52 protein-coding genes, 1 tRNA gene and 1 other RNA gene (2 of these 54 cut by a window edge) are annotated in these 56784 nt (G+C 70.6%); 28 read left to right on the top strand and 26 right to left on the bottom strand.

Annotated elements, in window-relative coordinates; all coding sequences use genetic code 11:
* Both SALPAC2_RS0110005 and SALPAC2_RS0110000 read right to left on the bottom strand, forming a co-directional pair.
* On the bottom strand, window positions 1–33 hold the start of the coding sequence (locus SALPAC2_RS0110005) for an acyltransferase domain-containing protein (RefSeq protein WP_018216525.1). 1137 nt of this gene lie to the left of the window's left edge; only the first 33 of its 1170 coding nucleotides appear in the window; the start codon lies at window positions 31–33; its stop codon lies beyond the left edge, outside the window.
* Between the two features lie 105 nt (window positions 34–138).
* Window positions 139–1440 carry a PucR family transcriptional regulator gene (locus SALPAC2_RS0110000; RefSeq protein WP_317889010.1) on the bottom strand — a complete coding sequence of 434 codons (1302 nt, stop codon included), beginning with the start codon at window positions 1438–1440 and terminating at the stop codon, window positions 139–141.
* A gap of 112 nt (window positions 1441–1552) precedes the next feature.
* Between SALPAC2_RS0110000 and SALPAC2_RS28315 the strand changes: the two genes are divergently transcribed.
* The gene (locus tag SALPAC2_RS28315; protein WP_026184598.1) at window positions 1553–1876 is read left to right on the top strand and encodes a hypothetical protein; all 324 of its coding nucleotides are present in this window, start codon (window positions 1553–1555) and stop codon (window positions 1874–1876) included.
* Window positions 1877–1894: 18 nt separating this feature from the next.
* Here the strand turns inward: SALPAC2_RS28315 and SALPAC2_RS0109990 are convergent, their stop codons facing one another.
* Together SALPAC2_RS0109990 and gltX are read right to left on the bottom strand one after the other, a co-directional pair.
* Complete coding sequence (locus SALPAC2_RS0109990) at window positions 1895–2542, bottom strand: hypothetical protein (RefSeq protein WP_018216523.1); 648 nt, start codon at window positions 2540–2542, stop codon at window positions 1895–1897.
* 251 nt (window positions 2543–2793) lie between these two features.
* On the bottom strand, window positions 2794–4191 hold the full coding sequence (gene gltX, locus SALPAC2_RS0109985) for a glutamate--tRNA ligase (RefSeq protein ID WP_188115910.1): 1398 nt from the start codon (window positions 4189–4191) through the stop codon (window positions 2794–2796).
* A gap of 200 nt (window positions 4192–4391) precedes the next feature.
* Between gltX and SALPAC2_RS0109980 the strand changes: the two genes are divergently transcribed.
* Window positions 4392–4838 (top strand): SRPBCC family protein, encoded by a 447-nt coding sequence (locus tag SALPAC2_RS0109980; protein WP_018216521.1) that lies wholly within the window; start codon window positions 4392–4394, stop codon window positions 4836–4838.
* Between the two features lie 232 nt (window positions 4839–5070).
* Here the strand turns inward: SALPAC2_RS0109980 and aceE are convergent, their stop codons facing one another.
* Window positions 5071–7809 (bottom strand): pyruvate dehydrogenase (acetyl-transferring), homodimeric type, encoded by a 2739-nt coding sequence (aceE, locus tag SALPAC2_RS0109975; RefSeq protein WP_018216520.1) that lies wholly within the window; start codon window positions 7807–7809, stop codon window positions 5071–5073.
* A 190-nt stretch (window positions 7810–7999) separates the two neighbouring features.
* Between aceE and SALPAC2_RS0109970 the strand changes: the two genes are divergently transcribed.
* From SALPAC2_RS0109970 to SALPAC2_RS0109950, 5 genes are all read left to right on the top strand, one after another.
* Entirely contained in the window at window positions 8000–8404 is a 405-nt protein-coding gene (locus tag SALPAC2_RS0109970; protein ID WP_018216519.1) for a YjbQ family protein, read from the top strand.
* Window positions 8405–8455: 51 nt separating this feature from the next.
* On the top strand, window positions 8456–8938 hold the full coding sequence (locus SALPAC2_RS0109965; protein WP_018216518.1) for a MarR family winged helix-turn-helix transcriptional regulator: 483 nt from the start codon (window positions 8456–8458) through the stop codon (window positions 8936–8938).
* A 286-nt stretch (window positions 8939–9224) separates the two neighbouring features.
* The gene (locus SALPAC2_RS0109960; RefSeq protein WP_018216517.1) at window positions 9225–9662 is read left to right on the top strand and encodes a DUF3052 domain-containing protein; all 438 of its coding nucleotides are present in this window, start codon (window positions 9225–9227) and stop codon (window positions 9660–9662) included.
* A gap of 74 nt (window positions 9663–9736) precedes the next feature.
* Window positions 9737–10204: a peroxiredoxin gene (locus SALPAC2_RS0109955; RefSeq protein WP_018216516.1), complete on the top strand. Its 468-nt coding sequence runs from the start codon at window positions 9737–9739 to the stop codon at window positions 10202–10204.
* Between the two features lie 78 nt (window positions 10205–10282).
* Window positions 10283–10354: transfer RNA gene (locus SALPAC2_RS0109950), tRNA-Val, on the top strand.
* A gap of 102 nt (window positions 10355–10456) precedes the next feature.
* Here SALPAC2_RS0109950 and SALPAC2_RS0109945 read toward each other — a convergent pair.
* Together SALPAC2_RS0109945 and SALPAC2_RS0109940 are read right to left on the bottom strand one after the other, a co-directional pair.
* Entirely contained in the window at window positions 10457–11095 is a 639-nt protein-coding gene (locus SALPAC2_RS0109945) for a TMEM175 family protein (protein ID WP_018216515.1), read from the bottom strand.
* A gap of 246 nt (window positions 11096–11341) precedes the next feature.
* Window positions 11342–12262 carry a polysaccharide deacetylase family protein gene (locus tag SALPAC2_RS0109940; protein WP_026184596.1) on the bottom strand — a complete coding sequence of 307 codons (921 nt, stop codon included), beginning with the start codon at window positions 12260–12262 and terminating at the stop codon, window positions 11342–11344.
* 859 nt (window positions 12263–13121) lie between these two features.
* On the opposite strand from SALPAC2_RS0109940, the gene SALPAC2_RS0109935 reads away from it, so the two are divergent.
* On the top strand, window positions 13122–14270 hold the full coding sequence (locus SALPAC2_RS0109935; protein WP_026184595.1) for a polysaccharide pyruvyl transferase family protein: 1149 nt from the start codon (window positions 13122–13124) through the stop codon (window positions 14268–14270).
* Window positions 14271–14275: 5 nt separating this feature from the next.
* On the opposite strand, the gene SALPAC2_RS0109930 is transcribed toward SALPAC2_RS0109935, so the two are convergent.
* On the bottom strand, window positions 14276–14482 hold the full coding sequence (locus SALPAC2_RS0109930) for a hypothetical protein (protein WP_018216512.1): 207 nt from the start codon (window positions 14480–14482) through the stop codon (window positions 14276–14278).
* Between the two features lie 151 nt (window positions 14483–14633).
* Between SALPAC2_RS0109930 and SALPAC2_RS0109925 the strand changes: the two genes are divergently transcribed.
* Entirely contained in the window at window positions 14634–17915 is a 3282-nt protein-coding gene (locus SALPAC2_RS0109925) for a DEAD/DEAH box helicase (RefSeq protein WP_018216511.1), read from the top strand.
* On the top strand, window positions 17912–18877 hold the full coding sequence (locus SALPAC2_RS0109920) for an SWIM zinc finger family protein (protein ID WP_018216510.1): 966 nt from the start codon (window positions 17912–17914) through the stop codon (window positions 18875–18877). Before SALPAC2_RS0109925 ends, SALPAC2_RS0109920 begins: the two co-directional genes overlap by 4 nt.
* A gap of 20 nt (window positions 18878–18897) precedes the next feature.
* Here SALPAC2_RS0109920 and SALPAC2_RS0109915 read toward each other — a convergent pair whose 3' ends face one another.
* Together SALPAC2_RS0109915 and SALPAC2_RS0109910 are read right to left on the bottom strand one after the other, a co-directional pair.
* Window positions 18898–19155 (bottom strand): DUF3040 domain-containing protein, encoded by a 258-nt coding sequence (locus tag SALPAC2_RS0109915; RefSeq protein WP_018216509.1) that lies wholly within the window; start codon window positions 19153–19155, stop codon window positions 18898–18900.
* A gap of 250 nt (window positions 19156–19405) precedes the next feature.
* Window positions 19406–20089 (bottom strand): bifunctional DNA primase/polymerase, encoded by a 684-nt coding sequence (locus SALPAC2_RS0109910; RefSeq protein WP_026184594.1) that lies wholly within the window; start codon window positions 20087–20089, stop codon window positions 19406–19408.
* Window positions 20090–20318: 229 nt separating this feature from the next.
* Between SALPAC2_RS0109910 and SALPAC2_RS0109905 the strand changes: the two genes are divergently transcribed.
* From SALPAC2_RS0109905 to SALPAC2_RS0109885, 5 genes are read left to right on the top strand one after another with little or no spacing between them, the layout of a single operon-like run.
* Window positions 20319–21542, top strand: a complete 1224-nt coding sequence (locus SALPAC2_RS0109905; RefSeq protein WP_018216507.1) for a helix-turn-helix domain-containing protein — start codon at window positions 20319–20321, stop codon at window positions 21540–21542.
* Window positions 21539–22135: a flavoprotein gene (locus tag SALPAC2_RS0109900; RefSeq protein ID WP_018216506.1), complete on the top strand. Its 597-nt coding sequence runs from the start codon at window positions 21539–21541 to the stop codon at window positions 22133–22135. Before SALPAC2_RS0109905 ends, SALPAC2_RS0109900 begins: the two co-directional genes overlap by 4 nt.
* Window positions 22136–22194: 59 nt before the next feature.
* A complete protein-coding gene (locus tag SALPAC2_RS0109895) occupies window positions 22195–23067 on the top strand; it encodes a Nif3-like dinuclear metal center hexameric protein (RefSeq protein ID WP_018216505.1) in 873 nt (290 codons plus the stop codon).
* Window positions 23057–23794, top strand: coding sequence for a zinc ribbon domain-containing protein (locus tag SALPAC2_RS0109890; RefSeq protein ID WP_018216504.1), 738 nt, complete (start codon window positions 23057–23059; stop codon window positions 23792–23794). The genes SALPAC2_RS0109895 and SALPAC2_RS0109890 overlap by 11 nt, the downstream gene beginning before the upstream one ends.
* 2 nt (window positions 23795–23796) lie before the next feature.
* Window positions 23797–25005 carry a bifunctional RNase H/acid phosphatase gene (locus tag SALPAC2_RS0109885; protein WP_026184592.1) on the top strand — a complete coding sequence of 403 codons (1209 nt, stop codon included), beginning with the start codon at window positions 23797–23799 and terminating at the stop codon, window positions 25003–25005.
* A 15-nt stretch (window positions 25006–25020) separates the two neighbouring features.
* Here SALPAC2_RS0109885 and SALPAC2_RS0109880 read toward each other — a convergent pair whose 3' ends face one another.
* Complete coding sequence (locus SALPAC2_RS0109880) at window positions 25021–25782, bottom strand: sulfite exporter TauE/SafE family protein (protein WP_018216502.1); 762 nt, start codon at window positions 25780–25782, stop codon at window positions 25021–25023.
* A 135-nt stretch (window positions 25783–25917) separates the two neighbouring features.
* Here SALPAC2_RS0109880 and rnpB point away from each other — a divergent pair.
* From rnpB to SALPAC2_RS0109860, 5 genes are all read left to right on the top strand, one after another.
* Window positions 25918–26333, top strand: an RNA gene (gene rnpB, locus SALPAC2_RS25515) — RNase P RNA component class A.
* A 266-nt stretch (window positions 26334–26599) separates the two neighbouring features.
* On the top strand, window positions 26600–27169 hold the full coding sequence (locus SALPAC2_RS0109875; protein WP_223874144.1) for a helix-turn-helix domain-containing protein: 570 nt from the start codon (window positions 26600–26602) through the stop codon (window positions 27167–27169).
* Between the two features lie 20 nt (window positions 27170–27189).
* Entirely contained in the window at window positions 27190–27720 is a 531-nt protein-coding gene (locus SALPAC2_RS0109870) for a DUF6036 family nucleotidyltransferase (RefSeq protein ID WP_223874147.1), read from the top strand.
* 635 nt (window positions 27721–28355) lie between these two features.
* Window positions 28356–28934: a hypothetical protein gene (locus tag SALPAC2_RS0109865; RefSeq protein ID WP_018216499.1), complete on the top strand. Its 579-nt coding sequence runs from the start codon at window positions 28356–28358 to the stop codon at window positions 28932–28934.
* 217 nt (window positions 28935–29151) lie between these two features.
* Window positions 29152–29757, top strand: coding sequence for a class I SAM-dependent methyltransferase (locus tag SALPAC2_RS0109860; protein WP_018216498.1), 606 nt, complete (start codon window positions 29152–29154; stop codon window positions 29755–29757).
* 41 nt (window positions 29758–29798) lie between these two features.
* On the opposite strand, the gene SALPAC2_RS0109855 is transcribed toward SALPAC2_RS0109860, so the two are convergent.
* Window positions 29799–30587, bottom strand: a complete 789-nt coding sequence (locus tag SALPAC2_RS0109855) for a TetR/AcrR family transcriptional regulator (protein ID WP_026184590.1) — start codon at window positions 30585–30587, stop codon at window positions 29799–29801.
* A gap of 87 nt (window positions 30588–30674) precedes the next feature.
* Between SALPAC2_RS0109855 and SALPAC2_RS0109850 the strand changes: the two genes are divergently transcribed.
* The 3 genes from SALPAC2_RS0109850 (at window position 30675) to npdG (ending at window position 32817) form a co-directional block, all read left to right on the top strand.
* Entirely contained in the window at window positions 30675–31091 is a 417-nt protein-coding gene (locus tag SALPAC2_RS0109850) for a VOC family protein (protein WP_018216496.1), read from the top strand.
* A gap of 101 nt (window positions 31092–31192) precedes the next feature.
* Complete coding sequence (locus SALPAC2_RS0109845; RefSeq protein WP_018216495.1) at window positions 31193–32053, top strand: AraC family transcriptional regulator; 861 nt, start codon at window positions 31193–31195, stop codon at window positions 32051–32053.
* 65 nt (window positions 32054–32118) lie between these two features.
* A complete protein-coding gene (gene npdG / locus SALPAC2_RS0109840) occupies window positions 32119–32817 on the top strand; it encodes an NADPH-dependent F420 reductase (RefSeq protein ID WP_018216494.1) in 699 nt (232 codons plus the stop codon).
* A 158-nt stretch (window positions 32818–32975) separates the two neighbouring features.
* Here the strand turns inward: npdG and SALPAC2_RS0109835 are convergent, their stop codons facing one another.
* From SALPAC2_RS0109835 to SALPAC2_RS0109820, 4 genes are all read right to left on the bottom strand, one after another.
* On the bottom strand, window positions 32976–33461 hold the full coding sequence (locus tag SALPAC2_RS0109835) for a hypothetical protein (protein WP_026184589.1): 486 nt from the start codon (window positions 33459–33461) through the stop codon (window positions 32976–32978).
* A 232-nt stretch (window positions 33462–33693) separates the two neighbouring features.
* Window positions 33694–34179 (bottom strand): hypothetical protein, encoded by a 486-nt coding sequence (locus SALPAC2_RS0109830; RefSeq protein WP_018216492.1) that lies wholly within the window; start codon window positions 34177–34179, stop codon window positions 33694–33696.
* Window positions 34180–34256: 77 nt separating this feature from the next.
* The gene (panB, locus tag SALPAC2_RS0109825) at window positions 34257–35102 is read right to left on the bottom strand and encodes a 3-methyl-2-oxobutanoate hydroxymethyltransferase (RefSeq protein ID WP_018216491.1); all 846 of its coding nucleotides are present in this window, start codon (window positions 35100–35102) and stop codon (window positions 34257–34259) included.
* 112 nt (window positions 35103–35214) lie between these two features.
* Window positions 35215–37011, bottom strand: coding sequence for an NAD+ synthase (locus SALPAC2_RS0109820; RefSeq protein ID WP_018216490.1), 1797 nt, complete (start codon window positions 37009–37011; stop codon window positions 35215–35217).
* Window positions 37012–37205: 194 nt separating this feature from the next.
* Here SALPAC2_RS0109820 and glnA (SALPAC2_RS0109815) point away from each other — a divergent pair, with 194 nt between their 5' ends.
* Window positions 37206–38555 carry a type I glutamate--ammonia ligase gene (gene glnA, locus SALPAC2_RS0109815; RefSeq protein ID WP_018726880.1) on the top strand — a complete coding sequence of 450 codons (1350 nt, stop codon included), beginning with the start codon at window positions 37206–37208 and terminating at the stop codon, window positions 38553–38555.
* Window positions 38556–38738: 183 nt separating this feature from the next.
* Here glnA (SALPAC2_RS0109815) and SALPAC2_RS0109810 read toward each other — a convergent pair whose 3' ends face one another.
* Complete coding sequence (locus SALPAC2_RS0109810) at window positions 38739–39212, bottom strand: hypothetical protein (protein ID WP_018216488.1); 474 nt, start codon at window positions 39210–39212, stop codon at window positions 38739–38741.
* 180 nt (window positions 39213–39392) lie between these two features.
* Window positions 39393–40325, bottom strand: a complete 933-nt coding sequence (locus tag SALPAC2_RS0109805; protein WP_018216487.1) for a S66 peptidase family protein — start codon at window positions 40323–40325, stop codon at window positions 39393–39395.
* Window positions 40326–40354: 29 nt separating this feature from the next.
* Between SALPAC2_RS0109805 and SALPAC2_RS0109800 the strand changes: the two genes are divergently transcribed.
* Both SALPAC2_RS0109800 and SALPAC2_RS0109795 read left to right on the top strand, forming a co-directional pair.
* Window positions 40355–41146 (top strand): type 1 glutamine amidotransferase, encoded by a 792-nt coding sequence (locus SALPAC2_RS0109800; RefSeq protein WP_018216486.1) that lies wholly within the window; start codon window positions 40355–40357, stop codon window positions 41144–41146.
* Complete coding sequence (locus tag SALPAC2_RS0109795; protein ID WP_018216485.1) at window positions 41143–44190, top strand: bifunctional [glutamine synthetase] adenylyltransferase/[glutamine synthetase]-adenylyl-L-tyrosine phosphorylase; 3048 nt, start codon at window positions 41143–41145, stop codon at window positions 44188–44190. Before SALPAC2_RS0109800 ends, SALPAC2_RS0109795 begins: the two co-directional genes overlap by 4 nt.
* A gap of 83 nt (window positions 44191–44273) precedes the next feature.
* Here SALPAC2_RS0109795 and SALPAC2_RS0109790 read toward each other — a convergent pair whose 3' ends face one another.
* Window positions 44274–45890 (bottom strand): hypothetical protein, encoded by a 1617-nt coding sequence (locus tag SALPAC2_RS0109790; protein ID WP_018216484.1) that lies wholly within the window; start codon window positions 45888–45890, stop codon window positions 44274–44276.
* 108 nt (window positions 45891–45998) lie between these two features.
* On the opposite strand from SALPAC2_RS0109790, the gene mptB reads away from it, so the two are divergent.
* The gene (mptB, locus tag SALPAC2_RS0109785) at window positions 45999–47498 is read left to right on the top strand and encodes a polyprenol phosphomannose-dependent alpha 1,6 mannosyltransferase MptB (protein WP_018216483.1); all 1500 of its coding nucleotides are present in this window, start codon (window positions 45999–46001) and stop codon (window positions 47496–47498) included.
* Window positions 47499–47562: 64 nt separating this feature from the next.
* Here the strand turns inward: mptB and glnA (SALPAC2_RS0109780) are convergent, their stop codons facing one another.
* Window positions 47563–48987, bottom strand: coding sequence for a type I glutamate--ammonia ligase (glnA, locus tag SALPAC2_RS0109780; protein ID WP_018216482.1), 1425 nt, complete (start codon window positions 48985–48987; stop codon window positions 47563–47565).
* Between the two features lie 261 nt (window positions 48988–49248).
* On the opposite strand from glnA (SALPAC2_RS0109780), the gene SALPAC2_RS0109775 reads away from it, so the two are divergent.
* Window positions 49249–49644, top strand: a complete 396-nt coding sequence (locus tag SALPAC2_RS0109775) for an RDD family protein (protein ID WP_026184588.1) — start codon at window positions 49249–49251, stop codon at window positions 49642–49644.
* Between the two features lie 73 nt (window positions 49645–49717).
* Here the strand turns inward: SALPAC2_RS0109775 and SALPAC2_RS0109770 are convergent, their stop codons facing one another.
* The 6 genes from SALPAC2_RS0109770 to SALPAC2_RS0109745 all read right to left on the bottom strand — a co-directional run.
* On the bottom strand, window positions 49718–50407 hold the full coding sequence (locus SALPAC2_RS0109770) for a DUF4191 domain-containing protein (RefSeq protein ID WP_018216480.1): 690 nt from the start codon (window positions 50405–50407) through the stop codon (window positions 49718–49720).
* 489 nt (window positions 50408–50896) lie between these two features.
* A complete protein-coding gene (gene lipA / locus SALPAC2_RS0109765; RefSeq protein ID WP_080636899.1) occupies window positions 50897–51946 on the bottom strand; it encodes a lipoyl synthase in 1050 nt (349 codons plus the stop codon).
* A 180-nt stretch (window positions 51947–52126) separates the two neighbouring features.
* Window positions 52127–52768, bottom strand: a complete 642-nt coding sequence (lipB, locus tag SALPAC2_RS0109760; RefSeq protein WP_018216478.1) for a lipoyl(octanoyl) transferase LipB — start codon at window positions 52766–52768, stop codon at window positions 52127–52129.
* A 120-nt stretch (window positions 52769–52888) separates the two neighbouring features.
* Window positions 52889–54709, bottom strand: a complete 1821-nt coding sequence (locus SALPAC2_RS0109755; RefSeq protein ID WP_018216477.1) for a class-II aminoacyl-tRNA synthetase family protein — start codon at window positions 54707–54709, stop codon at window positions 52889–52891.
* A gap of 115 nt (window positions 54710–54824) precedes the next feature.
* Complete coding sequence (locus SALPAC2_RS0109750) at window positions 54825–55736, bottom strand: TIGR01777 family oxidoreductase (protein ID WP_018216476.1); 912 nt, start codon at window positions 55734–55736, stop codon at window positions 54825–54827.
* 71 nt (window positions 55737–55807) lie between these two features.
* Window positions 55808–56784, bottom strand: partial view of an FUSC family protein gene (locus SALPAC2_RS0109745; RefSeq protein WP_018216475.1) — the 3' portion only. The gene runs 1204 nt beyond the window's last position; the window shows 977 of its 2181 coding nt (coding positions 1205–2181); the start codon falls outside the window, past its right edge; the stop codon is at window positions 55808–55810.

Raw genomic sequence — 56784 nt, 5'->3', positions numbered from 1 at the left:
TGAACCCTGGCCGGGGGAGAGTACGGCGAGCACGGGTACGACTCTCCCGGATCTGCGCGGGTAGCGCTGTGCCGTCTTGCACCAAACCGCACTAGAACCTTTGGAGGAATCCTACAAAGATCTATTAGTGCGGTCAGTTTATTGCCCTGTTCTGCGGGTAACTGGGTTAGTTGTCCGACTTGGGGTTCGGGCGAATACCGGGTCGAGTCGGCCGACGGTGAGCGCCACTTGGAGCGCGTACGCATCCCGCGCCGCGAGGGGAGACAGCCCGGTCACCTCCGCCACCCGCCGTAGCCGGTACCGCACCGTGTTCGGGTGGACGAACAGCGCCCGGGCCGCGCTCTCCAGGGTGCCGCTGGCGGTGAAGAAGGCGTCCAGCGTCTCCAGCAGCTCCCCACCGGAGCGGGCCAGCGGGGCGTACACGTCGTGCCGCAGCCGGCGACGGGCCTCGGCATCTCCGGCGAGCGCCCGCTCCGGTAGCAGGTCGGCGGCGGGTACCGGTCGGGGCGCGGCCGGCCAGGCCGGGGCGGCCCGGAATCCGGCGAGGGCGGCCCGCGCCGAGTCGGTGGCCTCGTCCAGGCTCGGCACGGCCGGGCCCACCACGACCGGGCCGGTACCGAAGGCGTCGAGCAGCTTGCCGGTGGCGGCCACCGGATCGGCCACCCCGCCGAGCACGATGACCAGGCGGTCGCCGTGCACGCCGCCGATCACCTCGGCACCGATGCGCCGGGCCAGCCGGTAGACGGTGTGCAGCACGGCGGAGACCTCCCCGCCCGGGGAACGGCCCACCGCCACCGCCACCGGGGGCGCGTCCGCCCAGCCCAGCGCCGCCGCCCGGCTTGCCAACACATCTGGTGAGTCGCCACGAAGGAGCGCGTCAACCAGGAGGGCCTGGAGTCTGGCGTCCCAGGAACCACGGGACTCGGCGGCCCGCGCGTACACCCGGGCGGCGGCGAACGCGATCTCCCGGGAGTAGCGCAGCACCACATCGCGCAACTGCTGCTCCTCCCCGGGAGCGGCGAGGGTCGGGACCCGTTCTTCCACTACGTCGATGGTCACCTTGATCAGGGCTACGGTCTGCTGGAGGCTGATGGAACGGGCCAGGGCCTGCGGTGCGGTCGCGAAGACCTCGTCGGAAACCTCCTGGGTGCTGTCCGCGGTGCCGCCGCCGGCGCGCAGCCACTGCACCAGGGAGCGGGCACCGGCCTGTGCCACCAACATGACCCAGGAGCGCTGGTCGGCCGGGAGCTCACGGAACCAGGGCAGTGTCTCGTCCATCCGCGCCACGCTGGCGGTGGCGAGTGCTCCCGCCGCCCGCTCGATCCGGCGCAGCGTGGCCGCCAGTTCGGTTCCCGGCTCGTTCACCGCCCTAGCCTGACACGTCGTTACCTGCGGTGTGCTACCTGGGCGGTTCGTCCGAGGTCGGTGATTCACGTCGATTCCAGATGTGACCTGGTACGTGCGCCGCACCGCCCGTCGGTCCCGGCCAGTACGGTGACAGGGGCACGCCGGGGCAGCGCCGGTGGGCGACGGCGAGGGTGAGGAGACCTGGATGGCGCACGGGGAGGCCGAGCGCGGCTGCGCCCAGGACGGGCACTGCCGGCCGGGCCACCACGAGTTGCCGGCAACCAAGCAGCACCGGTGGCTTGGCGGCAGCGTTCCGGGCGAGACACCCAGCGGGCCCTCACCGGAGTGCGCTGAGGAGGATTCAGCGGTGCCGCGCCAACGGTCCGCCGAGCCGGTCGGGTCGCCGTCAAGCCCGGTTCGGGGCTGTCTCAGCGGCCTGCCCGGCTGGGCGGGCGCGCACCGGCACGGCCCGGTTCGACCCCGAACGCGGGCTGGGCGACCCGGCCGGCCGCCCAGCCGCTGGTGCTGACCCGGCGGCGGGGAAGCGTCAGCGGCTCCGACGCCGGATCAGCAGTGCGATCCCGGCCAGCCCGAAGGTGATCGTCAGCACGACGGCTATGTTGACCAAGAGTAGCCGGGGCAACCCGCTGAAGGCCTCGTCGATGTTTCCAGCCGGGTCGAGCGCATCTTCCGGAATCATCCGTTCGCTGCCGCCGGTCCCACCGCCAACCGGGTCCAGCTGCCGTTCCAGCGGCACACCAGATGTCCGCAGCGTCTCCGACATGGTGAATCGGCCGAAGAACCAGCCGGCGGCGGATTGCTTGGAGTCCGGCTGCTTGGCCGGTCGGTAGATTCGGGGCCCGCCAGCGGCCTTCGGGTACAGGTCGTAGGTCTGCTGGGGTTTGTCCCCAGCGAGCACGACGATGGTGTACTTAGGACCGAGGTCGGCCTTGTCCGGTTCGCTGCTCTGGCCGGCGTCGCCGAGGAAGTTAACCTGGTCGATGACGGCCGCAACCTGGGTCGGGTGGGTGTCGGCGCGCAGGTGTAGCGGCTCGGCCATCCCGGCACCGGTGATATCGACCCCCGCTGGCGGCTTCGTCGTCGCCGACGCGGGTGTGGTGAGACCGAGTGAGAGCACTCCCGCTGCGAGACCACCAGCCATGATGGCGACCAGTCGCCGTACCCTACGGACCATCGCTGTCTCCTCGCCCCCGTTCGGTGGATGGCATCGCTGCGGCTTCATGCACGCGGATCGCCGTGGACGCCGGATGCTGGGCCGGGCGCCTCCACCTCATTAGACTCCGTCACGCGACAGCTGGTTGCACCTCCTGGCGAGGAGATTTCAGCGATCTGTGATCTTCAACCCAGGAGTCGCCGATCGCGGCCGGTCGACCCGCGCATTTTACCTACCGCGCCGGATAACTGGACGGCAGGGTGCATCTCCGCTCAGGGGAGGCGGAGCCGGGCGGCCCGTAGCCGGGTCAGGGTGCGCTCGCGGCCCAGAACCTCGAGTGACTCGAAGAGGGGGAGGCCGACCCGGCGGCCGGTCACCGCGACCCGCACGGGTGCCTGGGCTTTGCCCAGCTTCAAGCCGTGCTCCGCGCCGACCGCTTCCAGTGCCGACTTGGTCGAATCCGCGTCCCACGAAGGCACCTCGGTGAAGGCGGCGATCACCGCGTCGAGCAGGTCGCCGACGCCGTCCTTCATCGCCTTGGCCCACGCTCCCTCGTCGATCAGCGGCGTGTCGAGGAAGAGGAAATCCACGTTGGGCACGATCTCGCTGAGCACCGCGATCCGGGTCTGCGCCAGCGGTGCCACCGCCTCGAACGCCTCGGCGTCAAACTCGTCCGGCTGCCACGGCGGAGGTGCGATCGTCGCGGTCCCGGTCAACCATGGCTGGCACGCCGCGATGAAATCGGCGACCGACAGTGCCCGGATGTACTCGCCGTTGAACGCACGCAGCTTCTTCTCGTCGAAGAAGGCCGAGGAGGGGTTCACCTCATCCAGTCGGAACTCCTCCTCGATGGCCGACCAGGGCACGATCTCCCGGTCGCCGGCCGGGGCCCAGCCGAGCAACATCAGGTAGTTGCGCATCGCGTCGGCCAGATAGCCCTCGTCGCGGTACGCCTCCAGGGCCACCTTGTCCCGGCGCTTGGACAGCTTCTGCCGCTTCTCGTTGACGACGACCGGGACGTGCGCCCAAACCGGCGGCTTCACGCCGAGTGCGTCCCAGAGCAGCTGCTGCTTTGGCGTGTTGGGCAGGTGCTCTTCGGCCCGGATGACATGGGTGATCCCCATCGTCATGTCGTCAACCACGTTGGCGAGCAGGAAGACCGGTGAACCGTCGCTCCGGGCGATCACGAAGTCCTCGATCAGCCGGTTGTCGAAGGTGGGCTCACCGCGGATCAGGTCGACCACCACGGTCGTACCCTCGTCCGGGGTCCGGAAGCGGAGGGCGCGGCCGGCACCCGGGCCCAGCTTCCGATCCCGACAGAAGCCGTCGTAGCCGGTGTGTGGTGAGCCGGTACGGGCCTGTACCGCCTCCCGGGTGCAGTCGCAGTAGTACGCCCGCCCGCCCTCGTGGAGCCGGCTCGCGGCGGCGCGGTGCTCGGTCGCGTACGAGGACTGGAAGTAGGGCCCTTCGTAGCTGCCGCGGGCGATGCCGATCCACTCCAGCGCCGCCAGGATGCCCTCGGTCCACTCGGGTTTGTTGCGGGCCGCGTCCGTGTCCTCGACCCGGAGTACGAACACCCCGCCCTGCTGCTTGGCGAAGATCCAGTTCTGCAGAGCCGAACGGGCACCGCCGACGTGGAACATTCCGGTCGGGGAGGGGGCGAAGCGCACACGTACCGTCACGCCCCCAGCCTACGGCTGGCCGGGTCGGTGTCGGGAAGGGCCCCTTGCCGTCGACGGAGGCCATACCCATAGTGCCCGGACGGAGGCAAGGGTTTTCGGCGTGTCTTTTACCTACCTGTCCGTTTAAGTCCGAAATAGCGCATAGAGTGCCGATATCGTGGGTTGTCCGCACTGGAGGAAGACGGAAAATGATCCTCGTGGAACGCAGCTCGCACGTAACCGCGCCGATCGAAGCGGTCTGGGGCGTCGTGCAGCGGGCTGAACAGCTACCGGCCTGGCTGGCCGGGGTCCGGGCGGCGGAAGTGCTCTCCGGGGAGGGCTTCGGCCGGCGGCAGCGGGTCCAAGCGGGGCGCGGCGCGGCCCATGAGGCCGAGGTGATCGCCTACCAGGAGCCGACCCTGATCGGCTGGCGGGAACGCGCCAAGGGCGCCGGTGCCCGAGCGGAGGCGCGCACCGAGATCTACGTCCAGCTCACCGCGGACGAGGCACCGGGCGGGACGGTCGTGCGACTGATCGTCGTACGCTGGCCGGCTGGTCCGGTCAAGGCCGCCCTGCTCCGGCTCGGGCTGCGTCGGGTCGGCGCCGACCTGGAGGACTCGCTCGCCCGGCTGACCGACCTGGCCGCCGTCGGCTGACCGGGTCCCGTCCTGGCGTCAACCCGCTCCGGCGGTGGCCTGAGGTCCTAGCCAGGGATCCGGGCCACCGCCACTGTGTAGCTCCGCACTCCCGGTGCGGCGGCCAGCATCCACCTGCGGTCAGCAGGTAGTTGCGGTCAGTATCCGCACGAGGGGATGTGGACGGAACACCCCGGGAGACGACACCGGCCCGGCGGGGAACACTCCACGCCGGGCCAGCCGTGACCATCGGTCAGCTGTCGCCGCCGGTCTCACCGACCGGGGCCGCCCCGATGTCGTCGATGGCGTACTTCTTGGCCGCCTCGGCGGGGACCCCCGCCGGGACCGCGCCGCGGAGCGCGAGCTGCCGCAACGTCGCGACCACGATCGACTCCGCGTCCACGTGGAAGTACCGACGCAGCGCATGCCGGGTGTCCGACATGCCGAACCCACAGGTGCCGAGCGAGGTGTAGTCACCGGGCACCCAGCGGGCAATCAGATCCGGCACCGCGCGCATCCAGTCGCTGACCGCGACCTTCGGTCCGTCGGCGTCGGCCAGCTTGGCCGTCACGTACGGGACCTGCTGCTGCTCGGTCGGGTTGAGCAGGTTGTGCTCCTCCGCCTGAACCGCGTCGCGGCGCAGCTCGGTCCAGGAGGTCACGGACCAGACGCTGGCGGCCACCCCCCAGTCCCGGGCGAGCAGGTCCTGCGCCTTGAGCGCCCACTGCATGCCGGTGCCGGAGGCGAGCAGCTGTGCCGACGGGCCGTCCACCTGGGGCGCCGGCGCGTACCGGTAGATGCCCTTCAGGATGCCCTCGACGTCGACCTCCGCCGGCTCCGTCGGCTGCACGATCGGCTCGTTGTAGATCGTCAGGTAGTAGAAGACGTTCTCCTGCGCCTCGCCGTACATGCGGTGCAGGCCGTTCTCCACGATGTGCGCGATCTCGAAGGCGAACGCCGGGTCGTAGGCGACCACCGCCGGGTTGGTGGCGGCGATCAACAGCGAGTGACCGTCCTCGTGCTGGAGGCCCTCGCCGTTGAGCGTGGTCCGGCCGGCGGTAGCGCCGAGCAGGAAGCCGCGGGCCATCTGGTCGGCCGCCGCCCAGAGCCCGTCCGCGGTCCGCTGGAACCCGAACATCGAGTAGAAGATGTACATCGGGATCATCGGCTCGTTGTGCGTGGCGTACGCGGAGCCGGCCGCGGTGAAGGAGGCGACCGAGCCAACCTCGTTGATGCCCTCGTGCAGGATCTGCCCGCTGGTCGCCTCCTTGTACGACAGGAACAGCTCCCGGTCAACCGAGGTGTAGCGCTGGCCGTGCGGCGAGTAGATCTTCCGCGTCGGGAAGAGCGAGTCCAGCCCGAAGGTGCGGGCCTCGTCCGGGATGATCGGTACCCAGCGTCGGCCGAAATCCTTGTCCTTCATCAGGTCCTTGAGCAGCCGGACGAAGGCCATCGTGGTGGCCACCTTCTGCTTGCCGGAACCACGCTTCACGTCGGCGAAGCTCTTCGAGTCGGGGATCGTGAGCCGCTTCGTGCCGGACCGTCGGGAGGGCAGGTAGCCGCCGAGCTGCCGGCGCCGCTCGTGCAGGTACTCGATCTCGTCGGACTTCGCCTCCGGCCGGTAGTACGGCGGCAGGTAGGGGTTCTCCTCCAGCGCCTTGTCCGGGATATCCAGGTAGAGCCGGTCGCGGAAGGTCTTCAGGTCCTCCAGCGTCAGCTTCTTCATCTGGTGGGTGGCGTTGCGCCCCTCGAAGTGCGAGCCGAGCGTCCAACCCTTGATGGTCTTGGCCAGAATCACCGTCGGCTGCCCGGTGTGCTCCACCGCGGCCTTGTACGCCGCGTAGAGCTTCCGGTAGTCGTGGCCGCCCCGCTTCAGGTTCCAGATCTCGTCGTCGCTGAGGTGCTCGACCATCTTGCGGGTCCGCGGGTCGCGGCCGAAGAAGTGCTCCCGGATGTACGACCCGGACTCCGCCTTGTAGGTCTGGTAGTCACCGTCCGGCGTGGTGTTCATCAGGTTGACCAGCGCGCCGTCGGTGTCCCGGGCGAGCAGTGGGTCCCACTCGCGGCCCCAGACGACCTTGATGACGTTCCAGCCGGCACCCCGGAAGAACGCCTCCAGCTCCTGCATCACCTTGCCGTTGCCGCGGACCGGTCCGTCCAGGCGTTGCAGGTTGCAGTTGATGACGAAGGTGAGGTTGTCCAGCTCCTCCCGGGCGGCGGTCCCGATCGCGCCCAGCGTCTCCGGCTCGTCCATCTCGCCGTCGCCGAGGAACGCCCACACGTTCTGGTCGGAGGTGTCCTTGATGCCGCGGTGGTGCAGGTAGCGGTTGAACCGGGCCTGGTAGATGGCGTTGACGCCGCCGAGGCCCATCGAGACGGTGGGGAACTCCCAGAAGTTCGGCATCAGCCGGGGGTGCGGGTACGACGGCAGCCCGCCGCCGGGATGCGACAGCTCCTGGCGGAACCCGTCGAGCTGGTGCTCGCTGAGCCGTCCCTCGAGGAACGCCCGCGCGTACATGCCGGGGGAGGCGTGTCCCTGGTAGAAGAGGTGGTCGCCGCCCCCCGGGTGGTCCTTGCCCCGGAAGAAGTGGTTGAAGCCGACCTCGTAGAGCGAGGCCGAGCTGGCGAACGTCGAGATGTGCCCACCGACGCCGATCTCCGGCCGCTGGGCCCGGTGCACCAACACCGCGGCGTTCCATCGGATGTAGGCCCGGATCCGCCGCTCGACGTGCTCGTCACCGGGGAACCAGGGCTCCTGCTCCGGTGCGATGGTGTTGATGTAGTCCGTGGTCGTCAGGGATGGCACCCCGACCTGACGCTCGCGGGCTCGTTCCAGCAGGCGCAGCATGACATAGCGGGCGCGTTTCGTCCCGCGCTCGTCGATGACACCGTCGAGCGACTCGACCCATTCGCCGGTCTCGTCGGGGTCGATATCCGGAAGCTGGCTCGGCAGACCGGCACTGATCACCGGGCGCTTGCGTTCCGTGGCCACAGGCGTTCCCTCGGTTGGATTTTGGTCAGGTTATAGCGCCATCCTGCCTTCTCGAGGCGCCCCCCGTCACTTCACCCGCAGGAGACGCGACGCTCGACACAGGTACTCGTCGGTAACTTCATTTCGGGTGGCCCGAGTAGGTCTCGGTGTCCCGGGTCGGCCAGGACCGGCCGCGGGGCAGAATCCACCCATGCGTACCGAAGTCATAACCGTGCAGACGGGCTCACACCTCACCGTCCGGAACATCACCGACGAGGCGGACCGGTTCGTCGCCGGACAGGGGGACGGCCTGCTACACGTCTTCGTGCCCCACACCACCGCCGGGCTCGCGCTCATCGAAGTCGGCGCCGGGTCCGACGATGACCTACGTCAGGTGCTCAACGACCTACTGCCCGCCGACGACCGGTGGCGACACCGGCACGGGTCTCCCGGGCACGGTCGGGACCATCTGCTGCCCGCTTTCCTGTCGCCGTACGCGACGCTGCCGGTGTGTGCCGGGCAGCTCATGCTCGGCACCTGGCAGTCGCTGTGCCTGGTTGACCCGAACGGGGACAACCCGACCCGCCAGGTCCGTTTCTCGTTCCTGCCCGGCTGACCGTTGCGGGAACCGGCCACCCCAACCGGTGTGGCGGGTAGGGTGCCAGTCATGGCGCATCCCACTGTCCAGCGGGTCGACTCCTCCGCTGGCAACCGGTCTGAGCTGGCTGGGGATGCCATCCGTCGGATCCTGCAGATCGCCTCGACCATCCGGCAGGACCAGGAAACCGACATCACCCGGCTGGGGCTCACCCCCGCCGTGGCCCGCGCCCTGTACGAACTCGACCCGGACCGGCCGTTGCCGGCCCGGGAACTCGCCGAGCAGCTGCGCTGCGACCGGTCCAACGTCACCGCCCTGGTGGACCGGTTGGAGCAGGCGGGCCTGGTCGAGCGCCGAATCGACCCGGCCGATCGGCGGCAGAAGACACTCGTGGTGACCACAACCGGACGGCTGGTACGGGTGCGGGTCCACCAGGCGATGTCCGAGTCCCGGCTCCTCGCCGGTTTCAGCGATGAGGAAATCAGCGCCCTGCGCGTCTTGGTGATCAAAATGTCCGAGTACGGCGGCCCGCAGGCCGGCGCGGCGGAGTAGACCGGGCGCTCGGTCATCGCGGAGGGGCATGGTGGCCTTGGTCGATGCCGGATACGTCGGAGTGGTGCGGCGTGTTGCGGCAGTTGACGCGTTCGTACCATAAGGCCCGCTGGCCCGTCAGGTTCTGGTCATCGACGATGCCATCACCCAGGGTGCCCGCACACTACTGGCAGGGTAAATTCCGTTCCACCCGGTGTGCCACTTGCGCGCCGAGCCGCAACTGTGTGGACTTGGCTCACGGCGTCAACCGACGCCGTGAGCTGGATGAAAGAGGAGGCACGCGACAGTGAGCGCGACCGCTGGTCAGGCCGCCGACGGGGTACGCAGCCTGGCGGACCGGTTCGGAATCGAGCCGGGGATGGTCGTCATGGAGATGGGGTACGACGACGACGTCGACCAGGATCTCCGAGACGCACTGACCGACCGCTGTGGGGAACTGGTTGACGAAGACACCGACGAGGTGGTCGACGCGGTACTGGTGTGGTACCGGGACGGCGACGGTGACCTTTTCGAGCTGCTCGTTGATGCCCTCGGCCCGCTGGCGGACAGCGGAATCGTGTGGCTACTCACGCCGAAGGCCGGACGTGAGGGGCACGTGGAGCCCAGCGAGATCGCCGAGTCCGCGCCTACCGCCGGCCTGCAGCAGACCTCCACGATCAACGCCGGCCGGGACTGGAGCGGCGCCCGGTTGGTGCTGCGCCGTGGGTCGAAGAGTAAGAAGTAACTGACTCCGCACCGCTCAGCGCCCGCCGTGTGGCAGGCTTTCGTGACGTTGACCCGACCCGCAAGGAGTTCCGTATGCCCATCGAGGTAGGCGCGCAGGCGCCGGACTTCGTGCTCAAGGACCAGAACAACCAGGAGGTTCGGCTCGCCGACTTCCGTGACAAGCGCAGTGTGCTCCTGGTCTTCTACCCACTCGCCTTCACCGGTGTCTGCCAGGGTGAACTGTGCGAGGTACGGGACAACCTGAACCAGTACGTCAACGACGACGTTCAGGTGCTCACCGTCAGCGTTGACTCGGTGTACGCCCACAAGATCTGGGCGGACCAGGAGGGCTACCAGTTCCCGCTGCTCTCCGACTTCTGGCCGCACGGCGCGGTTGCTCAGGCCTACGGGGTCTTCAACGACGTTGCTGGCATCGCCAACCGGGGCACCTTCGTCATCGACAAGGCGGGTGTGGTCCGCTTCGCGGAGATGAACACGCCGGGTGAGGCCCGTGACCAGCAAAGCTGGCGTAAGGCACTGGCTGAGGTTTCGGCCGCCTGACACCTGGTCGACCGTCGGGGCGGCGCCGGTGGCGGCAGGGTAAGCTTGCCAGCCTCCGGCCCGTCTCACCGGCGCCCGGGGCGCGTAGCTCAGTGGGAGAGCACTCGCCTTACAAGCGAGGGGTCGCAGGTTCGAAACCTGCCGCGCCCACCCCGTACCACCAGCACTCACGACGGCCCGGAGCTCAGTTCCCTCGGGCTGGGGCAGCCACGGTGACAGCAACTTCGGTCCGGAAAGCCGGCCTCCGGTCGGCTAGCCACACTCGTCTTCCGCCCGTCCGGCAGGCGGGAGGTCGCCCGGGCCGCGGATCAGGTAGATCGCCACCAACAGCAGGTAGGCCAGCAGACTGAGGATCGGATTGATGAAGACGATGGCAAAGGCGATCAGGTAGAGCAGCGGGCGAATGAGGTATCGGCGGGAGACCGACGCCGCCAGCTGGGGATCGAGATCCGGGTTGAGCAGTCCCCGCCAGCGTGCCCACCACCAGCCTAGGTTGAAAAACAGCGCTTCGCCGAGCACGGCGCCGACGTAGATCGCGGCCGACAACTGCTGGTCCACATCGCTGCCGCGAAGGTGGTCCGAGAGCTGGTTTGCCGTGAACGGGATGGCCGCCACGAACATCAGCATCAGCAGGTTCAGCACCAACAGCATCTGGTCAACCCGGACCACGTAGCGCCAACTATTGTGGTGGGCCAGCCAGATCTGGCCGACGATGGTGAAGGTGATGACGTAGGCGAGGAAGGCCCGCCACTCCTGTTGGAGCCGCGTCACGAGGTCGGTGTCGGCCCCTCCCTCCGGGTTGAACTGGAGCAGCTCCACCGCCATCAGAGTCAGTGCGACGGCGATCACGGCGTCACTGAAGGCCTCCACCCGGGCGGTGTCCCGGGACATTTCGCTGTCTCGCCGATACCGGTGTTTCGGCCCTCCGCCCTTCTGCGTCACGTCACCCCTGCCCCCCGCTGGATCCGCATACTGATCGTCACCCGGCGGGGCGGAGTGCGTGGCGAAACCGCCCTCAGTCGACCAGAGTGGTCGATTTTTGCGGAACGGGCGGTGCGGGGCGCCGGGCGATGGGTGCCACGCGCGTGCGGTGACGAGTGCCGTCCTGGCAGCGCCGACTCCGTTGCTGCGGACGGTTCACCAACGGGGAGGTCGCTCCGGGGAAGTGGTAGCAGGGATGACTTCGTCGAGTCTTCGGAAACGTAGGCCGCGTGCTTTGAGAACCGGAAGTGCGCGTTCGACGCCGGCGGCTGTCTCCGAGCCAGGACGGTTGAAGTGTGCCAGCAGGATTCCGCCGGGGCGGAGCTGTAGGAACTGCTGGTAGACCTGGTTGGCGCTTGCGGTGGCACCGGAGTCACCGTTGACGCTGAACATCACGATCCACGCGCCCATCGCCCGGGACACCTGGGTGGCCACGTTGTCGGCGTGGGCTGTTCCGGGGCGGAAGAACTTTGGCTGGAGGCCGTAGTTGGTGGCCATCCATGTGTGCATTCCGGCGATTTCGTCGTACACCTCGGCAACGTTTTTCGTGCCGGCGATTCCGTACGCGGAGCGACCGGAAGTTGATAGCGGACGGTGGTTCGTGCCGTGATTGCCGATCTCGAACAGGGGGTCAGTCACGAGGCTTTCGAATTCCTGTCGATGGGCGGTCGCCCAGCGCTGGTTGACAAACAGCGTCGCCGGTACGCGCTGCGCCCGCAGCGTGTTGATCAGCCTTTCGTCGTAACCACTGCTGTCGCTGCAAGCGTCGAACGTCAGGCAGACGGAGTCGCGGGTTAGTGCGGTATCGGTCGGAAAGGTCGACCAGGAACTGTCCGGATGTAATCCCCAGTAGTGGGGTGTCCGGGCGCCGTAGTGGCTGATGATCTCTTCTCGGGACGGTAGCGTGCCGGGGGCGGTAGCCGTTGGCGGTGGTGGCGCTGGGGTGGCGCTGGTGTCGACGGGCTCTATCCAGACAGGAGCGTCTCCGTGGGTACTGCGGTCGGTCCGCCAGGGGGCAATTTGTGCCCCGGCGATGGCGGTTAGCCCGCCTAGTGTTCCGACACCGGCCAGCGTCAGCATTCCTCTGCGGCTGAATAATTGGGTCGGTCGTTTCCGACCGTTAGTCGCCTCCGGTCTGCCTGTCATTGACGGATCATACCCAGCAACGTGAGGCATGTTCGAATTTTGTTCGGGCTCGGTCGCTCGCTCGGGGGCGCGTCTGGGCGGGCGCCGGCTGGATGGGGCTTCGGTCGGTCGGTGACCGGCGGCCGAGGCCCATGAGCACGGGAGCGGCGCGTCCGGCCCCGCCAGCGCGGGAAGGGCAATGGCTACCTCCGATGTCAATCTAGTGTTGACGCGCGCGGTGCGCCGAGCAGCCCCGGGCGCGACGACGCCCACCGGCGTTTTCGTCACCGGAGCCGCGAGGTCATCGGCAAGCAGTCGGAACGGTTCCGCGACAGACCTGGAACAGCCAGCACCGACGGCGACATCCGGGCAATAGGATCACCGGTATGCACGGTGGTGCGGGCCACCGGCTGGTATCGAGAGACCCGCGCCGAGATGGCCCAGCAGGACGCGGCGGTGGGCAAAGTCGGGGGAGCTGCTGCGGCGCGAGTACGACTGGTCGGCGGAGGTGGCCGCCCTCGTCCTGCCCACGCTGCTGGTCTTCGCCGACGCGGACTCGGTGACCACCGCGCACATGGTGGAGTTCTTCGGGCTGCTCGGCGGTGGGCACCGGGACGCCGGCTGGGACCGGTGCTGCCCTTCCTCACCCACTCCGCCGGTCCTCCCGGCTGACGCCAGCCCCGGCCCGGCGACGGTTCCCCCGCCGGCCGCTCCGGCCTCCACCGCCGTCGGGCTTCACCCGTCGCCCGGGGCAGGACTGTTCTCCGGTGTGCCGGGAATCCGCGGGGACGCACCCGGGGAGGAGCGACGGATGACAGCTGGCACCGGCCTGACCATCGGAGTGCTCGGCTCGTACGGCGGTCGTAACCTCGGTGACGAGGCGATCCTCACCGGCCTCCTGGCCGACCTGCAGGAGCAGGAGCCGAACGCTCGGATCATCGTCTTCTCCCGCAACCCCGATCACACCCGGGCGGCGCACCCGGAGGTGGAGGCGGTGCCGTGGGAGGGGGTGAGCCGCACCGACTCGTCCCCGCTGCTGGCTCAGCTCGATCTGCTCATCCTTGGGGGCGGCGGCATCCTCTACGACCAGGAGGCCCGCCGCTACCTGCGGGTTGTCCGGGTCGCCCAGGAGCGCGGCCTGCCGCTGCTCACCTACGCGGTGGGGGTTGGCCCGCTCAGCGAGATGGTGGATACCGGGATGGTCCGCGAGACGCTGGCCGGGGCGACCCAGGTCACGGTACGGGACCAGGAGTCCCGGATGCTCCTGGAGGAGGCTGGGCTGCTCAATCCGATCACGGTCACCGCGGATCCGGCGTTTCTCCTGGAGCCGGAGGACTTTCCCGTACACCTGCTTCGGGAGGAGGGAGTGCCGGCGGGTCGGCATCTGGTCGGGATGAGTGTGCGGGAACCGGGGCGGGCCGCCGAACGTCTCGATGTCGACGGCTATCACCGGCTCCTCGCCCAGATCGGTGACTTCTTGGTGCACCGAATCGATGCCAATATCCTGTTCGTCCCGATGGAGCGGGATGACATCCGGCACTCCCACGGCGTGCTGTCACACATGGTCGCCGCCGAACGGGGGCGCATCCTGCACGGCAGCTACTCACCCCAGCAGGTGCTCGGCCTGATGCGCCACTTCGACCTGGTGGTCGGCATGCGGCTGCACTTTCTGATCTTCGCCGCGATGGTGAACACCCCGTTTCTTCCCCTCCCGTACGCCGGCAAGGTCTTCGACCTGGCCCAGCGCCTCGGCGTTCCCGCCCTGCGTGGGTTGGAGCGGGAGGTCGAGGGCCCGCTGCTGGCCGAGGTTGACCGGCTGTGGGACGAGCGGGAACAGCGCGCCGAGGCCACCGCCCGCCGGGTCGCCGAGGTGTGCGAGGAGGCCCGGGGCACCTCGAAGGTGACCCGGGCGGTGTTGGAGAGTCTCCGGACCCAGTCGATGGTCTCCGTGGACGGGTGAGCCGGTCAGACCGCCGGACCCCGCCAGCAGTAGCGCCACCTCCGGGCGTCTCCCCCCACGGTCTCCAGCTCGTAGATCTCGGCGTCGGCGAGTCCGCCGTCGCCGAGGTGGTGGTGGGTCAGCGGTGGGCGACCGTTCGGGTCCAGTTCGACGGTGACGGTCTGCCCGTCGGACGAACCACCGGCCAGCGGAATCTCCACGGTTGGCGCCATGCGCCCATCCTGCCCCGACCGGCACGCCAGCGGAGCGGAAGCGTCGGCCCCGGCAAACAGGTACGGGCCCGGAGCGGGTCTGCTACAGCGGTGCCGAGCCGCGCTGCCGCCCCGCCTATCCTGGGCCCGGGTGCCGACGAGGGGAGATCGCGTGCTGGTTGTCCACGGATCGTGGCGGCTCGACAGCGGGCTCGCCGTCTGGGCCGAGGACAGCACATCGCCACCCCGGGCCCCTCGGCGGGCCGGGCGGGCGCCGCGCGAGCGACCACACCCGTTCGCCGCCGGGCACCCCGTGCTCGCCGCAGCCCTGGCCGAGGTCGCCGAGCCGACCATGCCCGGCACGGCGCTGCTCACCCTGCCCACCCGAGCTGGTTCGCCGCTGGACTCGCCGGAGCTGGTCCGCTCCGCGCCGGTCGATCCGCTCCGTGGACCGGTCACGCTGGCCGGATGGCGGGTGCCGGCCCTGGTGTACGCCCCGGACACCGCCCTGTCGTTGCTCGCGCGGGTCACCGCGGCCGGTGCGCTACCGGACGCCGTACCCGGCGCCACCCTGCGTCACCTCGCGGAGCTGGCGGCCTTCGCGGTGGACCTCGCCGCCCGCGGTCGGGTCCTGCCCGCCATCCAGCCGGCGCCCGGCGATGATGACCCGCGACCGGTTGGGCGGACCCGGCGACGTACGGGCGCCACCCGCGCCGGTCGAGCCGCCCCGGCCCGGGTGACGTCGACGTCGGGGGAGCGCGCCGACGCCATCGCGTGTGCGGTGTGGCGGCCGCTGCTCACCGGCACGGACGCCGGCTGGGCTCGTGCCCTCGCCCTCGCCCTGCCGCCTGCGGCCCGCGCCGCCGTCGAGGTCGATCTGGATCCGCTCGCCGTTACCGGCGCGCCGGAGACGCCGGCTACCGGCGGAGCCGGAGCGCGCGCCAGGGGTGGTGCGCCGCCACGGGCTCGGGGTGCGAGGCGACCGACGGCGGCCGTCGGGGAACCCGGGGAACTGGTGGCCGAGGCGCTCGACGCGCTCACCGACACGGCCGTGCGGGCCGCCCTCGCGGAGACCTCCCTCACCCGGGGAACTCGGCCGCGGGGTGCGGTCACGGCGTGGCTGGCGGCGCTCACCGGCCCGCGTCGTGACTTCGCCGCCGACGCGGTGGAGCTCGACACCCTGCGCGGTGAGCTGGACGCCTGGCAGCGCGATGCGGTGGGAGGCTCGGTCCGGGCCAGCTTCCGGCTGGTGGAGCCGCCGACGGACGGGTCCGTCGAGGCGGCGGCCGGCGGGCCGGTCGCGGCCGAGGGGCCGTGGCGGGTCGAGTTCGGCCTGCAGCCCGCTGACCAGCCCGGCCTGCACGTTGACGCCGCACGGATCTGGCACGAGCCGGTGACCCTGCCCGGTCCAGCCGCTCCACAGGAAGCCCTGCTGGCCGAGTTGGGGCGGGCCAGCCGGCTCTGGCCGGAGCTGAACCCGGCCCTGCGCACCGCCACCCCGGAGGCGCTGGAGCTGGACGCCGAGGGCGCGCACCGATTTCTCCGCGACGGCGCGCCGGTGCTGTACGCGGCCGGGTTCGCGGTGCTGCTGCCCTCGTGGTGGCGGCGTCCCTCATCCCGGCTCGGCGCTCGACTACAGGCCCAGAGTCGCACCGCTCCGGGCACCGTGGCCGGGGCGGGCGGTGGGGTGGGGCTGGATGCCCTGGTTGATTACCGCTGGGAGGTGTCCCTCGGTGACCAGCCGCTGACCGCCGCGGAGCTGGAGTCGCTGGCCGCGCTGAAATCCCCGTTGGTTCAGCTGCGTGGGCGCTGGGTGGAGCTGGACCCGAAGCGTCTCGCCGCCGGCCTGCGGCTGCTCCGTTCCACCGGCGAGCTGACCGTCGGCGATCTGCTGCGGCAGGGCCTCGCCGACCCCGGCACCGACGCGCTGCCGGTGCTCGAGGTGGCGGCCGACGGCGCGTTGGGGGAGCTGCTCGCCGGAGCCGTGGAGCGGCAGCTCACCCCGGTGGACCCGGCCCCGTCGTTCCGCGGCGTGCTCCGCCCCTACCAGCGGCGGGGGCTGGCCTGGCTGGTCTTCCTCCAGTCCCTCGGCCTGGGCGGGGTGCTCGCCGACGACATGGGTCTCGGTAAGACGGTGCAGCTACTCGCGTTGCTCGCCGGCGATCCCCCGGGCGTCGGCCCGACCCTGTTGGTCGCTCCGATGTCGCTGGTCGGTAACTGGCAGCGGGAGGCGGCGACCTTCACCCCGGGCGTACGGGTCCATGTGCACCACGGCGCCGAGCGGGCCCGGGGGACGGCGTTCACCGCGGCGGTGGCGGGCGCGGACCTGGTCCTCACCACGTACACGGTGGCGGCCCGCGACGCGGGTGAGTTGGCAGGGGTCGACTGGCATCGGGTGGTGGTGGACGAGGCGCAGGCCATCAAGAACGCCTCCACCCGGCAAGCCGAGGCGGTTCGCGCGTTGCCCGCCCGGCATCGGATCGCGGTCACCGGCACCCCGGTGGAGAACCGGCTCGCCGACCTCTGGTCGATCATGCAGTTCGCCAACCCCGGTCTGCTCGGCCCGGCGGCCGAGTTCAAGAAGCGGTACGCCGAACCGATCGAGCGGCACGGCGATGCGGAGGCGGCCGAGCGGCTGCGCCGGATCACCGGCCCGTTCGTGCTGCGTCGACTCAAGACCGACTCCTCGATCATCTCCGACCTGCCGGAGAAGCTGGAGATGGAGGTGGTGTGCAGTCTGACCGCGGAGCAGGCGGCCCTCTACCGCGCGGTGGTGGACGACATGCTGGCCCAGATCGAGTCCAGCGAGGGGATCGCCCGGCGCGGGCTGGTGCTGGCCGCCATGACCCGGCTCAAGCAGGTCTGTAACCATCCGGCGCACCTGCTGCGGGACAATTCGGCGCTGACCGGCCGTTCCGGCAAACTCGCCCGGCTGGAGGAGATCCTCGACGAGGTGCTCGCCGCGGGGGAGAAGGCCCTGCTCTTCACCCAGTACGCCGAGTTCGGCGGCATGCTGCGCGGTCACCTGTCGGCGCGGTTCGGACAGGAGACGTTGTTCCTGCACGGCGGCGTCGGTAAGGCCGACCGGGACGCGATGGTGACCCGGTTCCAGTCCCCGGACGGCCCCGCGCTCTTCGTACTCTCGCTCAAGGCCGGCGGGACCGGTCTCACCCTGACCGCGGCCAACCACGTCGTGCACGTTGACCGCTGGTGGAATCCGGCGGTGGAGGACCAGGCCACGGACCGGGCGTTCCGCATCGGGCAGCGGCGGCGCGTTCAGGTCCGCAAGTTCGTCTGCGCCGGCACGGTGGAGGAGAAGGTCGCCGCCCTCATCGCCGACAAGCGCCGGCTCGCCTCGACCGTGGTGGGCGCCGGCGAGCAGTGGGTGACCGAGCTGTCCACGGCGCAGCTGCGGGAGCTGTTCCAGCTGGAGGCCGGGGCGGTGGCCGAATGAGCCCGCGGGCCGCCGGCAGCGACAGCCCGGGCCGCCGGGCCGACCGGTTCGCCGACTACGGTCCACCGCGTCGGGTCGCCGGTGGGTTGCGAGCACGCAGCACCCGTGGCGCGATCGGGACCTCCTGGTGGTCCCGCCGGTTCCTGGAGGTGCTGGAGTCCTTCGCGCTGGGCACCCGCCTCACCCGTGGTCGGTCGTACGCCCGGGCGGGGCAGGTACTGCGGCTGGAGGTGACGCCGGGCGAGGTGACGGCCGCGGTGCAGGGCTCGCGGTCCCGGCCGTACGAGGTGCGGATCACGCTGGCGCCCTTCCCGGCGACGCTCTGGTCCCGGGTGGAGGAGGAGTTGGCCGCGCAGGCGTTCTTCAGCGCGCGTCTACTCGCCGGTGATCTCCCCGCTGAGCTGGAGGAGCTGTTTGCCGCGGCGGGTGCGCCGCTGTTCCCCGCCGGTCTGGCCGAGCTGGGCCAGTGGTGCAGCTGCCCCGACGGCGCGGTGCCGTGCAAACATCTCGCCGCGACTTTCTACCTTCTCGCCGAGGCGTTCGACGCCGACCCGTTCGCGCTGCTGCACTGGCGCGGCCGTGGTCGAGCGGAGTTGCTGGACCGGCTGCGGGTGCGCCGGGGTGGTGCCGCCGTACCCGAACGGTCTGATTCGGACGAGACGTCTGCGGTGCCGGTGACCGACGAGGCGTCTTCGGCGTCGGTGACCGGTGCGGTGTCTTCGGTGCCGGTGGCCGGTGCGGCGCGGTCGGTGGCGGGTCTGCCGGCGGCGTCGCTGGCCGACGCGGTCGATCGGTTCTGGTCCGCGCCGGTTCCGCTGCCCGACCGACCGCCGACCTTGGCGACGGGGACCGAGCTGCTGTTGCGACAGCTTGGTGCGCCCGCGCCGGCCATCGGTGGCCCCGGGCTGGTGGAGCGACTACGCCGGGCTTATCGGCGGCTCGGCGAGCAGGGCAGCGGCTGACCGTCCGTAGTCCGGGTCATTCATAGCCAGCGGCGCCGGAAGCGCCACATCACCACGGCGTTGGCTACCAGGACCACCGCGCAGACCGCACCGGCCGTCGGGCCGGCAAGCACAGTTGTCGCGGGGAGCGCCGCCCAGAGCACGATGGTCAACAGCATCAACCACCGGCCGCGGTGGCCTTTCGCGCGATGGTCCAGCCGGGCGAAGAATGCCGGGTCGCTCTCCCGGAGATTGCGGGTGATCTGCTCGAACCTGCGCTGATCCTCTTTGCTGAGCATGTGCCATCCCCTCACGTGTTCAGCGGCTCGCCGGGCATACCCGCTGCGGTAGCGGCTCACGCTCCTGCTGCTGACACTTTCCGACGTACGGGCGGCATGCCCTGGGTTGGCGGCTTGGCAAGGCGGCTCGGGGGCGACTCGGTGCCGGCGGCCAGTCATTCGGGGGTTTTGTACTGGCTTGATGTCTTTAGGCGGATCAGTGCCCTTTGTGATGGCTTAGAAAGCCTAAGGTTGGTAGAGCCCCTGCCGGTCAGTACCCCTGCCGAGGAAGCGGCAGGTGGCCGGGGACCAGCTGCTCCACCGCCAGTGGTACGCCGCTCGCCCGTAACTCCGCGATCAGGCTGTTCTGCACCAGGTACGAGTCGGGGAGCTGCCAGCGGGCCTGCTCCGGGGCGACCACCCAGCGCACCGCCCCCTCGGGTAGCCGCGTCGGCGGGGCGGGGATCCACGAACCCGGGCCGTGCCGTACCACGTGGAAGCAGTGTTCAAGTTCGGGTCGAAGTGGGTCGCCGGGTCGGACCAGGAACATCCACCGGCCGGTGGGGGTGGACAGCACCGGCCCGCGCACTCCCGGGCCGGCCGGGTGGTTCTGGACCGCGAGGAGTACGTCTCGTCCGACGTGGGCCGGCACCTCCAGGACGTCGAAGGCGCGCCCGGTGGGCAGCAGCACGCCGTGCGGCCGGGTGCGCCACCACGTCGCGATCCGGGCCGGGTCGGCGCTGGCGGAGTGTTCCCAATCCACCAATGCGGGATGGCAGCCGACGGTGGGACAGCCCGCCCGCCCGCAGACGAAGCGGCTGCGGGCCAGGCACGCGCCGGGGGTTACCTCCCAGCCGTGCAGTGCGTAGCGTACGGCGACGCGGCGTAGCCGTACCCGTTCCAGGGGTGACAGCTGAGCGACCCGCGGTCCGATATTCCCCCACATATGTGCCATCTCCCCTCGCCGGATCTGGTCGTGCCGGTGGCCTCTGTCGAGCACCGTCACTGCCTTGACCCGCGATCGTTGAGTTGACGAACGGCCGGTGCAACTTGCATGAACGCTAGGAGCGCCGGCTGATCAGCTGACGTACATGCTGTGCGATCAGGAAAAATCGAACAAAGCGCCGTGCCCGCGACGAACCTGGCTTATCGGCTGGAATGGACGCGTAGGAAAGGGATGGGACATGGACGAGCTACCCATCGGGCGTCGGGTGGCCTACTGGCGGGGGCGACGCAAGATGTCCCAGCAGGTCTTCGCCGACCGGCTGGGTAAGTCGAAGAGCTGGGTGGACAAGGTAGAGCGCGGGGTACGTCGGCTGGACAAGTTCTCCGTCATCTACGAGATCGCCGACACCCTCCGGGTGGACGTGCAGCTACTGCTCGGCAAGGACCCGGAACGGCGTTCTGACGCGCTGAACTGCATCGACCAGACTGAGGTGCAAGAGATTCGGGCAGCGCTGGAGCGGTACGACGCGATGAGCGCCTACTTCGACGCGGCGCCGTACCCGCCGCCCCTGCCCGACATGCGCAAAGCCGTCAGCCACGCCTGGCTGACCTATCAGTACGGTCGATACGGGATGCTGACCCGCTCGCTCCCCAAGCTGCTGCGGGACGCCCAGGCGGCCGATGCCGGCTCCGCCGGCGACGACAACCGCGAGGCGGCGCACCTGCTCGGGCAGGTTTACCAGATCGCCTCGTCGGTCCTGCGCAAGCTGGGGGAGTGCGACCTGGCGTGGCTCGCGGCCGATCGGGCGATGGCGGTCGCCCAGCGGGCCGACGATCCGCTGCTGGCCGGCATCGCCACAGCCCGGGTCGGTAACGCCCTAGTGGCGATGGGGCGCCCCTTCCCGGCCCTGGAGGTGAACGTCGCGATCGCGAACCGGTTGGCCCCGGGCGGTAACAACGACGCTACCCCGGACCGGCTATCGGTCTACGGCATGCTGCTGCTCCAGGGGGCGATGGCCGCCTCCCGGATCGGTGACACCGCCACAGTGGATGACCTGCTGAGCGGCGCCGACGAGGCGGCCACCCTGCTCGGCGGCGACCAGAACCACTACTGGACCTCGTTCGGGCCCACCAACGTCAAGCTGCACCGCGCCGCGGCCGCCGTGGAGCTCGGCGACGGTGGTCGAGCGGTCGAGGTCCACCAGCGGATCGGGCCGGAGTTCAACGCCCTGCTACCCGAGCGCCGCGCCCACCACCTGCTCGACATCGCCCGGGGCTACGCACAGGTTGGTGATGTGGTCAACGCGGGCGAGATGCTGCTGCAGGGCGACCGGCTCGCTCCGTCCGAGATCCGTTGTCGCCCGATCGCCCACGAGGTGATGTCCGACATCCTGCGGCGCACCCGGGGCACCCCGTCCGCCTCGATCGCGGAGTTGGCCGAAAACATGGGAGTCGGAATATGAGTCTGGACGCTTCCCTGGCCACGTCGCAGCCGGCAAGCGCCGCGCGCCGGATGCTCTACGTGCTCGCCTGCGGTTCGCCGCTCGCCCGCCACATCGGCCGGCTCGTCGAACTGGCCCAGCAGACCGGGTGGGAGGTCTGTGTCGTCACCACCCCCGACGGGACCAGGTTCATCGACCGGCCGGCGCTGGTCCGACAGACCGGCTACCCGGTCCGTAGCCACTACAAGAACCCGGGCGATCCGGATGTCCTGCCGCCGGCGGACGCAATGATCGTCTGCCCGGCCACGGTGAACACGATCACCAAATGGGCGGCGGGGATAGCCGACACCCTCCCCCTCGGCCTGCTCGTGGAGGCACAGGGCCGCGGGGTGCCGCTGGTCGCGGTCCCGTTCACCAACGCGGCGATGGCCGCCCACCCAGCGTTCCAGACGGCCCTCGGCCGGCTCTCCGAATGGGGGGTCACGGTGCTCTTCGGCGACCACGTCGTCCCCCTTTATCCGCCCGGAGCCGGCGAGCGTCACCTACCCGCCTTCCCCTGGGAGGCGGTGGTGGCCGCCCTGCCGGAACCAGCCGTGGCGACCAGGGTCGCCTGACCCCCCGCCCCGGGTGGCGACGCATTCCGTCCCCGCACCCGCCGGTAAGCTGGCCCGCCGTGAGGACACCCGAATTCCCGCCGACCGTCGCCGAGCTGGTGACCGAGTTGGAGCGGCGCTACCCACCGGCGTGGGCGCAGGAGTGGGACCGCGTCGGTCTGGTACTCGGCGACCCGGACGCGCCGGTCCGTCGGGTGCTCTGCGTGGTGGACGTGGTGCCGGAGACGGTCGCCGAGGCGATCGACGCCCGGGCCGACCTGATCGTGGCGCATCATCCCCTGCTCCTGCGGGGCGTGTCGTCGGTCGCCCCGACCACCTACAAGGGGCGGATCGTCCACCAGCTGATCAAGGCCGATGTCGCGCTGTACGTGGCGCACACCAACGCGGACGTCGCCGAACCGGGCGTTTCCGACGCACTGGCCGCCCGATTCGGGCTGACCGGGCTCCGGCCGCTGGCGCCCCCCGCCGTCGGCGCACCCGCACACGGTGCCGGCCGGGGGATCGGCCGCATCGGCGAGCTACCCGAGCCGATGACCCTCGCCGAGCTGACCCGGCACGCCGCCGCCGTACTCCCGGCCACCGCCTGGGGCGTACGCGCAGCCGGTGACCCGCACCGCGCGGTGCGTACGCTCGCCGTCAGCGGCGGATCGGGCGACAGCTTCCTCGCCGCCGCGACAAGCGCCGGGGTGGACGCGTACCTCACCGCTGACCTGCGGCACCACCCCACCAGCGAGCACCTGGCCACCGGCGGTCCGGCGCTGCTCGACGCCGCGCACTGGGCGACCGAACGCCCGTGGCTGGACGACCTAGCTGCCACCCTGCGGGAGACGACGGGCGTCGATACGCTCGTGTCCGACCTGGAGACTGACCCGTGGACCGTACACGCCGCCCCGCCCGCGGCGGACAACAAGGAGCCCCACTGTGAAGGCTGAACCGTTAGTCCAGCGCCGCCTGCTCGACCTGGCCGGGATCGACACCACCCTCGCCCAACTCGCGCACCGTCGCCGGACGCTGCCCGAGCGGGCCGAGCTGGACGCCCTCGCCCGGGAGTTGTCCGCGCTGGAGGACGAGCGCGCCCGCGCCCAGGTGGCCATCGATGACCTGGACCGGGACATCGACCGGCTGGAGCAGGACGTTGACCAGGTGCGAGCCCGTAAGCGCAAGGACGAGGACCGCCTCGCCGCCGGCGTCGGCCCGGCCCGGGAGTTGGAGGCGCTCCAGCACGAGCTGGCCTCCCTCAACCGCCGCCAGGGCGATCTCGAGGACGCCGAGCTGGAGCTGATGGAGCAGCGGGAGACCGCGCAGGGCGTCCTGACCGGGATCGAGAAGCGGATCACCGAGGCCCGGGAGAAGCGGGATGCCGTCGAGCAGCGCCGCGATGACAGCCTGAGCGAGATCACTAAGGAGGAGGAGTTCAAGCGCGGCGCCCGCCAGCCCCTCGCCGCCGACCTTCCCGGTGACCTGGTCGCGCTCTACGACCGGATCCGGGCAGAGAGCGGGCTCGGCGCGGCCCTGCTCACCGGCGGCCGGTGCGGCGGCTGCCGGCTGGAGCTCTCCGGCGCGGACCGGGCCCGAATTCGCGCGGCGGATCCGGACGAGGTGGTGCGCTGTGAGGAGTGCCGCCGGATCATGATCCGTACCAACGAGTCCGGGCTGTAGTCGTGGCGCCGCGGGTGGTCGTCGTCGAGGCCGACGGTGGATCTCGGGGTAACCCCGGTCCGGCCGGATACGGCGCGGTGCTCCGCGACCCCGGCACCGGCGAGGTGCTCGCCGAACGCTCAGCGGCGATCGGCACCGCCACCAACAACGTCGCCGAGTACCGGGGCCTGATCGCCGGCCTGGAGGCCGCCGCCGAGCTGGGGGCCGCCGAGGTGGAAGCCCGGTTGGACTCCAAGCTCGTGGTCGAGCAGATGTGCGGCCGGTGGCAGATCAAAAACCCCGGCCTGCGGCCGCTCGCCGCGCAGGCAGCCGGGCTGGTCGGCCAATTCGCCGCCGTCCGGTTCACCTGGATTCCGCGAAACCGCAACCGGCACGCCGACGCCCTGGCGAACGCCGCCATGGACGCCGCCGCCGGGGCACCAGCCCAGCCGGCGAAGCGAGCAGTCGAGGAACCCCGACCGGTGGCCGCCGCCGACTCGCCCGCCCGGGCGGCGGCCCACGAGGCCGCGGCCCGCGCCGCCACCGCCCGTACCAGCGGCACCGGCCCGGCCACGGCCCCCGCCTCCTGGGAGCCGCGGCCCAGCTTCACCGCGACCCGGCTGGTTCTCGTCCGGCACGGGGCGACCGAGTACACCGAACAGCGCCGCTACTCCGGCCGGGTGGACGTGCCCCTCTCCGACCTCGGTCGGGCCCAGGCCGAAGCCACCGCCGACCGGGTGGCCGCGCTGGCCCCGTCGGCTGCGGTCGTGGTCAGCTCCCCACTGAGCCGGTGTCGGCACACCGCCGGGGCCATCGCCGCGGCGCTCGGGGGGAAGCCGGTCCGCGACAATAACGACTTGGTCGAGTGCGACTTCGGGGCCTGGGAGGGCCGCACCTTCGCGGAGGTACGGGAGCGCTGGCCCGGCGAGATGGACGCCTGGCTCGCCGCCACGACGGTCGCCCCGCCCGGCGGAGAGTCATTCGCCGACGTCGCCACGCGCAGCCAGCGGGTGGTGGATGAGCTGCGGAAGGCGTACCCGGGGCAAACCGTCGTGGTGGTCTCGCACGTCGCGCCGATCAAACTGATCCTGCGGGATGCTCTCGGGGGCGGAGACACGCTGCTGTATCGGCTGTTGCTCGACGCGGCCGGCATCTCCGTGGTGGACCTGTGGTCCGACGGTGGAGTGGCCGTCCGCTCCGTCAACGACACCGCCCACCTCCCGGCCAGCTGACTACCCCCGGTTCGTTCAGCTTCTGGTCCGCCAGAGCAGATACAGGCCGATGACCGTCCCGAACGCCACGATCACCGTTCTGAGCACCATCGGTGGCAGCCGGGGGAGCAGCCGCGCGCCCGCGTACCCGCCGACCAGCGTCGCCGGTGCGACCACGGCAACCGCCGCCCAGTTCACCGGCCCGAACAGCGCAAAGATCACCAGCGTGGTCAGCCCGACCACCGCCGAGAGCAGGTTCTTGATGGCGCTGACCCGGGCCAGCGACGCGTCCAGCATCAGCGCGAGGCCCGCCACCAACATCACCCCCAGCGCCGCCCCGAAGTAGCCGCCGTACACCGCGGCGAGCGCGACCATCACCTGGAGCCAGACGGTACGGTGGCGCCTCGACCGGTCGCGGGGGTGCCCGACGAACCGGCGCAGCGGCCCCTGGAACGCCAGCACCGCCGTCGCCCCGAGCACCAGAAACGGTACGACCAGCTCGAACGCCCGGGACGGCGTGGCCAACAGGAGCACGGTGCCGGCGACCGTACCGAGGACGGTGGTGGGCAGCAGAGCCACCAGCTCCCGACCATGCGGCAGCTCCGCGCGACTGCCCGCGACGCTCGCCGCGTACCCCGGGAAGGCCGACACCGAGTTGCTCACGTTCGCCGACACCGGCGGCAACCCGGCGGCGATCATCGCCGGGAAGGTGATCAGCGACCCGCCACCGGCCACCGCGTTGAGCATGCCGGCGGCGAGGCCGGCGGGGACGAGCAGCGCGGCGTCGGCGATGTGCATGGTGAGGCAGGCTAGTACGTCGCGGTGCCCCGTCCACCCCGCGGCGCCCGCTGCGGCGCGTCGGCGGGCGCAGGTGTGGTGGTTGGGGCGGAAATGGGTACGGCGACCGCGTCGTTAGGATGAGTGCGCGACGGACGAGTCGACCGGGCGGTCGCGTCGGCAGGTTTCCGACCTGCCGTCGAGGAACGTCCGGACTCCACAGGGCAGGGTGGTTGCTAACGGCAACCCGGGGTGACCCGCGGGACAGTGCCACAGAAAACAGACCGCCGTCTCCGGACGGGGACGGTAAGGGTGAAACGGTGGGGTAAGAGCCCACCAGCACCCCGGGTGACCGGGGTGGCTCGGTAAACCCCACCCGGAGCAAGGCCAAGAAGGGGCGTCATCAGCTGAGACGACGACCCGCGCAGGCGATCGAGGGCGGCCCGCCCGATGTCTGCGGGTAGGCCGCTGGAGCCTGTCGGTGACGGCAGGCCGAGATGGATGACCGCCGCCGGCGCGTGCCCTCGGGTCCGCGTCGCGCACAGAATCCGGCGTACAGGTCGACTCGTCCGTCGCCCACCAGCTCAGAGACCTGATCAAGGCTCTGGGCTAGTTCTATGTCCGGGTGTCGATGGTTGTTCTTGGTCGACATTGGACGGCCTGGCGACAGCCTGATCTTGGAAGCGTCAACCGGTGACCCTGCTACTGCTCTTCCCGCCGCCTGACGGGTGCGATTAAGCGGGCGACCTTCGACGGCAAGAGTCGGCATCCAGCGGTAGATGCGGCCGGAGAACGTACCCGCAAAGTGATTTACGGTCTCTCTGCCGGCTGGTGCTGCTTGAGCAGTACTGACGCTGCCGTCGAGTTGCGTTTTTGGCGTTTCTGGCCGATGCTGGCAAGTATGGCGACCGCGGGTGGGGAATTGCTGAGCACTGGTCAGGCGGCCAAACTGCTGGGTTCTTCGCGTCAGCAGGTGGTCAACCTGTGCGAGCGTGGCGATTTGCCTTTCGTGCGGGTGGGCGCGCACCGCAAGGTCCGGCGGGAGCACGTCGAGGCGCTGTTGCGCCCACGGCAGCCCTTGACCCGTGATCAGCTCAAGTCGCTGTGGCTGCACCAAGCTGTGGCAGGCGGCCTGGTCGCCGATCCGGATGGGGTGCTGAGCAAGGCTGGGGAGAATCTCGATCGGCTGCTTCGGCAGCACCGGGGGACCATGGCCGAGGTCTGGTTGCGGCGTTGGCAAGACAAGATCAACGAAGGGGTTGGGTCCGTTCTTCGGGTGCTGACCTCGGAAGATCCAGAGTCGCTCGAGCTGCGGCAGAATTCGCCCTTCGCCGGTGTGCTCTCGCAGGCGCAGCGTGGGAAAGTTCTTGAGTCCTTCAAACGTCGGGGCTGGGAGCGGGCGGCGTGAGGCGTGCAGAGTTGGAGCACGTGCTGAGATCGACGGGTCGGATTATTGTTGATCGGAACGTTCTCATCATCGGCAGCCAGTCGGTGCTGGGGACGATTCCGGAGGATGATCTGCCGTTGGAAGCCACTTCCTCAATGGAGGTAGACGTGGCGTTCTTCGACGATCCCGACGATCAGAAGGCCGACCAGGTCGACGCGTTCATCGGCGAGTTCTCGCAATTCCACGAGACCTACGGCTACTACGCCCAGGGTGTGAGTGTGTCGACTGCGGTGCTGCCCGAGGGCTGGCGCGATCGGTTGGTGCTGGTGGAGTCGGAGAACACCCAGCCGGGCCGTGGCTATGCGCTGGACCCGCACGACTGCGTGGTGTCGAAGCTTGTGGCCGGGAGGGAGAAGGACGCCCTGTTCGCTGACGCACTGCTCCGGGCGGGCTTGGTCAGGCCGGATGTGGTCGCCGGGCGGATTGAACTCCTGGTTGACGTGCATCCTCTGGTGATGAAACGTCTGCGGGACTGGATCGCCGCCTATCTGCCGAAGTCAGATATCTGCTGAGGTGGGCCGACCGGTGGCGTCCTAACGGCCCGGTGGCGGCATGCGGGCGGGTTAGGGCTGTTTCCGTGGACCTGTAAGCCATTCCGCGAAAAGCGCCAAGACGGCGGCGGTATCAACCGTGATGGACAATTTAACAAATGTCATGAGCTGCGGCTGAGCCTCAAGGAGGAAATCCTGGACGGTCCTCCAGTAGGCGAAGCCGGCGTTGCGTCAACTATGTAGCTTCTCCGGCAGTAGGACGCTACGTTCTCCCGTGTCGCTGCGCAGCAGAAAGGACGCCATAGCCATCTGGGATCATTTGTTGCGGATGTCTGATCGGCGCCCGTCTGGGGTGTGGTCGGGGGCATGGTGACGGTGGAATCTCGGCTGGCGTCAGGGCGTTACACCCTGCGTACGGCCGTGGAGGTGTCCCGCTCGGGCGGGTGACACCGGGTGAGGTCGCCGGGAATGATGGTGGCCGGTCGGTCGTTACATCTGGATTCGGCGCCGTGTGTGCCCCCTGTGCGGCCCGCGGTCGCCGACCCCCTCTTCTTTCTTTTCTTTGAGCGCCGGACGGTGCTTGCACCCCTCTTTTGCCGCCTGAACCCCCCTTTTTCGGGCGTGTGGGGTGTCGACCCCCGAATGGAGCAACCCCCATGAACACGATTCTGCGTCGTAGTGTCCTTGGTATCGCTGGTCTGGCCCTGTCCACCGGTGTCGTCGCCGGCCCCCTGGCCACCCTGACCGACACCACCCCCGCAGCGGCCGCTGCGGTGCAGGCCGACAAGCCCGACATGGGCAAGCTGATCCCGCACGGCACCCAGGGTGAGCAGTCGCGCATCGACCTGGGCGACGAGCAGACCGGCAACGTGAAGGCCATCATCGAGGCCACCAAGAAGGCCGGCATGGACGAGCGCGCCGCCGTCGTGGCGATCGGTACCAGCTTGCAGGAGTCGAAGCTGGAGAACCTGGGACACCTGGGTGACCGGAACGACCACGACTCGCAGGGCCTGTTCCAGCAGCGCCCCTCGAGCGGTTGGGGCAGCGTGGAGCAGATCACCGACCCCGAGTACTCCACCACCGCCTTCCTCAAGGGTTTGAAGCAGGTCGAGGGCTGGCAGGAACTGCCCCTGACCGAAGCCGCCCAGAAGGTCCAGGTGTCGGCGTACCCGTTCCACTACGCCCAGTGGGAAACCCAGGCCGCCGACCTAGTCGCCGAGCACTGGACCAGCTGACCCCCACACCGCAGCACCCACACACCCCCACCCGAAGACCTGACCCACACAAGGGGGAAAGAAACTGTTGGCCGGCACCCGAAACCGGGTGCCGGCCAACAGTCATGTCCGGGCAAATAGCAGGCCCGCCGCGGATGGGAAACCCGCTGGTTGGGGCCGGGGTCAGCGGTGACCGGCGCCGGACTGGCCGAAGACCCGAGGGGATACGGTTGTCGTCATGGCAAAGCCGACCCGATGGGTGACCGACACCGGCCCAGAGCACTCCCAGTGGTACATCGACCGATTCCGTCGGTTGGCGGCGGAGGGGGCAGACCTTGCCGGCGAGGCCCGGCTGATCGACGCCCTGGTAGCGCCGGGTTCTCGGGTCCTCGACGCCGGCTGCGGCACTGGTCGGCTCGGGGCCGCGCTGGCCGTGCGGGGGCACACCGTGGTGGGTGTTGACGCCGATCCCGTCCTGGTCGAGGCGGCGGGGGCCGCCTATCCCGGTCCGCGCTGGCTCGTGGCCGACCTGGCCGAACTCGATCTGGCCGCCGCCGGTGAGGCGGAACCCTTCGACGCCGCTGTGGTCGCCGGCAACGTGATGACCTTCGTCGCCGCGGGCACCGAGGCCGACGTGCTCCGCCGGATCGCGGCCCACCTGCGTCCCGACGGCATTGTGGCGGTTGGTTTCGGCACGGACCGGGGCTACCCGCTGTCGGCCTTCGACGCGGATTCGGCTGCGGCCGGGCTACGCCGGGAGCACCGTTTCGCCACCTGGGATCTGCGCCCGTGGCGGGAGGAGAGCGACTTCGCCGTCACTCTGCTCCGTCGCCCCGCCGAGTGATCTTCGGAACCTCACCAGTCGCTGATCGTCCCGGAGCGGCGTCAGGAGTTTTCTGATGCCGCGGGTGTCGTGCGTTCGATGAGGGTGGCGAGCCCGTCCAGGAGGCGGCGGAGGCCGAATTCGTAGGCGTGCGCGGGGTCGTGGGCGCTGCCGTGCGCCGTGCCGGCGGCACTGCCCACCCGGGTGGCCAGCGGGTAGGCCGCGGGGTCGAGGACCCGGGCCAGCAACGGCCCGGCGGCCGCCCACCACTGTTCGTCGGTCACCGTCGTGAGCTGGGCAGTGGCCCGGGCCTCGGCGGCGACTCGGGCGTTGGCCTGGACGAAACTCAGCAGGAGGGTTAGGCAGTCGTCCATCTCGACGTCGTCGAGACCCAAGCCGTCCAGGGCGGTCAGCTCGTGCTCGTACTTGCCGATCGCGCCCGGACCGAGCGGGGGCCGCAGCGTGGAGACCGTCGCGGTCCACGGATGGGTCTCGAAGAGCGTCCGGTTCTCCTCGGCCACCGCGGTCAGCCGTACTCGCCAGGGTTGTCCGGTGGTGTCGGCGCGCGACATCCGGCCGTACGCGGCGTCGAGCATCACGTCGAGTAGCTCCGCCTTGCCGGGCACGTACGTGTAGAGGGTCATGGGGGAGACCCGCAGCTCCTGGGCGACTCGGCGCATGGTGAGACCGGTCAGCCCTTCGGTGTTGGTGACGGCGGTCGCCGCTTCGATCACTGCGTCCAGGTTGAGGCCACGTTGCGGGCCTCGGCGCGCCGCCGTCGATGGCTCCCGCCAGAGCAGGGCGAGCGTACGCGCGGGGTCTCCGCCGCTGGTTACGTCAGGTGCACGCACAGTCATCTCCCTAATTTCTCCGTACGATGTACAATGTACAACGTACGACGTACGAGGTATTCGGATCATCGCGAGAAGGACTCTTCCATGAAGATCACCTCCACTGCCGTATCACTCAATGTCGAGGATGTCCCCGCCGCTGCCACCTTCCTGACCACCCACTTCGGGTTTCGTCAGGAGATGGCCGCGGACGGGTTCGCCTCGCTGACCCGCGACGACACCGGCGTAAACGTTGTCTTCCTGCAGCGTGGACTCGCCACCCTCCCCGATGACCAGCGTGACGACCATGCCCGTGGTGTGATTCTGGCGTTCGTGGTCGACGACCTTGAGGGCGAGCTGGCGCGGCTACAGGCCGAGGGCGTCAAGATCACTATGCCGCTGACCACCGAGGAGTGGGGCGAGCGCGCCTTCCAGGTCCGCGACCCGAACGGGGTCATCGTCCAGCTCGTCGACTGGAACGGCGCATCGGAGCCCGGTCCCACCACGCGTGGCGCCGCCGGTTAGCCATCCTGGCCTGGGATGACCTGATCGAATCTGGCATAGCTTGTCGGGTTGGTGCTGCCCGCGTGGCCCTAGCGTCGTGGGCACAAGGGAAGGAGATCCGGGTGCTGAAGCGGCTCAACGATGTCATGGCGCACCTCGAGCAGCAACTCGACCAGCCGGTCGACGTGGCTGAACTGGCGCGGATCGCCGCGACGTCGGAGTACCACCTGCGGCGGCTGTTCTCCGCGCTGGCGGGAATCGGACTGTCCGAGTACGTCCGGCGTCGGCGACTGACCGTCGCCGCGGCGGAGGTGCTGTCGGGGGAGCAGTCGCTGCTCGACGTCGCGGTGCGGTACGGCTACGGCTCCACCGAGGCGTTCGGCCGGGCGTTTCAGGCCGTGCACGGCGTCAGCCCGGGCGAGGCCCGCCGTACGGGGGCGACTCTGCGCGCCCAGCCTCGGATCTCCTTCCGTCTCACCATCGACGGGAGTAGCAGTATGGATTACCGAATCGTTGACAAGGACGGTTTCCGCCTGGTGGGCCGGCGAGCCCGGGTGCCCCTGGTGCACGAGGGGATGAACCCGGCGATCGTTGAGTTCGTCCGGAGCATCGACCAGGAGACAGTCAACCGGATGGCGGCGCTGTCCGACCAGGAGCCAAAGGGCATCGTCAACGTCAGCACCAAGATCGCTGACGGTCGGGCGGAGGGCGGTGAGCTGGACTACTGGCACGGTGTGGTCACCGGCGCGAGCGCCCCGGAGGGGCTCGACTCGATGGCGGTGCCCGCCGGCAGGTGGGCGGTCTTCACCACCTCCGGTCCGTTCCCGCAGACCGTCCAGCACCTGTGGCGGGACGTCTTCACCCTGTGGTTCCCGGCTAACCCGTACCGCAGCCGTCCGGGTCCGGAGATCTCCCGCACCAGTGTCGCGGCGGACGGCGCGACCGCGGAGTCCGAACTGTGGATTCCGGTGGAGCGGGCCTGACCCCAGCGGGGATTGTCACAGCATCGACTGCTGCTCGTGCATCGGCGGTTTGCGAGGATGTTCGCATGGCTTACGACGCGAGCAATCTACCCGATGTCTCCGGGCTAACTGTCGGTATCGTCGGCGGCACGGGCGACCAGGGGCGTGGTCTCGCCTACCGGTTCGCCCGTGCCGGCCAGACCGTGCTGATCGGTTCCCGCTCGGCCGAGCGCGCTGCCCAGTCCGCTGCGGAGATCGCCGCCCTGCCCGGGGTGCCCGCCGGCGCGAGCGTCACCGGGGCCGCCAACGAGGAGGTCGCCCGGCGTAGCGATGTGGTGGTAATCGCGGTGCCGTGGGATGGCCACGCGAGCATCGTCGGCGCGCTCGCCGAGCCCCTCGCAGGCAAGATCGTGATCGACTGCGTCAACCCGCTTGGCTTCGACAAGCAGGGCCCGTACGCCCTCACCGTGGCGGAGGGCAGCGCCGTCCAGCAGGCCGCCGCGCTGTTGCCGCAGTCCCGGGTGTGCGCGGCGTTCAACCACGTCAGCGCCCCGTTGCTGGCCGATCCGCAGATCGATCGGATCGAGCTGGACGTGCTGATCTGCACCGAGGAGCGGGAACTGGCCGGCATCGTCGGTGCCCTCGCGGCCCGGATCCCCGGCATGCGTGGCATCTACGCCGGTCGCCTGCGGAACGCCCACCAGATCGAGGCTTTCACGGCGAACTTGATCGCCATCAACAAGCGCTACAAGGCCCACGCCGGGATCCGGGTCACCGACCTCTGAAGGTGGTGGGTCCGAACGCACCCCCTTCATCGGGGCGGCGTTCGGAGGTGGGGCGAAACGGGTGCGGCCCGCTGGGTTTCCAGCGGGCCGCACCATTGTCCTACCGGGCCACAGCTAGCCGGCAGACGTTCGTCGGCTAGCCCAAGCGGCCGTGCGGGTCAGAGGTCGAGCGAAACCCCGACCGCCTCGCATGCCGCGAAGGCCGCGTCGGTGGCCTCGAGGAAGGCGGGGTTGTCGGCGGCTTCCGGGCTCCCGGCGGCAGCTGCCTTGCCGGCCTCCTCGCTGTACGCGGCCAGCGCGGCGGCAACCTCGCTGTCGGCGTTTCCGGTGGCGGCAATGGCGCCGAACTCGGTCGCCAACCCGGTGAAGATCTCCTGGTACAGCTCCGGATCCGGCTCCTTGCCGTCGGAGACGGCGTCCAGCAGGGTTTGCCGGAGCTCCATATTGGCCTTGTTGGCGGCTTCGCAGAGTTCCTTGTCGCCCTTGCCGGCGGCAGCCGCGGGTGGCGCGGAGGAGGAGGCCGTCGTGGGGTCGGTCGTCGGTGTCCCGGATGCCGTCGGCTCCGGGTCGTCCCCGCCGCAAGCGGTGAGGGCAAGGACAGCGGCGGGGATCAGCAGAGCCTGGAAGAGAGTTGTTTTACGCACGAAAGGGAATGTTACTCGGATTGATCGCTATTGGAGACCCGTCGGGCGGTGAGCCCCGGGTGGGAGCCTGCTGCCCGGGCCGCTCCGGGGCTCAAGCGGATCACGAGGCGCTGCTGTCGCCGGGTGGTGGGCGGACCTGTGCGATGAGTGTGCGCTCCGCCGGAATCCCGGCGGAGCGCACGAGCGGCATCCTGGCCAGCCGGGGCTGTCCGGCCTGCCGATGAGATCGCGATCAGAAATTGATCTCTACGCCAACCTTCTGGCAAGCCGCGACGGCGGCTTCGCCGGCCGCCTCGAAGGCGACGTCATCCGCGCTGTCCAGGTTGGCGGCCGTCTTCTCGGCCTCCATGCTCAGTGCCTCCAGGGCGGCGGTAACCTCGCTGTCGGCGTTGCCGGTAGCGGCGATCTCGGTGACCCCCGTCGCCATTTCGGTCATGAGCTTACCGATCGCGTCTTCCATTTCTTCCTCGGTCGCCGTGAGGGACTCCGTCATAGTCGCCATGAAGGTCTCTTGGAATTGCTCCTGGTTTTCCTTGAACGCTGCGCAGACCTCCTCATCGCTCTTGGCCGCAGCTGCGGCTGGGGCCGAGGAGGAAGCCGCCGAGGGGGAGTTCGACTCGGAGGCGGCCGGCTCCGAGTCGTCTCCGCCGCCGCAGGCGGTGAGGGCGAGGACGGCGGTCGGGATCAGCAGGACCCGGAAGAGACGTGTTTTCAGCACGCGATGATCTTACGTGTTTCGTCCGGAGTGGCTGGTTGACGGTGGCCCGGTGTTGGCCGGGCCACCGCCAAACCCCGTCAGAAGGTGTGTTCGGTGGTGGGGAACCCGCCGTCGCGGACCTCGTCGGCGAACCGACGGGTCGCCTCGCCCAAGGTGTCGGCGAGGTTGGCGTAGCGCTTCACGAAGCGGGGCGTCCGACCGGTACGGAGGCCCGCCATGTCCTGCCACACCAGCACCTGGGCATCGGTGTCCGGGCCGGCGCCGATACCCACGGTCGGGATGGTCAGCTCGGCGGTTACCCGCTTCGCCACGTCGCCCGGGACCATCTCCAGTACCACCGCGAAGGCCCCCGCCTCGGCGACCGCGTGGGCGTCGGCGAGCACCTCCTCGGCGGTGTCGCCCCGGCCCTGGACCCGGTAGCCACCGAGGGTGTGTTCCCGTTGCGGGGTGAAGCCGATGTGCGCCATCACCGGAATGCCGGCTCGAACGATCGCGGCGATCTGTTCGGCGTAGTGGCGGCCACCCTCCAGTTTGACCGCGTGGCAGCCGCCTTCCTTCATGAACCGTACGGCGGTGCGCAGGGCCGCGGTCGGCCCCTCCTCGTAGGAGCCGAACGGCAGGTCGCCGACGACCAGCGTGTGCCGGGTGGCCCGGACCACGGCCCGGACCAGGGGCAGCAGCTCGTCGGGGGTCACCGGTAGCGTCGTGTCGTAGCCGTAGACGTTGTTCGCGGCCGAGTCACCGACCAGCAGCACCGGGATGCCGGCGGCGTCGAAGATCCCCGCCGTGTACTGGTCGTACGAGGTGAGCATCGCCCACCGCTCGCCACGCTCCTTGGCGGCGAGTAGGTCACGGGCGCGGACCCGTCGGGTCGCCGGTCCGCCGTAAAGGGCGGTCACCTCGGCCGGGCTGGATTCCAGCATGGTTCTCTCCTTCCTCGAGGCCGCGTACGCGGTCCCCGGGCTCTGCCGCGATCGTCGCACCGCACGGCGATTCGCGGCAGGGGGCAGTGCAGGATGTCACTCCCCGAGGCGTTCATTCGCCGCCGAGGCGCTCGGCGGCTTCGGCCGCTCCGCCGTCCTCGCGCCAGCGGTTGGTGATCGGTAGGCGGCGGTCCCGCCCGAACGCCTTCATCGATATTTTCGTGCCGGGGGCGGACTGGCGCCGCTTGTATTCGGCGGTATCCACCATCCGCAGCACCTGGTCCACGAGCGCCGGGTCGTGGCCGGCCTCGATCAACCCGGTTCGGCCTAGATCGCCGTCGATGTAGCCGATGAGGATCGGGTCGAGCAGGTCGTACTCCGGCAGGGTGTCGGAGTCCAGCTGGCCGGGGCTCAGCTCGGCCGACGGGGGCTTGTTGATCGAGCTCTCCGGGATCGGCGGGGTCTCGCCGCGGCGGACCGCCTCGGCGTTTCTCCAGCGGGCGAGCTGCCAGATCAGGGTCTTCCAGACGTCCTTGACCGGGTTGAAACCGCCGACCGAGTCGCCGTACAGGGTGGAGTAGCCGACTGCCAGCTCGCTCTTGTTGCCGGTGGTCAGCACCAGGTGGCCCTCCTGGTTCGACAGGGCCATCAGGATCACCCCGCGGACCCGGGCTTGGAGATTTTCCACCGAGAGGCCGGAGAGCGACAGGTTGGCCAGGAACGTGTCCACGATCGGCTGGATCGGCTCGATCCGGTAGTCCAGTCCGGTGCGTTGGGCCAACTCCGCCGCGTCCTCCCGGGAGTGTTCGGAGGAGTGCTGGCTCGGCAGTGACACCCCGACCACCCGGTCCGCACCGAGCGCGTCAACGGCCAGTGCCGCCACGACCGACGAGTCGATGCCGCCGGAGAGGCCGAGCACCACGGAGGGGAAGCGGTTCTTGTCGACGTAGTCACGCAGGCCCAGCACGAGCGCCTGCCACACCTCCGCCTCGTCGGCCGCCGGCTCGAGGAGCTCCCCGGCCGCCGACTTTTCGGTGGGTGCGGCCGGCAGCGTTTCAATCTGGCGGTGGAGCACCCGCATCCCGTCGGCCAGTTCGATGTCGGCGGGTGGGCCGTCGGTGGCGGCGGGGAGCTCCACGTCATGTACCAGCAGGTGCTCGACGAACTGCGGCGCCCGGGCGAGTAGTTCCCCCTCGGCCGTCACGATCATGGAGTCGCCCTCGTACACCAGCTCGTCCTGGCCGCCGACCATGTTGACGTACGCGATGGTGGCCCTGGCCTCGGCGGCCCGACGGCGAACCAGCGGTAGCCGGACGTCGTCCTTCTTCAGCTCGTACGGCGAGCCGTTGATGTTGATAACGAGGCCGACGTCGGCCTGCCGGGCGGCGGCGAACGGCCCCCCGACCTGCCACAGGTCCTCACAGATGGTCAGCGTGACATCCACCCCGCCGACTCGCACCACGGACAGCGTCTCGCCCGGCACGAAGTAGCGGTCCTCGTCGAAGACGCCGTAGTTGGGCAGGTGGTGTTTGAAGTAGGTGGCCACGGTCTTCCCACCGTGTAGCAGGGCTGCCGCGTTACGCGCCCCGTGCCCCGGCTCGGCGTCGCCGCTGACCTGTGGTGGGCCGTCCGCGTCCAGGTAGCCGACCACCACCGGCAGGTCGCCCAACCCGTCGGCGGCGAGGTCGGCGGCGAGCCGGCCCAGCGCCGTCTTCGACGCTTCCATGAAGGAACGGCGGAAGACCAGGTCCTCGACCGGGTAACCGGTCAGGGTCAGCTCCGGGAAGGCGACCAGTTGGGCGCCGGCGTCGGCGGCGCGTCGGGCCCATTCCCGGATGTTCGTGGCGTTGCCGACGAGGTCACCGACGGTCGGGTTGACCTGGCAGAGTGCGAGACGCAGGGTGGTCATGTCCCTATCTTGCCGCAGCGGTCCGAGCGGGGTATGGCGCGTGCGGGGAGAGGGGCTCCCGGCGGGGATGGGACAGGCCGGTGCGGGCGTGGGAAGCTCGCGTAACGTCGGCGTAACGAGGCCGGTGGAGACTGATCGGTCAGGCCGGGTCGTTCGTAGGCCGAAAGCGGACAATAGGGAAGTAAGGGGTGGAAGTGGACCGTCAGCAGGAGTTTGTCCTCCGTACGCTGGAAGAGCGGGACATCCGGTTCGTCCGGCTGTGGTTCACCGACGTGCTGGGCACGCTGAAGAGCGTGTCGGTGGCCCCCGCGGAGCTGGAGTCCGCCTTCGAGGAGGGCATCGGGTTCGACGGTTCGGCCATCGAGGGCTTCGCCCGGGTCGTCGAATCTGACATGGTGGCGATGCCGGACCCGACCACCTTCCAGGTCTTCCCCTTCGAGGGCGGGGTCAGCGGCGAGAGCGCCCGGATGTTCTGCGACATCCTGCTCCCCGACGGCAGCCCGTCCTGGGCCGACCCGCGTCACGTGCTGCGTCGGGCGCTGTCCCGGGCAGCGGAGAAGGGCTTCACCTACTACACCCATCCAGAGATTGAGTTCTACCTGCTGGAGGACGGGGCGCCCGACGGGTCGGTGCCGACCCCGGTCGACACCGGCGGCTACTTCGAGCACACCACCCATGCGGTCGCCCGGGACTTCCGCCGACAGGCGGTACTCGCGCTGGAACGGATCGGAATCTCCGTCGAGTTCAGCCACCACGAGGTCGCCCCCGGCCAGCAGGAGATCGACCTGCGCTACGCCGACGCCCTCAACACCGCCGACAACATCATGACCTTCCGGCACGTGGTCAAGGAGGTGGCGCTCTCCACCGGCGTGCAGGCCACCTTCATGCCGAAGCCCTTCACCGACCAGCCGGGCAGTGGCATGCACACCCACCTCTCGCTGTTCGAGGGGGAGCGCAACGCGTTCCACGACGCCGGTGACCCGATGAAGCTCTCCAAGGTCGCCCGCGCGTTCATCGCCGGTCTGCTGGTGCACGCCCGGGAGTACACGGCGGTCACCAACCAGTGGGTCAACTCGTTCAAACGGCTCTTCCCGCAGGCCCTGCCGAACCGGGTCACCGAGAGCCCCGCGTACGTCTGCTGGGGGCACCTGAACCGCTCCGCGCTGGTCCGGGTCCCGGCGTACGGCAAACCGAACTCGGCCCGGGTCGAGGTCCGATCGCCCGACTCGGCGACCAACCCGTACCTGGCCTTCGCGGTCATGCTCGGCGCCGGCCTCAAGGGCATCGAGGAGGGGTACGAGCTGCCGCCGGGCGCCGAGGACGACGTGTGGTCGCTGACCAGCGCCGAGCGCCGGGCGATGGGGTACGAGCCGCTGCCGGAGAACCTCGCCGAGGCCATCGACGTGATGGCCGGCTCGGAACTGGTCGCCGAGGTGCTGGGCGAGCACGTCTTCGACTTCTTCCTGCGCAACAAGCGGTCCGAGTGGGAGCAGTACCGCCGCGAGGTCACGCCGTACGAGCGGCAGCACTACCTCTCGCTCTGATCTTCCGGCCCCGGCCGGCCCTGCTCCTGGCGCCGGCCGGCGTGCCGGCCGGTTGACCCTGGTCCGACCGGGGCTCGACGAGGACCGCGGTGCGGGCGAGGTGCCGTAGCCCAAGCCAGCGAAAGGCGGCGCGCCAGGCTACCGGCGCGCCGCCTTTGAAATCCGCCGTCGGGGCGGGGTGAACTACTTATCCACGGAGCCGTCGTGCCCGCCCGGTCCGTCGTGCCCGCTTGGGCCCCGGAGGATGCCGGCCTCGGCCGCCGCGGTGATCGCGTCGGCCTGCTCCTGGGTGAGCGTGCCGTCCTCGACCGCCTGGGCCAGGCGCTGCGCGAGCGCCTCCTGCCGGTCCGCGGCGTCCGGGCGCTCGCCCAGCTCGGGCCGGTCGGCCGCCCGCTGTTCGTGCAGCTCCTCCAGCGCCGTGGTTGCCTCGTTCCCGTCCACGCCGAGCTTCTCCGCGAGCGCCTCGGCGAACGCGGCCTGCCGGTCGGAGCGCTGCTGCTCCCTGGCTGCGCCCATCTCGGCGTCGGCGTCGGTGCTGGCGCTCGGGGCGGGCGAGGTGTTGGCAACGGCCATGGCCGGTGCGGCCACGCCGACGCCGAGCACGCCGGCTGCGGCGAGCCCGGCCAGCAGGTGCTTCCTACGAATCGTGCGGGACATGGGGATCCTCCAACTCGTCGGTGATGCGGTACGTGACCGACAGTGACCGCGTCGGCTGGAGGAACACCGTGGCGAAGCTATGTGTCCGCTGACAATCTGAGCGACTGCCCGGGTGGCCGGTGAACCACCCACTGCTGCGGCAGGGCGAGCCGTGGACAGCCGGGGCGATGGACAGCCGGGTCAGCCGCGGACAGCCGGGGCGACGGTGAGCGTGCCGGCGTCCGCGTCCAGCACCGCCTCGGTGCCGACCGGAACGGTGAGCTGGCCCACCCCGTGCCCGATCGGCAACCCGCCGAGTACGGGGACACCGAGGTCCCCCAGCCGGTCGGTGAGCACATCGGCGACGTCCACCGGCCACCCGTCGGCGCAGTCGGTGAACTGCCCGACCGCCACCGCGGCCAGCCCGGCCAGCACCCCGGCCCGGCGAAGCTGGGTGAGCATCCGGTCGATCTTGTAGGGGGGCTCCTGTACCTCCTCGAGCAGCAGCACCGCCCCGGTCAGGTCCGGCAGGTCCACCGTGCCGATCGACGCGGAGATCAGGCAGAGGTTGCCACCGAGCAGCCGGCCGCTGGCCCGGCCCGGGACCCGGACGCCGAAGGTCTCCTCGTCCTCCCGGGCGGCCACCATCACCGGTTCGGTGGTGGTCAGCGCGGCGTGCAGTGACTGCGCGGAGCTCAACGCCGTCCGTTCGTCCCGCCAGGCCGCGCCGGGACCGTGTAGCCCGGCCAACCGGGCCCCCCGCCAGAGCGCGAACTGGAGGGCGGTGATGTCGGAGAAGCCGGCCACCACCTTCGGATCCCGGCGTACGGCTGCCATGTCGATCGCGTCCACCATGCGCTGCGCACCGTACCCGCCCCGGGTGCAGATGATCCCCCGCACGGCGGGGTCGGCGAACGCGGCGTTCAGGTCCGCCGCCCGCAACTCGTCCGCGCCGGCGAGGTAGCCCCGGCGGGCGTACGCGTTGGGGGCCGGCACCGGCCGCAGACCCCAACTGGTCAGCAACTCGATGCCACGGGCGACCCGCTCCGGCCGGGTGGGTCCGGACGGCGACACCAGGAGTACGGTGTCGCCCGGACGCAGCGCGGGCGGACGGAGTACCTCGTCGGTGATCACAACAATCGAGCCTAACCAGCCCCCCGGCGGTGGTACGGGATAGCCTCGACGGCGTGGCAACCGCGTTGGTGATCGAAAATGACCCGACCGAAGACGCGCGTCGGCTCGGGGAGTGGCTGACCGAAGCCGGGCTGCGGCTGCACCTCGCCCGGCCGTACGTCGGCGACGAACTCCCGGCCGACCTGGATGGATACGCGGCGCTGGTCGTCCTCGGCGGCGGGCAGCAGGCGTACCCACGGCCCGATGGTGAGCCGTCGGTGTCCTGGCTTCCGCAGGTGGAGGCGTTGTCGCGCAAGGCGGTCCGGCACCGGGTGCCGACCCTGGCGATCGGCCTCGGCGCGCAGCTGCTCGCGACCGCGCACGCCGGAACGGTCGAGCGCAGCCGGTCCGGGCCGGAGGTTGGTCCCGCGGTGGTGGGCCGCCGGGATGCCGCCGAGACGGACCCGCTCTTCAAGTACGTGCCGCTGATCCCGGATGTGTTCCAGTGGCACGCCGACGAGATCATCGAGCTGCCGGTCGGGGCGACCCTGCTGGCCGCCTCCACCCGCTACCCGCATCAGGCCTTCCGCCTCGGCGACCGCGCTTGGGGCCTGCAGTTCCACATCGAGTGCGACACCGCGATGATCGCCGACTGGGCGGCGGGTTCGGACCTGCTGGCCGAGCTGGACTACGACCCGGAGCTGGTCGTCGCCGCCTGCGCCGCGGTGATGGTTGATGTCGAGGAGGTTTGGCAGCCCTTCGCGGCGCGGTTCGCCGCCCTGGCCCGTGGCGAGCTGGACGAGGGGGCCCGCCGTAGCCTGCCGCTGCTCGGGCACGAATGAAACGGCCGACCCGGGCCGCGGGACGACTCGCCCGCTACGGCTTCGGCACCAGCGAAAACAGCGTCCGCGCGGGCGACCTGCTCGGCCCGGCGGGCCTGGCGCTCTGGCAGCCGGAGAGGCAGGAACCCGTGGACCAGCGGGCGGCGGAGCTACTCGCCGCGCTGTCCCGGGCCGCCGATCCGGATTTGGCGTTGCGCCAGCTGCACCGGCTGGTCGAGGCCGAACACCGGGCCGCGGGAGCCGGCGAGACGGCCAATGGCGCCGACCCGGTGGGGATCGGAGCCGCATCCAGGCTCCTCGCCGACCTGTACGACGACCCGGGGCTGCGGCGGCGCCTCGTCGCCGTCCTCGGCGCCTCCTCGGCGCTCGGCGACCACCTGGTCGCCAACCCGGGCCAGTGGGCTGACCTCCGGAGCACCGCGGACGGGTTGGCGCCCACCGCCGATGGTCGGCTCCAGCTGACCGGCGCGGACGGTTCGATCGCCCAGCTGCGGTCGGCGTACCGGCTGGCGTTGCTCCGGATCGCTGCGGCCGATCTGACCGGCAACCGGGGTATGGAGCAGACGATGGCCGCGCTCTCCGCGCTGGCCGACGCAACTCTCGCCGCCGCCTACGACCTCGCGCAGGGTGAGCTGCCGGAGGGTACGCCGCGGCCCCGGCTGGCCGTGGTGGCGATGGGCAAGTGCGGCGGCGGCGAGTTGAACTATGTCTCCGACGTTGACGTGATCTTCGTCGCGGCCGAGGACGACGACCTTCCCGCGGCGACCGCGATCGCCACCCGCCTGATTCACGTCTGTGGCCTGGTCGCCTGGCCGGTAGACGCCGCGCTGCGCCCCGAGGGGAATCGGGGCCCGCTGGTGCGTACCCTCGCCAGCCATCTCGCCTACTACCGGCGGTGGGCCCGGACCTGGGAATTCCAGGCGTTGCTCAAGGCGCGGCCGGCCGCCGGTGACCTGGCGCTGGGCCAGGAGTGGATCGCGCAGCTCGCGCCGCTGCTCTGGCGGGCCGCGGAGCGCCCGGAGGCGGTCGAGGATGTCCGGGCCATGCGGCGCAGAATCATCGATCACATCCCGCCGGCGGAGCAGGAGCGCGAGATCAAGCGCGGCCCGGGTGGGCTGCGCGACATCGAGTTCGCGGTGCAGCTGCTGCAACTGGTGCATGGCCGTGGCGACGAGGCGCTGCGGGTGCCGGGCACCATTCCCGCCCTGCGGGCGTTGGTCAGCGGCGGTTACGTCGGACGGGTGGACGGGGAGGCGCTGCTGCGCGGCTACCACTTCCTGCGCGCCGTCGAGCACCGGCTGCAGTTGCAGGGGCTGCGCCGGACCCACACCGTCCCCACCGACCAGGACGCGTTGCGCTGGTTGGCGGGGGCGCTCGGCTACTCGGCGGCACCGGGACGCAGCGCCGTCGAGGCGTTTCGAATCGAGCGGGTCACCCACGCCGCCGAGGTCCGCCGGCTGCACGCCAAGCTGTTCTACCGGCCGCTGCTGGAGTCGGTCGCCCGGGTGCCCGCCGACGGACTGCGACTCACCCCGGCGGCGGCCCGCAACCGGCTGGAGATCCTTGGCTTCGAGGATCCGGCCGGGGCGCTGCGCCACCTGCAGACCCTCACCGGCGGGGTAAGCCGCACCGCGGCCATCCAGCGCACCCTGCTGCCGGTGTTGCTCAGCGAGTTCGCCGACGCTCCTGAGCCGGACCGCGGGCTGCTCAGCTACCGGAAGGTCTCCGAGAAGCTCGGCAGCACCCCCTGGTATCTGCGGCTGCTGCGCGATGAGGGGCCGGTGGCCCGCCGGCTGGCGCGCGTCCTCTCCTCCTCCCGGTACGTGACCGACCTGCTCGCCCGCGAGCCGGAGGCGCTGCGTCTGCTCGCGCAGGAGAGTGAACTGGCCGCGCGGCCCCGGGCGGTGCTCTGCGAGGGCTTCGCGGCGGCGGCGGCGCGGCACGCCGGCGACCCGGTGGAGGCGATTCGGGCGGTCCGCGCGCTGCGCCGTCGGGAGTTACTCCGCCTCGCCTGTGCCGACGTGCTGAGCCGGGCCGGTTCGCTGGCACCGTCGCCGCCCGGTGTGGCGGGTCGGGCCGCTCCGGCCCTGACCGACGTGGGCGCGGTCGGCACCGCACTGGCGGATGTCACCGACGCCACCCTGGCCGCCGCCTTGGCCGCGGCCCGGGCGTCCCAGCCGCTGATGCCCGGTCTGCGCTTCGCCGTGATCGGCATGGGTCGGCTCGGCGGATACGAGTCCAACTATCTCTCCGATGCCGACGTGCTCTTCGTCCACGATCCGCCGGCCGGGATGGCGGAGAGCACGGCGAGCGCTGCCGCGCGAGCGGTCGCCGAGGAGCTACGTCGACTGCTCGGGATGCCCGCGCCCGACCCGGCGCTCGGCGTTGACGCCGACCTACGCCCCGAGGGGCGGCAGGGGCCGCTGGTCCGCAGCCTCGCCGCGTACCAGCAGTACTACGCCCGCTGGTCGCGGGTGTGGGAGGCGCAGGCGCTGCTGCGGGCCCGGTTCGTCTGCGGTGACGAGGAGTTGGGCGCCGAGTTCCTGGCGATGGTCGAGCCGCTACGTTATCCGGCGGCGGGCCTGACCTGGGAGCAGGTGATCGAGATCCGGCGGATCAAGGCACGGGTGGAGACCGAGCGGATGCCCCGGGGGGCCGACCCGGCTACCCACACCAAGCTGGGCCGGGGCGGGCTGGCCGATGTCGAGTGGGCGGTGCAGCTGCTTCAGCTCCGGCACGCCGGGCAGCTGCCGCAGCTGCGGGGCACGCGTACCCTCAACGCCCTCGCGGCGGCCCGGGACGCGGGCCTGGTGGACCCGGACGACGCCGCGGCGATGGCGGCCGGCTGGACCCTCACCGCGCAGGTCCGCAACGCCCTGATGCTGGTACGCGGCCGGGCTGCTGATCAGCTGCCCCGGCACGGGGCGGACCTGGCGGGGGTGGTTCGGCTCCTAGGCCGTGACGACCCGGGTGAGTTCCTCGACGACTATCTGCGTACCGGTCGCCGCTCCCGCGCCGCCATGCAACGCGTCTTCGAGCTCTGAGGACGGCCCCGGCAGCGCCGGGGCGCAGCCGACCGGGCGGCCTCGGCGCCGGGGCCGAGCGGGTCGGCGAGCAGGGGCTGTCGTCAGCTGCCGAGGGTCCAGACCCCAGCCCGCGGGACGGTGACCGCGGTCCACTCGCCGGCTGCCGTGACGGTGCCGCCGGCGGCGGTCAACCAGGGGCTGTGTCGGACCCGCACCGGGACCGTGGCGGGCCCGTCGGTCTGGAACGTCACGGTCGCGCCGTCGGCGGCCAGGATCGTGCCGGGGGCACCGACCAGGGGGGTCGGCTCGGCCACGGCCCAGACCCGCCAGTGCGGGTCGGACCACACCTCGCGCAGGTAGGGCAGGCCGTCGCGGACCAGCTCCGCCTCGGCCCGGCCGACCCAGGACAGTGGTGTGTCGGGTACGGCCACGAACTGCACCGCGTTCGTCTGCAGCCAGCCGTGGTAGGTCTGGGCGGTCAGCGGAACCCCGGTCCCGGTGGCACCCGGCACCGTGGTGAAGAAGAGCGGATTGCGGTCGATGTCCGCCTGGCGTAGCCAGCCCCGCGCCAGCGGAACCTCGCCCAGCGCCGCCGACTCCCGATAGTTACTTGTCGGAGGGATCTCCACCCGCCCGGTGAGTTGTTGGGTGGCGAGGAAGTCGCGCAGGGGAGCGAAGTAGGCGGGCCGAGCGGCTGCGTCGGTGGCGCTGCGCAGGTCCGCCGGGACGACCGGTGGCTGCCACCAGAACACGGCGGCGAGCAGGACGGCGAGGGTGAGTCCGCTGCCGACCCGCCGCCCGGTGCCGCCGGCGGGCACGAGCCGGGCCGGCCAACGGGGGTGAGGTCGCTCGCCGGTGTGCCGCGGCAACCAGCGGCCGGTGCCGACGGTCGCGGCGGCGGCCAACAGGGGGAGCGCGAACATCGCCGACAGGCGGGTCGCGTTCAGGCCGACCGGGGTGTGCAGCAGCGCCGCCGCGAGTACCCCGGCCGCGGCGAGCAGTGCGCCGATCCGCACCGGCCGGTACGCCACCAGCGCCGCCACCAGCAGGCTGCTCCCCACCGCCCGTACGGTGTCGGTGCGGCTGATGTTCATCCAGCCGCCGTCGCCGAAGAGCAGGGCGATGAACCCGAGCGGCAGCGCCGCCGCCAGCCCCAGGGTGAGGCCGTCAACGTAGCGGCGACCGAGCAGCAGCGCGGCACCGGCCAGCCCGACGAAGAGCCCGGCCACCGGGCTGGTCGCGGCGGCCAGCAGCGCCCCGGCGGCGGCCAGCACGAGTCGTCGTCGCCCGGCCGGCAGCGTGAGAGCGAGGAGGGCAGCGAGGCCAAAGGCCACCCCGAGCCCGTACGTGACCCGGCCGGCGACCAGATTGCCGGCGAAGGTGACCAACCCCACCAGGGCACCGGTCAACGGCCGGGGTACGTCGACGCGGCACAGCAGGGCAGCGAAGGCGACGGTCGACGCCACCAGGGCGAGTACCCCCGTCACCCGGACGCCGAGCAGCGCCATCACCGGCTGGGAAAGCAGGCTGTAGCCGAACTGGTTGACCCCGCCGTACCACCGCAAGTCGACCGGGGTGGCGCCGTGGGCGGCGAAGAAGTCGGCCCGGGCCACCTGGGCGGCGAGGTCCGAGCCCATCGGCGGCAGCAGCAGGTACGTCCCGCCGAGCAGCACGGCCAACGTGGCGGCCGTCGCCACCACCGTCCGTGTGCCCCGCATGCCTACCTCCGTATCCGCGCCCACCGTACTGGCAGCATGTTCTACCGTGCCCATCCACCTCGTCGGCCCGACCGGCGCGACGACCCTACCCACCGCCGGAATGCCCCGGTGACCGGAGCTGGCGTACCTCCGCGCGGGTCCGGGCGCTCGGTCCACGCGGGAGCGCTCCGCTACCTCGGTCTCGTCGGCGCGGTGCTGCTGGCCGTCGCCGGACACGTCGGGGGAGCGCTGCCCGACGCGACGGACGAGCGGGTGTGGCAGGCCGCCGACGGCCCGCTGACCGTCCTGCTCTGGCTGGTCGGCACGGGCCTGCTGACGGGCGCGTGGTGGGCGCTACGGCACGGTGCGCCGTCAACCGGGTGGGCGTACCGCACCGCCGGGCTGTGGTCGGTGCCGCTGCTCGTCGCGCCGCCGCTGGGCAGCCGGGACGTCTACTCGTACGCCTGTCAGGGCTGGGCGTACGGGCAGGGCGTCGACCCGTACGCGGTCGGGGTGGCGGTGGCGGGTTGCCCCTGGGTGGATGCGGTCTCGCCGATCTGGCGGGACACGCCCGCGCCGTACGGGCCGGGTTTTGTGCTGCTCGCCGCGCTGGCGGTGGCACTCGGTGGTGGGTTGGTCGGCGCGGTGGTGGTCTTGCGGCTGATCGCGGTGGCCGGGGTGCTGCTCGTCGCGGTGTGTCTGCCTGGGTTGGCGCGGGCAGCGGGGGTGCCGACCCGGCGGGCGGTCTGGCTGGCGCTGGCCTGCCCGTTGGTGGGGGTGCATCTGGTGGCGGGCGCGCACAACGACGCGGTGATGCTCGGGCTGTTGCTGCTCGGCCTGCTGGTGGTGGTGCGGTTCCCGGGCCGACCGTGGCCGCTGCTGCTGGCGGGGGCGCTGCTCGGGCTGGCGGTGGGGGTTAAGGCGACTGCGGTGGTGGTGCTGCCGTTCGCGGCGCTCGCCGCGGTGCTCGGTCGGTTCACCGTGCGGTCGCTGTTGCGCGATGGCGGCTGGCTGGCAGCGGGCACCCTGATCGCCCTGGGGGGTGTCTCGGTCTTCTCCGGCCTGGGCCTGGGCTGGGTGGACGGGTTACGCCACAGCGGCGACCTGGAGCAGTGGACGTCACCTCCCACGGCGGTCGGCATGGTCCTGGACTATGCCGGTGAGCTCTTTGGCGGGCATCCCGTGGCGGTGCCGGTGCTCCGGGCGTTGGCGTTGGCGTTGTTGGCGCTGGTCCTGGCGGCGCTGTGGTGGCGGGCCTGGTCGGCCCTGCGCGCGCTGGGTGACGTCCGGCAACGGGTGGTCCGGCTGGAGGCGGCCCGGCCTCGGGTGGCCCTGCTCGGTGCCGGCCTGGCGCTGGTCGCCACGGTGGTGCTCGCCCCCGTTTTCCACCCCTGGTATGCGACCTGGCCGTTGGTCCTGCTCGCGGCGGCCGCGACGCGGACGACCTGGTTCGTGTTGCCCTGCGCGGCGGCGGCCTTTCTCACCTTGCCGGACGGCACCAACCTGGCCCGGCTGGTGAAGGCGCCGGGGGCGCTGGTGATGACCGGGTTGGTGGTGGCGGCCGCCAGGTGGGGGGTGCCACGGCTGTGGCGGTCCCGGGCCGGCCGGGCCCCGTTCCCGTCGGACTGAACCGAAACCGGCCGGGCTGCCGCCACAACGTTGTGGCGGCAACCCGGCCGGTCGCTGCAGGGGTTCAGCAGTCGAAGTACATCGCGAACTCGTGCGGGGTCGGGCGCAGCCGCACCGGGTCGACCTCGTTGGTCCGCTTCCAGTCGATCCAGGTGGAGATCAGGTCCGGCGTGAAGACGCCGCCGTCGAGCAGGTAGTCGTGGTCGGCCTCGAGGGAGTCGAGCACCGCCGGCAGCGAGCCCGGCACCTGCTTGACGTCGCCCCACTCCTCCGGCGGCAGGTCGTACAGGTCCTTGTCGATCGGGGTCGGCGGCTCGGTCTTGTTCTTGATGCCGTCGAGGCCGGCCATCAGCATCGCCGAGAAGGCCAGGTAGACGTTGGCCGACGGGTCCGGCACGCGGAATTCGACCCGCTTGGCCTTCGGGTTGCTCCCGGTGACCGGGATGCGGGTGCAGGCGGAGCGGTTGCGCTGCGAGTAGACCAGGTTGACCGGCGCCTCGAAGCCCGGCACCAACCGGCGGTACGAGTTCACCGTCGGGTTGGTGAAGGCCAGCAGCGACGGCGCGTGCTGCAGCAGACCGCCGATGTACCAGCGCGCGGTGTCGGAGAGGCCGGCGTAGCCGGTCTCGTCGTAGAAGAGCGGATCACCGTTCAACCACAGGCTCTGGTGGGTGTGCATGCCGGAGCCGTTGTCCCCGAAGAGCGGCTTCGGCATGAAGGTGGCGGTCTTGCCGTTGACCCAGGTCTCGTTCTTCACGATGTACTTGAAGAGCTGGAGCTGGTCCGCGGCGTGCAGCAGGGTCGAGAACTTGTAGTTGATCTCAGCCTGACCGGCGGTGCCGACCTCGTGGTGCGAGCGCTCCACGGTGTAGCCGGCGTCGATCAGCCGACGGACGATCTTGTCGCGTAGGTCGGCGTAGTGGTCAACCGGCGGCACCGGGAAGTAGCCGCCCTTGTACGCGGTCTTGTAGCCGCGGTTGCCACCCTCCTCGTCACGGCCGGTGTTCCACCAGCCTTCGACCGAGTCGATGTAGTAGTACGACTGGTGGGCCGAGGTCTCGTGGCGGATCGAGTCGAAGATGTAGAACTCGGCCTCCGCGCCGAAGTAGGCGGTGTCGGCGATCCCGCTGGCCGCCAGGTACGCCTCGGCCTTCTTCGCCACGTTCCGGGGGTCGCGGGAGTAGGCCTCGCGGGTGAACGGGTCGTGGATGAAGAAGTTGAGCGCGAGGGTCTTCTGCGCGCGGAACGGGTCGATGAATGCGGTGGCGACGTCCGGGAGCAGGAGCATGTCCGACTCGTGGATCGCCTGGAAGCCGCGGATGGACGACCCGTCGAATGCGAGGCCGTCGGTGAGGAGCTCGTCGTCAATCGACTCAGCGGGCAGGTTGAAGTGCTGCATCACGCCGGGCAGATCACAGAAACGTACGTCGACGAACTTCACGTCCTCGTTCTTGAGGTAACGCAGGAGTTCCTCGGGATTGGCGAACACTCGTCCTCCTGGCTCGTCCACTGAAGTGGCTAGGCTTCTGGCGACGCTATGGCCGAGCGGTTGCCCGGCCATGTCTTCAATGTTTCTGCCGTGTTACGTCCCCCGTGGAGGCTCCGTGAAGCCTTCGCTGCGTGGAGCGGAAGTCCTGATGCTCCCGGAGGGGGGCAGTGTGCCAGTGTAGTGAAACTTGCGAGGCTTGGTCCGTTTTTGTGACGTAGGTCGGCGTGTAGCCGGCGACGGCACTGGCTACCCTTGAGCGCTGTGACGACCTCGGCTGACCAGCCCGTACCGCCCCGCTCTAGCGTCTCCGCCAGTCAGGGCCTGGGCCCGCGCTTCGGCGCATTAGTGATCGACTGGGTGCTCTGCGTACTGGTCGCCAGTACCTTCGCCGATCCGTTCCACGACGGGTGGGCCCCGGTGCTCGTGCTCGTCGCCGAGTACGGCTTCTTCATCGGTCTCTTCGCCCAGACGCCCGGGATGTACCTCACCCGAACCCGCTGTGTCTCCTGGACCAGCGGTGGTCGGATCGGAGTGCTCCGCGCGCTGCTCCGCGGTGGCCTGCTCGCGCTCGTGATACCTGCCCTGATCATGGATGCCGACCGCCGTGGCCTGCACGACCGGGTCGCGGGCTCGGTCATCACACCCGTCGTCCGCTGACCCCCGTTCGGGGGCCAGCGGACGATCCGTGGTTGCGGCAGCTCAGCGGGCGATCCGCCGTGGTTGCGGCAGGTCAGCGACCGCGGGCCTGGCGGAAGGCGCCCTTCGGCGGGCGCATGTTCTTCGGGATGGCGCCCTTGGGTAGCTGTGGGCGGGCACTGAGCGCCTTGAGGCGCTTGTCCAGCGCGTTGACATCCCGGCCACTGAGCTTGCGCGGCAACCGCATCAGCGTCATCCGCAGCTTGCGGACCGACAGCTCGCCCTCCTCCTGGCCGATCACGTAGTCGTAGAGCGGCGCCGAGCCGATCACCTTGGCCAATCGACGCTTCTCCTGGCCGAGTAGGCCGCGCACCCGCTGCGGGTTCCCCTCAGCCAGCAGGATCACTCCCGAACGGCCGAGGACCAGGTGCACCATGTCCATCTGCGTGGTCGAGCTGACCGCCGGAGTGACCCGCCAGTCGCCGCGCATGTTCTCGATGATCTGCGCGGCCGCGCCCGGCTGTCCCTCGGCGGCGTTCATCATCGCCCGGTTGGAGCGCAGGTTGAGCACGATCAGCAGGGAGAGCAGCGTCAACAGGATGCCCAGTGGGATCCAGAGCCAGCCCCACACGAAGAACGCCACCACGGTCAGGGCGAGTGGAATGACCACCGCGGCGAAGGCCAGCGGCGCGAACCACCGGTCCTGCTTGGCGGTGAACCGAAACACCATCCCGATCTGCTTCAGCCGCTGGCCGAACGAGACCTTCTCCTGGGGCTTTGCCATGCCCCCGAGTCTAGTGGGCGGCGAATCTCGCGCTGCTTGGCGGCTGGCATCAGCCGCTGGGCTGGGTCGCACCCGGCGGCCTACCGCCGCCGTGACTGCTTGTTGATGGCGTCTGGTGGGCCGGTGGTCAGCGGCCGGGGCGGGGTGACCAGCCACACCGCCTGTAGCGGGTAAGTGCGCTGGTCCGCAACTGCTCGGACTGATCAGAAAGCCATGAGCGCAACCTGGTGGCGTCGCCAACTTGACCAGTACAAATGGTGGTTGAGGTCGCGACGGACGTGCCGGATCCCACGATGGACTCGGGCGAGAGCGAGGCGACTCCCGCTTTTGGGCCAGAACGGGAATGGCCGGTTTCGGCCATGAAAACGCCGGGTCTGCGTGGGATCGGCGCACGCGCTCGGATCCGAGGGGTAGCGGTCAAGCGTGGAGCACTGTGGCTTCCCGTGCGGCGGGCCGCCGCGATCACGGCGGCGGCCCACCTGGAAACGGTCAGCTGTTTAGGTCAACCGGGGCGTCGCCGCGGGCCGCGAGGGCCTGCCGGTAGAGGCGGCCGGCACGGTACGACGAGCGGACCAGCGGCCCGCTCATCACGCCGGCGTAGCCGATCTCCTCGGCCTCCTCCTGTAGCTCGACGAACTCCTCCGGCTTGACCCAGCGTTCGACGGGGTGGTGGCGGGGGGAGGGGCGCAGATACTGCGTGATGGTGATCAGCTCGCAGCCGGCCTCGTGCAGGTCCCGGAGGGCTTGCGAGATCTCAGCGCGTTCCTCGCCCATGCCGAGGATCAGATTGCTCTTGGTGACCAGGCCGGCGGCGCGGGCCTGCCGGATCACGTCCAGGGACCGCTCGTAGCGGAACGCTGGCCGGATCCGCTTGAAGATCCGCGGCACGGTCTCGACGTTGTGTCCGAGCACCTCCGGCCGGGCTCCGAAGACCTCAGCGAGCTGCTCGGGGACGGCGTTGAAGTCGGGGATCAACAGCTCGACACCGCAGCCCGGCCGGAGGGCGTGAATCTGTCGGACGGTCTCCGCGTAGAGCCAGGCGCCGCCGTCGGGCAGGTCATCGCGGGCGACTCCGGTGATGGTGGCGTAGCGCAGCCCCATCGAGACCACCGACTCGCCGACGCGGCGGGGCTCGTCGGCGTCGAACTCGGCCGGCCTGCCGGTGTCGATCTGGCAGAAGTCGCAGCGGCGGGTGCACTGGTCGCCGCCGATGAGGAAGGTGGCCTCCCGGTCCTCCCAGCATTCGTAGATGTTCGGGCAGCCGGCTTCCTGGCAGACGGTGTGCAGCCCCTCCCGCGTGACGAGCCCGCGCAGTTGGGTGTACTCCGGGCCCATCTTGGCCTTGACCTTGATCCACGGTGGTTTCCGCTCGATCGGCGTCTCAGCGTTACGCGCCTCAATCCGCAGGAGGCGCCGCCCCTCGGGAGCGGGCGTCGCGGTACGCGCTGCCTGACCGGTCGTCGGCGCAGAGTGCTCGATCGTCACGAAGCCGAGCCTACGCCCGTCGCCCACCGTCGATGCACGTTGGGCGACGGGCATCACGCCGTTGCAGCGGTGACCCCGGACACCGCACGCAGCGCCGGCCTGGCGATCTTGACGCGTGGCTAGGTCGTCGGCCCGCCTGAGCGACCCGGTGTGCGGCCGACCCAGCGGGCCGGTGTCGGCAATCGACGCCGGCCCGGGCCGGGCGGGCCTCGGCCGGGCCCGGGCCCTCGCGGCTCAGGGCTCGATGAGGGTGGGTAGGTGCCGCTCGACCACCGGAAGGGCGTCCGCCACGGTCACCGGCCGGCCCAACTCGGCGGCGAGCGAGGTCACCCCGGCGTCGCTGATGCCGCACGGCACGATCCGGTCGTAGTACGTCAGATCGCAGTCACAGTTCAGCGAGAAGCCGTGCAGGGTGACGCCGCGGGCGACGCGGATACCGATGGCGGCGACCTTGCGCGCGGGCCCGCGGTCGTCCGCCGGCACCCAGACCCCGCTGCGCCCCTCGATCCGGCCGGCCGTCAGCCCGAACTCGGCGCAGACGTCGATCAGCATCTGCTCCACCCGGCGCACGTACGCGACCACGTCGACCGGGTTGGGCAGGCGCAGGATCGGATAGCCGACGAGCTGACCCGGACCGTGCCAGGTGATTTTTCCGCCCCGGTCGACGTCGATGACCGGTGTGCCGTCCATCGGCCGGTCCCACGGCTCGGTGCGTTTGCCCGCGGTGTAGACGCTGGGGTGCTCCAGCAGCAGCACGGCGTCGCCACGTTCGTCGGCGACCACCGAGTCGTGCAGCCGGCGCTGCTCCTCCCACGCGGCCTCGTAGCCGAGCATGCCGGCGTGGACGATGGTCAGGTCCGGGGTAGTCGTACTCACGATGACCAGCCTAGTCCCGTACCCGCCAGTCGCCCCGGCTCGTGATCCGGCTCACCGGTACGCCGGTCCCGAGGGCCCGGTGTGCTGGTCCCGGGGACCCGGTGCGCGGGCACCGGGGGCTCATCCTGGTGGGATTCGCCAGAGCCAGACGTCCTCGACGCGCTCCGGCTCACCGAACAGCTCGGTGGCGGTCTGCAGGAGTGCCTCCTCATCGACGGCCCACTTCGCCCCGTGTACCTCGTCCGGGAGTACCACCGCCTCGATCTGCCAATGCCGTAGGTCGGCTTCGACATCCGCCCGCATGCCCTCGGTGACGATCGGCACCACACCCAAGCGGGCGGCCTCGTCGAGGATGGCGCTCAGTGGCCGGGGCACCGGACCGATCCGGCCGCGCCCGTCCGGACCACCCGGGCCGAGGAAGAACCCGGCCGGGATCCGGAACTCGCCCTGCCGGTCGGCGAGAACGTGCGCCTGCCACCGCTGCCCGTCCGGGTACACGTCCACGGCCAGCGGGATCGGCGTGAGGACCCCGCCCGGTGAGACGTAGTCCCGCCAGGTGCCGGAGGTGAAGAAGCGTGGGATCGGCTCCCGCTCGATGGTGATCAGCGGGGTCGGCGTCAGCGGAACCAGCGCCACCGCGAAGGCCGCCAGCCAGGCGAGCCGGGCCGGCCGGGAGCGCGGTGGTTCGGCCCGGAGCGCATCCACCGTGTACGCGAGCAGTACCCCGATCACCGGCGCCACGACCAGCGCCAGCCGGGCGGGCAGCGCGGCGTTCACCACCGGTAGGTGAGCCAACAGGTCGAAGGGCATCGGCAGGTCGAAGTGGCGGCCGTCGAACCTGGCCTGCGGACCGAATGACAGTACGGTGAAGACCACCGCCACCGCCCCGAGTGCCCAGAGTGTGGCCCGCTGGGGTGCCTGCTGGACCCGCCGCCACAGCAGCACGAAGGCGGCGATGCTGAGCAGCAGCAGCGGTAGCCCGAAGAACGAGTTCTCCTCGGTGGGGTTCGGGGCGAGACCGGTCCGGAGCCCGGCCTCGCCGGCGATCGAGCGCCGAGGGTACGCGCCGTACGCGGCGATGTTCTCGGAGTGGATCACCGCGTCGAAGCCGGTGCCGTCGAAGCGTTGTGGGCCGGCGAAGTGCAGCCACAGCGGGTACGCCAGCAGCACCCCCGCCACCAGCGCGGTCACCGCGAGCCCGCCGAGGAAGCCCGGCAGCACCGCGCGCGCCTCGGCGCGGCTGGTCGGGTGCAGCGCCCAGACGGCGACGAAGAGGCCGAGGGCGATCGCGGTGAAGAAGAGCCCTTCGGCGGCGATGGAGAACGCCACCGCGACCAGCACACCGAGGATGACGCCGTCCCGGATTCGGTGCCCGCTGCGACGTAGCGCGAAGGCGCGCCAGATCAGCAGCGGCACCAACCAACCGGCGGTCCAGTTCAGGTGGGCGTTGGCGTGCGAGATCATGCCGGGGGAGAAGCCGATGAAGAGGCCACCCAGCCCGGCGGCGAGCGGGCTGCGGGCGAACTGGCGGTTGAGTAGCCAGTACCAGGCGACCGCGGTGGCGGCGAGGTTGAGCGTGAGGATCACCAGGAAGGTGGCCGGCGGTCCGATCAGGTACGTCAGGGGCGCGAAGAGCGCCGCGTAAACCGTGATCGACGTGTTGACCGCGAGGTTGACCCCGTCGGGCACGTTGATCATGTAGGTGAAGAGCGGGTTCTGCCCGTGGGTGAGGGAGTGCCCGCCGAAGGCCAGTAACCATTCGAACAACGCCTGGTCGCTGGAGTTGACCATGATCGTGCGACCGTTTGGGTCTCGCCAGAGCCCGCTGGTCACCCAGACCGCGAGGGCGAGCGCGATGAGCACCACGAGCAGATCTGCCCGGCGGTTACGGCGAACGCGGGTGGGCGGGGTCGGCGTGGACACGGACGGCGAGGTCGGCACGGAGCGGACGTTACCAACCGGAGCCGGACGCGCCGGTCAGACGTGCGCGGAAGAGTTCGTTAGAGCCGGTCGCCGGTCGCTGTCGTCGCCGCCGCGCCCCGCACCGACTCGCCGTTCATCGGTCCGGCTCCGCCGTGAGCGCGGCGTGCAGGGCGCTGGCCAGATCCGGATGGCGGTAGGTGAACCCCGCCCGGGTCAGCGCCCCCGGCAGGACCCGAGCGCTGGTCAGCGCCTCCTGTGCGAAGCCACCGAGCGCCACCTTGAGCGCCAGCGCCGGGATCGGGATGATCGCCGGACGGTGCAGCTGCCGGGCCAGTTCCCGGGTGAACTCGGCATTGGTCACCGGTGCTGGCCCGACCGCGTTGACCGGGCCGGTGAGGTCGGCGCGGTCAATGGCGAGGGCGGCAGCGTCCAGCCAGTCCACCATCGCGATCCACGGCAGCCACTGCCGGCCGCTGCCCAACCGGCCCGCGATGCCGAGCCGGAACGGCAGCAGCTGCGGCTTGAGTAGCCCGCCCTCGCGGTGCAGCGGCAACCCGGTCCGTAGCCGGACCACGCGTACCCCGGCGTCCTCGGCCGGCCGGGTCGCGGCCTCCCACCCGCGGCAGACATCGGCCAGGAAGCCCGTGCCGGGGCCTGCCTCCTCGTCAACGGCCCGGTCGCCGGTGTTGCCGTACCACCCCACCGCCGACGAGTTGACCAGTACCTTCGGCCGGTCGGCGGCCAGCAGCCCGGCGATCGTGATCGCCAGTGTGGTGGTGGTGTCCACCCGGCTGGAGCGGATGACCCGCCGGTACTCGTCGTTCCATCGGCGGTCACCGACCCCCGCACCGGCCAGGTTGACCACGGCGTCAGCCTCCGCCACCACCGCCGGGTCGAGCTCGGCCGTGGACGGGTTCCACTGCCGTTCGTCGGCGCCTTGCGGCGGCCGGCGGACCAGCCGGGTCACGTGGTGCCCGGCCGCGCTGAGCCGGTCGGCCAGCCGGGTGCCGAGGAAGCCGGACGCGCCGGCCATCAGAATCCGCATGCCTATATTCTCGGATACGGGTGACCAATAGATGCGTTGAGTTGGTCACCTGACCACCACGGGCGTCCGTGCTAGCTGCCCGACGGTTCTGGTGGACCGTTCCCCCGGCCCGGCTGGGCCGGTGCGGGGATTTGGTTGAGGTTTCGACCGAGGTCAGCCAGCCAGTGGTCGACCTCGATCAGGTGCAGGACGTCGGCCCGTCGGTTGTCGCCCTGAATGATCTCGCCGACCTGTTCGACCACACCCGTCGTTGGTTGCGCGACGGGAGCCGCACCGTGCAGGCGACCTCGCGCCATGCGGCGCGCCAGATCGGCGTAGTCGGACCGCAGCCGCTGAGCCCGGCGTACGAGCTGGCCGGTGGGCCCGGGCCACCGGTGCGCCAGCATCCCGTCCTGGTCGCCGGTGCCGAGTCGCTCCGCACCACGGACGATGCGATGCCCCGCGGCCAGGGCCGCCTCCCAGTCCACGTCGGTGGGGCGCGGAGCGGTGTGCTCCAGGTGGTACTGGCAGAACGACGCGTCGGTGAGGACCTGCGCCCGGTGCGCCGCCGCAAGCGCCTGCTGGCCCCGGGCTCGTCCCGCCACCTTCAGGACCGTCTCCTCGATCGCCTCGGCACCCGCGTCGAGATAGGCCGACGTGTACCGGCGGAGCTCACCACCGCCACCCTTCGGCCACATGAGTACGCCGGTGACGAGGCCGATCACCGCGCCAATCAGGACGTCCAGCAGGCGGACACCGGCCAGATGCCAGTCCGTCGGGGTGAGCTGAGCGAAGGCGGCGATCAGCACCAGCGTGAGAAACGCCTGCGCCCAGGCGAGCCCGAGTAGCGGCCCCGCCCACAGGGCCAGCCCCAGTGCCAGGGGCAGGATCACCGCGTACGTCTCCTGCCCGGGAGAGGCCAGCAGCAACAGGGCCCCGGCGGCGGCGCCGACGAGGGTGCCGGCCAGGGCCCGGCGGAACGTGGCCCACGTCTCCGCCGCGGAGGTCCGGAGGAGGCTGAGGGTAGCCAGGAGCACCCAGAAGCCGTGCTCCAGATCCAGCGCACCGG

This window comes from Salinispora vitiensis, assembly GCF_000378825.1.
In the GTDB taxonomy this organism is placed as follows: Bacteria; Actinomycetota; Actinomycetes; order Mycobacteriales; family Micromonosporaceae; genus Micromonospora; species Micromonospora vitiensis.
Note: the sequence above shows the minus strand (reverse complement) of the source record. Positions and strands in the feature narration are given on the sequence as shown.

Excerpts from the sequence above, each read along its gene's own strand:
- SALPAC2_RS28315 (WP_026184598.1), top strand. The coding sequence starts at position 1,553 with ATGGCGCACGGGGAGGCCGAGCGCGGCTGCGCCCAGGACGGGCACTGC.
- SALPAC2_RS0109990 (WP_018216523.1), bottom strand. The coding sequence starts at position 2,542 with ATGGTCCGTAGGGTACGGCGACTGGTCGCCATCATGGCTGGTGGTCTC.
- SALPAC2_RS0109980 (WP_018216521.1), top strand. The coding sequence starts at position 4,392 with ATGATCCTCGTGGAACGCAGCTCGCACGTAACCGCGCCGATCGAAGCG.
- SALPAC2_RS0109970 (WP_018216519.1), top strand. The coding sequence starts at position 8,000 with ATGCGTACCGAAGTCATAACCGTGCAGACGGGCTCACACCTCACCGTC.
- SALPAC2_RS0109965 (WP_018216518.1), top strand. The coding sequence starts at position 8,456 with ATGGCGCATCCCACTGTCCAGCGGGTCGACTCCTCCGCTGGCAACCGG.
- SALPAC2_RS0109955 (WP_018216516.1), top strand. The coding sequence starts at position 9,737 with ATGCCCATCGAGGTAGGCGCGCAGGCGCCGGACTTCGTGCTCAAGGAC.
- SALPAC2_RS0109945 (WP_018216515.1), bottom strand. The coding sequence starts at position 11,095 with ATGTCCCGGGACACCGCCCGGGTGGAGGCCTTCAGTGACGCCGTGATC.
- SALPAC2_RS0109935 (WP_026184595.1), top strand. The coding sequence starts at position 13,122 with ATGACAGCTGGCACCGGCCTGACCATCGGAGTGCTCGGCTCGTACGGC.
- SALPAC2_RS0109930 (WP_018216512.1), bottom strand. The coding sequence starts at position 14,482 with ATGGCGCCAACCGTGGAGATTCCGCTGGCCGGTGGTTCGTCCGACGGG.
- SALPAC2_RS0109920 (WP_018216510.1), top strand. The coding sequence starts at position 17,912 with ATGAGCCCGCGGGCCGCCGGCAGCGACAGCCCGGGCCGCCGGGCCGAC.
- SALPAC2_RS0109915 (WP_018216509.1), bottom strand. The coding sequence starts at position 19,155 with ATGCTCAGCAAAGAGGATCAGCGCAGGTTCGAGCAGATCACCCGCAAT.
- SALPAC2_RS0109910 (WP_026184594.1), bottom strand. The coding sequence starts at position 20,089 with ATGGCACATATGTGGGGGAATATCGGACCGCGGGTCGCTCAGCTGTCA.
- SALPAC2_RS0109905 (WP_018216507.1), top strand. The coding sequence starts at position 20,319 with ATGGACGAGCTACCCATCGGGCGTCGGGTGGCCTACTGGCGGGGGCGA.
- SALPAC2_RS0109900 (WP_018216506.1), top strand. The coding sequence starts at position 21,539 with ATGAGTCTGGACGCTTCCCTGGCCACGTCGCAGCCGGCAAGCGCCGCG.
- SALPAC2_RS0109880 (WP_018216502.1), bottom strand. The coding sequence starts at position 25,782 with ATGCACATCGCCGACGCCGCGCTGCTCGTCCCCGCCGGCCTCGCCGCC.
- SALPAC2_RS0109865 (WP_018216499.1), top strand. The coding sequence starts at position 28,356 with ATGAACACGATTCTGCGTCGTAGTGTCCTTGGTATCGCTGGTCTGGCC.
- SALPAC2_RS0109860 (WP_018216498.1), top strand. The coding sequence starts at position 29,152 with ATGGCAAAGCCGACCCGATGGGTGACCGACACCGGCCCAGAGCACTCC.
- SALPAC2_RS0109850 (WP_018216496.1), top strand. The coding sequence starts at position 30,675 with ATGAAGATCACCTCCACTGCCGTATCACTCAATGTCGAGGATGTCCCC.
- npdG (WP_018216494.1), top strand. The coding sequence starts at position 32,119 with ATGGCTTACGACGCGAGCAATCTACCCGATGTCTCCGGGCTAACTGTC.
- panB (WP_018216491.1), bottom strand. The coding sequence starts at position 35,102 with ATGCTGGAATCCAGCCCGGCCGAGGTGACCGCCCTTTACGGCGGACCG.
- SALPAC2_RS0109820 (WP_018216490.1), bottom strand. The coding sequence starts at position 37,011 with ATGACCACCCTGCGTCTCGCACTCTGCCAGGTCAACCCGACCGTCGGT.
- SALPAC2_RS0109810 (WP_018216488.1), bottom strand. The coding sequence starts at position 39,212 with ATGTCCCGCACGATTCGTAGGAAGCACCTGCTGGCCGGGCTCGCCGCA.
- SALPAC2_RS0109795 (WP_018216485.1), top strand. The coding sequence starts at position 41,143 with ATGAAACGGCCGACCCGGGCCGCGGGACGACTCGCCCGCTACGGCTTC.
- SALPAC2_RS0109790 (WP_018216484.1), bottom strand. The coding sequence starts at position 45,890 with ATGCGGGGCACACGGACGGTGGTGGCGACGGCCGCCACGTTGGCCGTG.
- SALPAC2_RS0109770 (WP_018216480.1), bottom strand. The coding sequence starts at position 50,407 with ATGGCAAAGCCCCAGGAGAAGGTCTCGTTCGGCCAGCGGCTGAAGCAG.
- lipA (WP_080636899.1), bottom strand. The coding sequence starts at position 51,946 with ATGCCCGTCGCCCAACGTGCATCGACGGTGGGCGACGGGCGTAGGCTC.
- SALPAC2_RS0109750 (WP_018216476.1), bottom strand. The coding sequence starts at position 55,736 with ATGCGGATTCTGATGGCCGGCGCGTCCGGCTTCCTCGGCACCCGGCTG.